Below are 51,871 nucleotides of genomic sequence, written 5' to 3' on the forward strand. Positions count from 1 at the left end.
GCGGTCACCAATCTGGACAGCACCGCCAATGCAGATCATGGCGCCGTCGAAACCGCATCGACCCGCGACGGCATGGGCAATGCCGGCAACATGATCGCCGCATCCACCGGCACGGCGATCATGTTCGTGGAAGTGACCTACAGCTACCGACCGATCACTCCGCTCTTCTACTCGCAAAATCGCACGATCCGGGTAACTCAGGCCTTCAACGTCCGCGAACGCGTCAATTATCCCCTGCGCAACGACGGAAATCTCTCCGGCAACGCACGTTCCGACTGTCGCCTGTTTTCAACGGCCGTGCCGGTGATCTGATACGGATGGTCCGGCGTACCGCTGGCACGCCGGACCATCGGTGGGTTCAGCGGTAACAGACCGTCTTCACGGCCTTCACGACATCATCGACCTTCAACAGCGCCGCCTTCTCCAGATTTGCCGCATAGGGCATCGGCACGTCGACATTGGTCACGCGCAGCACCGGCGCGTCCAGATCGTCGAAGCCCTGCTCCATCGCGACCGCTGCGATTTCGGCGCTGATCGAACAGGTTGGCCAGCCTTCCTCGACGCACACGATCCGGTTCGTCTTGGCAAGGCTGGCAAGTACCGTCTCCGTATCCAGCGGACGCAGCGTGCGCAGGTCGATCACCTCCGCGTCGATGCCCTGCTCCGCCAGCTTGGTCGCCGCGTCCATCGCGACGCCGACGCCGATCGAATAGCTGACGATCGTCACATCCTTGCCGTCGCGCACGATCCGCGCCTTGCCGATCGGCAGGACATAATCGTCCAGCGCCGGCACGTCGAAGCTCTGGCCGTAGAGCAGCTCGTTTTCCAGAAACACGACCGGATCCTGGCTGCGGATCGCGGCCTTCAGCAGCCCCTTCGCATCCGCGGCCGAATAGGGTGCGATCACGATCAGCCCGGGAACGCTGGCATACCAGGGCGCGTAATTCTGCGAATGCTGCGCGCCGACGCGGGCCGCGGCGCCGTTCGGCCCGCGGAACACGATCGGGCATCGCATCTGCCCGCCCGACATATAGTTCGTCTTGGCCGCAGAATTGATGATGTGGTCGATAGCCTGCATCGCGAAGTTGAACGTCATGAACTCGATGATCGGCTTCAGACCACCCATCGCTGCGCCAGTGCCCACGCCGGCAAAGCCATATTCGGTGATCGGCGTATCGATCACACGCTTGTCGCCGAATTCGTCGAGCAGGCCCTGCGTTACCTTGTACGCACCCTGATATTGCGCGACTTCCTCGCCCATCACGAAAATGCGGTCGTCGGCAAGCATTTCTTCGGCCATCGCATCGCGCAATGCTTCGCGCACCGTCGTCTTGACCATCTCGGTCCCCGCGGGAACCTCCGGATCGGCGACCCGGGTCTTCTCCGCGGATGCGACCAAGGCATGAGTGCCGCTGGCGGACGGATCGGGTGCGGCGCCCTCCGGCGTCGGCGCCTTGTTATGGTCGGTGGGCGCCGCGACGGGCGTGGCATTCGCGGTGCCACCTTCGTCGGCGACCGCGGCATTGTCCGTTCCAGGCGCGGAAAGGTTGGATGCGTCCTCGCCTTCCTCTGCGATGAGTGCGATCACGGTGCCGACCTTTACGCCGTCCGTACCCTCGGCGACCAGGATCTTGGCAATCACGCCCTCATCGACGGCCTCGAACTCCATCGTCGCCTTGTCGGTTTCGATTTCGGCCATGATGTCGCCGGATGCGACCGTATCGCCTTCCTTCACCAGCCATTTGGCAAGCGTGCCTTCCTCCATCGTCGGGGAAAGCGCGGGCATCTTCAGTTCGATCGCCATCAGTAGGATTCCACCAGCACGTCGGTATGCAGTTCGGACAGGTCCGGTTCGGGCGACTGTTCGGCGAAATCCGCCGCTTCCGCCACGATCGCCTTGATGTCCTTGTCGATCTTCTTCAGTTCGTCTTCGCCAACGCCCATCGCCTCCAATTCACGCCGGGCATGTTCGATCGGGTCGGACTTGTCACGCACCGACTGCACCTCGTCGCGCGACCGGTATTTCGCAGGGTCGGACATCGAATGGCCACGATAGCGATAAGTCTTCAGTTCGAGCAGGATCGGCCCCTTGCCGGATCGCGTCCATGCGATCGCGGTTTCGGCCGCGCCGCGTACCGCCAGCACATCCATGCCGTCGACCTGGATGCCGGGAATGCGGAAACTCTCACCGCGGCGATAGAGCTGATCCTCGGCCGATGCGCGGTTCACGCTGGTACCCATCGCATATTGGTTATTCTCGATCACGAAGATCACCGGCAGCTTCCACAGCTCGGCCATGTTGAACGATTCGTAGACCTGGCCCTGATTGGCGGCGCCATCACCGAAATAGGCGAGGCACAGGCCGCCATCGCCCTTGTATTTGTGGCTGAAACCAAGCCCGGCGCCCAATGACACCTGCGCACCGACGATTCCGTGCCCGCCGAAGAACTTATGTTCGACGGAGAACATGTGCATCGATCCGCCCTTGCCCTTCGAGATACCGGCGGCACGTCCGGTCAGCTCGGCCATGATGACCTTCGGATCGATGCCATAAGCCAGCATGTGGCCATGGTCCCGGTATCCGGTGATGACCGAGTCCTTGCCCTCTTCCAGCGCGGATTGCAGGCCGACCGCCACGGCTTCCTGGCCGATATAGAGGTGGCAGAATCCGCCGATCAGACCGAGACCATAGAGCTGCCCGGCCTTTTCCTCGAACCGACGGATCAGCACCATCTGCCGGTAGAATTCGAGCAACTGTTCCTTGGTCGCCACAAACCGCTGCGGTTCCGCGGGGCGTTCGCGGTTCGGGGTTGCGGGAGGGGCGTCGGCCTCTTCACCGCGGGGCTGCACTGCCTTTGCCAAGCGTCCGGCTCCTTCGTCAAAAAATCTGGAACGCGGTCTAGGCGCGCCCGTTGCATTCCGCAACGGCAACCCCGCCCTTTCACCGATTTTGCAGGATTACCTCGTCTTCGCGAACCTGATCGGTTCGGGACCGCACCAGTTCGTCCGCAAGGTCAGGATCAACGCCCCTGCGCGGATCCAGCAGCTCGGACCGGTGCTGCAAGCGCGCGCGCTCCGCCTCGATCCGCACCAGCTCGCCTTCACGCTGCATTCGTGCCTGCTTGTAATCGCCCCAGGCCAGCAGCCCATTCTGTCCGATCACCGCCGCCAGCACGAAATAGCCGATGATGAGCAACGCCGCCGCCGGCGCCGCCGCCGACGCGATCAGCGCAAAGGTGGAACGCTTGTTCGCCATCCTGTTCTCCTTCCTGCCCGCCGCCATCGACCATGACGGCGTCAGCGCAGGATCGACCGTCCCGCATAACGGGCGACGATGCCCAGCTCCTCCTCGATCCGGATCAGCTGGTTATACTTGGCCAACCTGTCCGACCGCGCCAGCGACCCGGTCTTGATCTGCCCGCAATTGGTCGCGACCGCGAGATCGGCGATCGTGGCATCCTCCGTCTCGCCGGACCGGTGCGACATGACCGCGGTATAACCGGCACGCTGCGCCATCGACACTGCCTCCAATGTCTCGGTCAACGTCCCGATCTGATTGACCTTCACCAACAGCGAATTGGCGAGCCCGTCCTTGATGCCCTGCCCCAGCCGCGCCGGATTGGTAACGAACAGGTCGTCGCCCACCAGCTGCGTCTTGTGGCCGATCTTGTCGGTCAGCAGTTTCCAGCCTTCGAAATCATCCTCGCCCATCCCGTCCTCGATCGAGAAGATCGGGTAGCGCGCAGCCAGGTCCGCAAGATAGTCCGCCATCTCGGCCGGCGACAGCACGCGGCCCTCGCCCGTCAGCTGATAAGCCCCGTCCCGGAAAAACTCGGTCGCCGCGCAATCCAGCGCGAGCATCACGTCGTCGCCCGGCGTATAGCCCGCCTTCTCGATCGATTGCATGATGAAATCCAGCGCTTCCACCGGACTGCCGATATTGGGTGCGAAGCCGCCTTCGTCGCCGACCGACGTCGACAGGCCCTTGTCGTGCAGGCCCTTCTTCAGCGTGTGAAAGATCTCGGCACCGCACCGCACGGCCTCGACCATATTCTCCGCACCGACCGGTACGATCATGAATTCCTGGAAATCGATCGGGTTATCGGCATGCATGCCGCCATTGATGATGTTCATCATCGGCACCGGCAGAACATGCGCGGACACCCCGCCGACATAGCGGTACAGCGGCAATCCGCGTGCCTCCGCGGCGGCCTTCGCCGCAGCCAGGCTGGCCCCCAGAATCGCATTGGCGCCGATCCGGCTCTTGTTCGGCGTCCCGTCCAGCTCGATCATCGTCGCGTCGATCGCGGCCTGGTCTTCGGCATCGATACCGATGATCGCATCGGCAATCTCGCCGTTTACCGCGTCGATCGCCTTGTCAACGCCCTTACCCAGCCAGCGCGTCTTGTCCGCATCGCGCAGTTCCACTGCTTCATAGGCGCCGGTCGACGCGCCCGACGGCACCGCTGCCCGTCCGAAGCTGCCATCCTCCAGCGTCACGTCGACCTCGACGGTGGGATTGCCCCGGCTGTCGACGATCATGCGGGCGTGGACATCGACGATGGCGGTCATGGTGCGGGCCTTTCGAGGAGGAACGGGAACGGTTCGCCGGCTCCTACCGGCCTGTCGCGCGGGAGGCAAATAAGGCATGACGATATGGAACGGGGCGGGGTGACGGCGGTTGTCGTCTCGATATCGTAACACTGGATCGGAGAACGACATGGCCATGGGCGACACCCGCCTTCCTGAGGGCACCGACAGCATCATCGGCGGGGCCTCGGTCGGCAACGATCTTTCCGACGATACCGGTGGCACCACGCTGGGGTATGACGACGCGGAAACCCCGCCGGCACGCAGCAGCGACGCGGGTTCGGCATCGGCCCACGCGCAGTCGAAGCTCGTGGACAAGGCCGCCGACCTGCGCGGGCAGGCTGCCGACAAGGCGCGTGAATATGCGACCCAAGGCAAGGATCGCGCGGTCGAGCAGCTGGACACGGTTCAGCGCATGATCGGCGACGCGGCCGCCACGGTCGAATCCAAGGTCGGCGAGCAATATGGCGCCTATATTCGGCAGGCTGCGGATTCGGTCGGTTCGCTTTCCGATCTGATTCGCGACAAGGATGTCGACCAACTGCTGGCCGACGCCCGCGATCTGGTCCGTAGGAGCCCCGGTCTGGCGATCGGTGCCGCGGCCGCGGTCGGGTTCGTGATCGCGCGCGTGGCAAAGGCCGGCCTCGACACGGCACCGGCCGGCTCGGTTGCCGGAACCACGCCAACGCCCAGTCCCGCAGCCGGGACCACCACGGCCCTATGATTCCGCCGCGCGACATCGCGGATGACTCGGTCGGCACGCTGCTGCAGCGGCTGGCCGACGATGGACGAGCCTATGTGCGGGCGGAAGTCGACGTGGCGCGGGCTTCGGTTCGCGCCCGTGTCGGATCCGCAAAGGTCGCGATCATCGCGGGCTTTGCGGCCCTCTTCATCGCCCAGGCCGGCTTGACGGTTCTGTTCCTCGCAATCGGCTCGGCGCTCGCCATGCTGATGCCGCTCTGGGCCGGCCAGCTGCTGGCGGCCCTGCTGGCTTTGGCTGCCGCGGGCCTGCTGGTGAAATATGCGATCGCCCATGCCTCGCCACCGACCGGCGATCCGGAACCCGCGGTGCAGGAAGATCGGACATGATCCTCGATCCAGATGTCATTGCGGCCAAGGCCCGGGCGGCTGCGGCACGCAGCCGGCTGGAGGGGACCTTTACCGAGCTTCAATCCCGCCTCAACCCCGCGTCGCTGGCGCACACCGCCTGGTCCGGCGCCGTCGATCGTGGGGCCGATGCGTGGGAAAGCGCGATCGATCGCGGGACCGAGGCCTGGAGCGTCGCAGTCGATCGCGGCACGCAGGCGACCGAGGAGGCGGTGGCCTTCATTCGTCAACGTCCCGGCTTGACGGCGGCGGTCGCGACCGCGGCCTTGGCACTGATCGCGACACCGTCGCTTGTCCGGCGGGCACGCGGAACCCCGTCCTCCCCACCCGATCGGCAGGACCCGCCACGCCTGACCGGCCCAATCCCTCATCTGGAGACACGCTCATGACCTCCCCTGCCAATGACGACCGCGCTGACGGCGCCTTCACCCACGCCACGCAGAAGGTCGGCGAAGCGGCCGCGTCGGCCGGTCACGCCGTGAGCGAAGCCGCACATTCGGCGAAGGAAAAAGCCGCGGATGCCGCAGCCGCCATTCGCGACCGCGCCAGCGACGCCTATGACGTAGCACGCACCCGGGCGTCCTCCGCGCGGGAAACCGCGGCAACCGGTTTCGACAGTGCCCCGCTGGTGGCACTCGCCGGCGGCATCGCGCTGGGCGCGATCATCGGCGCGCTGTTGCCGAAAACAGACAGTGAAGCCCGACTGCTCGGCCCGGTCGCGGCGAAGGCCAGCGATGCCGCAAAAGCCGCGTTCACGGCCGCGCGCAGTGCCGGGCAGGACAAGCTCGATGAACTCGGCATCAATCGCGAAACCGCGCGTGCCAAGGTCGATCAGCTGGTGGACAGCGCCAGTCAGGCTGCCGGTTCGGCCGGTGCCGCCGCAAAGGACGCCGTGCGGAACCGCGCCGACGCCTGATCCCGGCACGGGCGGACGGGTCAGTTCAACATCGGTTCAGACCGTCTCATCTACGGCGCCCCCAGGAGGGGGCGCCGTTATCATATCATCAGGAGTGCCATCCATGCGTCTTCCCATCCGCGCCGCGTTCGCCGCCGGCTTGCTGTCCGCGACCGCAATCGTGCCGAGCGTCCCGGCGACCGCGCAGGTCCGCATCGATAACAGCGATCCGGCTCGGTTCATCGATACCCTGTCCGATGCCGGGCTCGGCGCCCTGCGCACCGGCAACCGCACCGCCGCGCGTGCGCAGTTCCGGAGCCTGCTCGCGCAGCATTTCGCGGTGGATCAGATTGGTGACCGGCTGATCCGCAGCCAGTTGTCGCGCATCACCCCGCAACAGCGGGCCGCGTACAAGGCCGCCTTTCCCAATTTCCTGATCAACACCTATGCCGACCGGCTGCAGCAATATGCCAAGGCGGACGTGAAGGTGATCCGGGTCGTCCCGGCCGGCAACAGCGCGCAGGTGGTGTCGCAGGTCATCCAGCCCGGCCAGTCGCGGCCGCTCAATGCCACCTGGACCGTCGACCGGATCGGCGGCGTGTGGAAAGTCAGCAACCTGACCGTGGCGGGGATCAACCTTACCATCACCCAGGCGAACGACTTCAATTCGGTGATCCAGCGTCAGGGCTTCGATGGCTTGGTCAAGCTGATGCAGTCACGCGCCGGCTAATCGCTTGTGCGGGTGGGCGAACGCGGATAGCGGTCGCCCACCCGAACCCCCTGGCATCGGACCAAGAACCATGAGCAAATTGCATCTCGTCTTCGGTGGTCGTGTCACCGATCCCCGCACGCTGGATTTCGCCGATCTCGACGGCATCGACTTCGTCGGCGTATTTCCGGACTACAAGACGGCGGAAAACGCCTGGCGCGCGGCCGCCCAGCGGACGGTGGATGACGCCGAGATGAAATATGTCGTCGTCCATCTTCATCGGATGCTGGAACCGGCGACGAAGCCCGGCGAACCTCCGCACGAAGTCGCATAAACCCGATCGCTCCGGCCTCGATCGGCCGGAGCGCCGTTCAATCTGCCGCCAGTGGGGTCAGGCCCGGCGCCAGTGCCAGTGCAGCAGGGGCTTGGCCAGCGCCAATCCCATCAGGAAACCGCCGACATGCGCGGCGGTGGCGATCATCGTGCCTTGAACGCTGGCCAGACCCACGAGCAGTTGAAGGCCGATCCACGCCGCGGCCAGCCACAGGATCTGGAGTGCCGCGCCAAGGCGTCCCTCGCGAAACCGGCCACGGCGTTCGCCATAAAGCAGCGCATAGGCCGCGAAGATGGCCGATACCGCGCCGCTGGCACCGACCATCGGTGTCATCGCCGATGGATTGATCGCGAACTGTGCCGCCGCAGCGCCATAGGCCCCGGTCAGATACAGGATCAGCACCCCCGACCAGCCGATCGACGGTTCGACATAGCGCCCGCAAAAGCCCAGCATCAGCATGTTGAAACCGAGATGCACGATCCCGGCATGCACCAGCGTGGCGCTAAGCGGGGTGAGCCAGACCGGCAATGCACCGGCGAGCGGCAACCCGCTGACCCGCGCCGGGATGAACCCCGCGACCACGCCGGCCAGATGATCCCCGCCGCCAAGCGACGTTCCCGCCCATGCCAGACAGGTCAGCACGACCAGAGCGGTGGTCGCACGCGCGGGTGGCAATTGCATCGGTTCAGAGCCGGCTGATCGGGGTCGGGATCAGATGAACTCGATCTTCGACACGACATAATAGCGGTCGCCCGACGGCACCGTCACCTCGACCTCATCGTCGATCGTGCGCCCGATCAGCGCACGGCCGAGCGGCGAGTTATAGGAGATGCGGCCCAATTTCGCGTCCGCCTCGGTCTGCCCGACCAGCTGATATTTCACCGGCTTGTCGTCCTCGTCGATCAGATGGACGGTCGCGCCGAACACCACCTTGTCGCCCGACAGGGTCGTCGGATCGATCACCTGCGCCCGCGACAGCTTGTCCTCGATATCGGCGATCATCGCCTCGATCTGGCCCTGCCGTTCCTTGGCTGCGTGATATTCCGCATTTTCGGACAGATCGCCATGCGCGCGCGCTTCCTCGATCGCGTCGATCACGCCAGGCCGCTCGGCTTTCAGAAGCGCGAGCTGGTCGTTGAGCATCTTGTGCCCTTCCGCCAGCATCGGCATCTTGTCGACCGTCGCCATGTCTCTAACCCCTTCGTAAATAGTCGTCCTCCGGCCGCCGCCCCTGTTCGGGACCGCGTCCGCACCATACCGGATCTGGCGGTGGTCAGACGTTCAGTGACGGATAATATGACTGGAGCGGCCGCACTTCAAGGTTGCGGTCGCGCAAAGCCCCGATCGCACGCACCACCGCGACGCTGGCCGCGGCCGTCGTGAAGTAGGGAACGCGGTGCTTCAACGCCGCCCGCCGGATCGATGCCGAATCCTGCAAAGACTGCCAGCCTTCCGTCGTGTTGAACACCAGCGCGATACCACCATCGATGATCCGATCGACGATATGCGGCCGGCCCTGCGCCACCTTGTTGACGACTTCGACCGGGACATCATGCGCCTTCAGATAGGCGGCCGTACCGTCGGTCGCGACCACCTTGAACCCCAGCGAGACCAGATCGCGCACCGCCGGCAGGACGATCGGCTTGTCGCCTTCCTTGACAGACACGAATACCGTGCCCGTCAGGGGCAGCACCGTCCCCGCGCCCAGTTGGGATTTGGCGAAGGCGGTCGCAAAATCCCGATCGATCCCCATCACTTCGCCCGTGCTCTTCATCTCCGGGCTCAGGACGGGATCGACGCCGGGAAAGCGGTTGAACGGAAACACCGCTTCCTTGACGGCGATATGGTCAATCGCGCGGTCGATCTTCGGCAGATCGGCCAGTATCTCGCCGGCCATGACCCGCGCCGCGATCTTGGCGACCGGCACGCCGATCGCCTTCGCCACGAACGGCACCGTACGGCTGGCGCGTGGATTGACCTCGATCAGATAGACGCCGCCATCCTTCACCGCGAACTGGATGTTCATCAACCCGCGCACGCTCAGCGCATGCGCCAGCAACACCGTCTGCCGCTCGATCTCGGCGATCGTCTCGTCCGACAGGCTATAGGGCGGCAGCGAACAGGCGCTGTCGCCCGAATGGACACCCGCCTCCTCGATATGCTGCATCACGCCCGCAACCACCACATCCGTGCCGTCGCACAGCGCGTCGACATCGACCTCGATCGCATCGCGCAGATATTGATCGATCAGCACCGGCGAGTCGCCCGACACCTTCACCGCGGTCGCGATATAGGTTTCCAGCTGCGCCGGTCCGTCGACGATCTCCATCGCGCGGCCACCCAGAACGTAGCTGGGCCGCATCAGCACCGGATATCCGATCCGGTCCGCCACGCTCAGCGCCTCGTCGCGGCTGCGCGCGATCCCGTTGGCCGGTTGCAGCAGCTTCAACGATGCGATCAGGTCGGCGAACCGCTCGCGATCCTCCGCCAGGTCGATCGCATCCGGGCTGGTACCCAGGATCGGGATGCCGGCGTCTGCCAGTTCCGCAGCCAGCTTCAACGGTGTCTGTCCGCCGAACTGCACGATCACGCCGACCAATGTCCCACGCGATTGTTCGACATGCAGGATCTCCAGCACGTCCTCTGCGGTCAGCGGCTCGAAATACAGCCGGTCCGACGTGTCATAGTCGGTCGACACCGTCTCCGGATTGCAATTGACCATGATCGTCTCATAGCCCGCATCCGCTAGCGCGAAGCAAGCGTGGCAGCAGCAATAGTCGAACTCGATCCCCTGCCCGATCCGGTTCGGCCCACCGCCCAGAATCACGATCTTCCGGCGGTCGCTCGGCGCCGCCTCATTCTCGGCCTCGCCAAAGGTCGGCGCCTCATAGGTCGAATACATGTACGGCGTCTTCGCCTCGAACTCGGCCGCGCAGGTGTCGATCCGCTTGAACACCGGCCGGACGCCCAGTTTGTGACGCAACGCACGCACCTCGCGCTCGGTCACCCCGCCTGTCATCGCCTTCATGACATCGTGGATCAGGCCCGATCCATGCGCCTGTGCCCGGTCCATGCCGCGCAGATTGGCGGACTGCATCGCCAGATGCGCCAGCCGCTTGTCGGAAAAGCCCATCGCCTTCAGCTTGCGCAATCCGGCGGCATCGCGCGGCAATCCGTCCTGTGCAACCGCTTCCTCCGCTCGGATGATCGCCGCCAGCTGCTCCATGAACCAGGGATCATAACGGGCGACGCGGCAGACATCGTCGACCGTGAACCCCTCGCGCAGGGCCTGCGCCGCCACCAGCAGCCGGTCCGGCGTGGGCCGCGACAATGCCGCCTCGATCACGTCGCGACGCGCGCCCTGCAACGTCTCGACGAAGTTCAGCCCCGCCAGGCCGGTTTCCAGACCACGCAACGCCTTTTGCAGGCTCTCCTGGAAATTACGCCCGATCGCCATGACTTCGCCGACGCTCTTCATCGCGGTCGACAGCGTGTCGTCGGCGCCCTTGAACTTTTCGAACGCGAAGCGCGGGATCTTGGTCACCACATAGTCGATCGTCGGCTCGAACGCCGCCGGCGTGGCGCCGGTGATATCATTGTCGATCTCGTCCAGCGTGTAACCGACCGCCAGCTTGGCGGCGACCTTGGCGATCGGGAAACCGGTCGCTTTCGACGCCAGCGCCGATGAACGCGACACGCGCGGGTTCATCTCAATCACCACCAGCCGGCCTGACTTCGGATCGACTGCGAACTGGACGTTCGAACCCCCTGTTTCGATGCCGATTTCCCGGAGTACCGCGATCGATGCGTTGCGCATGATCTGATATTCCTTGTCGGTCAGCGTCAGCGCCGGCGCGACGGTGATCGAGTCCCCGGTATGGACGCCCATCGGGTCGATATTCTCGATCGAACAGATGATGATGCAGTTGTCGTTGCGATCCCGCACGACCTCCATCTCATATTCCTTCCACCCCAGCACCGACTCCTCGATCAGCACCTCGGTGGTCGGGCTCGCATCCAGCCCGCCGGTCACGATCGCGATGAACTCTTCGCGATTATAGGCGATGCCGCCGCCGGTTCCGCCCATCGTGAACGACGGCCGGATGATCGCCGGCAGCCCGACGACGTCGAGCAGCGCGATGGCTTCGTCCAGCGTATGCGCAACGTCCGATCGCGGGCTTTCCAGCCCGATCTTGTCCATCGCCTGCCGGAATTTCAGCCGATCCTCGGCCTTGTCGATCGCCTCGGCATCGGCGCCGATCATCACGCAGCCATATTTCTCCAGCGTGCCGTCGCGCGCCAGCGCCAGCGCGGTATTCAGCGCGGTCTGTCCGCCCATCGTCGGCAGGACCGCGTCGGGCCGCTCCTTGGCGATGATCTTGGCGACGATCTCCGGCGTGATCGGCTCGACATAGGTGGCGTCGGCCATGTCGGGATCGGTCATGATCGTCGCGGGATTCGAATTGACCAGTACGATGCGATATCCCTCTTCCTTCAAGGCTTTGACCGCCTGTGTTCCGGAATAGTCGAACTCGCACGCCTGGCCGATCACGATCGGCCCCGCGCCAATGATCAGGATGCTGGAAATGTCGGTGCGCTTGGGCATGGCTTAATGGTCCGTCCCGGCTTCAAGATGGCAGCCCCAGCCATCGTAGGTCACGCCATGTTTCTCGGCGATCGCGATCATCCCGGCGGTCAGCGCATGGATCAGTTCGCGGGTGATCGCCTGCTCGCGCACGACCTCCAGCACATGTTCGCCATCCTCGCCTTCATACACCTCGTCCGCGTCCCAGCCTTCGGCTTCCAGCGCATCCGCCAGCGCCTCCAGCTTTTCCGGATCGCCGACAAACCCGACATCGACATCGCGGGGGATCTCATGCCGGTCGCCATCGCCCGCCAGATGCTCCAGCAGCGCATCATCTTCCGCGAAATGCTCGGCCAATTGCTCATCGGTCATGATCGTTCTCCAATCGGAGGAATGGGTTAAGCGGCGGACTTCAACTGCGCGACGAACTGCTCGAACAGATAGTGGCTGTCCTGCGGGCCCGGGCTCGCTTCCGGATGATATTGGACGGAAAAGGCCGGCCTGTCGGTCAGGCGCAATCCGGCCAGCGATCCGTCGAACAGAGACACATGCGTCGCCTCCGCATTGGCAGGCAGCGATGCGGCATCGACCGCGAAGCCATGGTTCATGCTCGTGATCTCGACCCGCCCGTCGGCAGTGCGCTTGACCGGGTGGTTCGCCCCGCGATGTCCCTGGTGCATCTTGGACGTGGTCGCGCCGACCGCCAGCCCGAGCAGCTGGTGGCCCAGGCAGATCCCGAAGATCGGCGTCCCGACCCGCAGCAGTTCCTGGATCACGGGCACGGCATAGACACCGGTCGCCGCCGGGTCCCCCGGCCCGTTGGACAGGAACACGCCGTCCGGCCCATGCACCATCACATCCTCGTAACGCGCGGTCGCGGGGACCACCGTGACCCGAGCCCCCGCGGCAACAAGGTTCCGCAGGATGTTACGTTTCAATCCATAATCGATCGCGACGACATGCGGGCCATCAGGGTTTGCAGCATGGGTGGCATAGCCCGCGCCCAGCGTCCACAGCCCGTCCTGCCAGCTGTAGCTCTGCGTCGACGAAACCTGCCGGGCGAGGTCCATGCCCTCCAATCCGGGCCAGGCGCGCGCTTGTTCACGCAACGCGTCGAGATCGAACTGTTCGTCGGCGGCATGCGCGATCACGCCGTTCGGCGCACCCTGGATCCGGATCGCCCGGGTCAGCGCGCGTGTATCGATGCCGGACAGCCCGATCCGGCCATGGTTGCGCAGCCAGCCGTCGAACCGCTGCGTCGACCGGAAATTGCTGGGATCGGTGACATCCTCCCGCACGATGCAGCCCAGCGCGTGCGGATTGATCGCCTCGACATCCTCGGCATTGGCGCCGACATTGCCGATATGCGGAAAGGTGAAGGTCACGATCTGCCCCGCATAGGACGGATCCGTCATCACTTCCTGATATCCGGTCATCGCGGTGTTGAAGCAGACTTCGCCGACGGCGGCGCCTTCCGCGCCGAAGCCGCGTCCCCACAGGACGGTGCCATCAGCCAGCACCAGGACGCCGGTCGCGCCATCGGGGCGCGCAGGATCGGTCTCGGCCACAAGCGGGCTCCTTCTGTCATGTGCGTCGGGTAAAGCGGCGTCGAACTAGGGAGTGCGACGCGGAGGGTCAACGCCTATCAAATCGGCGTCGTTTCGCCTATCCTGATCGCTTTCCCGGAACCGGACGCGAAACCCCATGATTCGAGACGATATCGCCGCGGCGCAGATTGCCGCGATGAAGGCCCGCGACAAGGGCACCGTGGATGCGACTCGGCTGATCCAGGCCGCGATCAAGAATCGCGACATCGAACTGCGCACTGCCAGCACTCAGCCCGACGACGACCTGATGGTCACCGAAGTGCTGTCGAAGATGATCAAGCAACGCCGCGAATCGATCGCGATGTACGAACAGGGCAACCGCCCCGAACTGGCCGCGAACGAAGCCGCCGAGGTTGCCGTGATCGAACGCTTCCTGCCCGCGCAGATGTCGGAGGAGGAAGCCCGCGCCGCGATCGACGCGATCGCCACCGAACTCGGCGCGGCGTCGGTGAAGGACATGGGCCGGGTGATGGCGGCGGTGAAGGACCGCCACGCGGGCAAGATGGACATGGCCAAGGCCAGCGGCCTGGTGAAGGCGCGGCTGGCGGGGTAACTTTCGCATCTCGCTCGCCCGCCCTCCGAACGGCTGGGTGCGCGGGACGAACGGAGAAGGTGGGATCGACCTCGTTGTGACCTCGAACGTCATCATAATTCCGTTCGTGTCTAGCGTAGTCGAGAGACCCACCGCACCCACAGCCCCCACCCCATGACCCTCACCCCGCAATGGCTTGACGAACTCCGCGCGCGCACCATGCTCAGCACGCTGATCGGTCGCACGGTGAAGCTGCAAAAGGCCGGCCGCGAATATCGGGCCTGCTGTCCCTTCCATCAGGAAAAGTCGCCGAGCTTCTACGTCAATGACGAGAAGGGCTTCTACCACTGCTTCGGCTGCTCCGCGCATGGCGATGCGATCAAGTTCCTGACCGAGGCGCAGGGCCTGCCGTTCATGGATGCGGTCAAGGAGCTGGCCGCCGCCGCCGGGCTGGAGGTGCCCGCCGCCGATCCGCGCGCGGCCGAGCGGCAGGCGCGCGCGCTGGGCCTTCACGATGTGATGGCCGCCGCGTCTACCTGGTTCACCGAACAGCTGGGCAGCCCGGAAGGCGCCCCCGCCCGCGCCTATCTCGCGAAACGCGGGGTCACGCCGGCCCAGATCACGGCATTCGGCTTCGGCTTCGCACCCGATGCCCGCAACCGGCTGAAGACCGCGCTCGCGTCGTTCGGCGTGCCGATGCTGGTCGAGGCCGGCCTGTTGATCCAGGTCGAGGACAAGGATCCCTATGACCGGTTTCGCGGACGGCTGATGATCCCGATCCGCGATCAGCGCGGCCGCGCGATCGCGTTCGGCGGCCGCATTCTGGGCGATGGCGAGCCGAAATATCTGAACTCGCCCGAAACGCCGCTGTTCGACAAGGGACGCACGCTGTTCAACCTTGATCGCGCCGCCGCCGCCGCACGCAAGACCGGTCGGGTACTGGTCGTCGAGGGCTATATGGACGTTGTCGCGCTCGACCGCGCCGGGATCGCGGAGAGCGTCGCGCCGCTCGGCACCGCGTTGACCGAAAGCCAGATGGAACGGCTGTGGAAGCTGGCCGATATCCCGATCCTCTGCTTCGACGGCGATCCGGCCGGGCAGAAGGCCGCGGCGCGCGCCGCCGTTCGCGCGCTTCCGCTGATCCGGCCCGGCCGCACGCTGCGCTTCGCGACGCTGCCGCCGGGCCAGGATCCCGACGACCTGATCGCGCAGGCCGGCCGGGCCGCGTTCGAAACGCTGCTGGACCGGGCCGAACCGCTGTCGGCCCGGCTGTGGGCGATCGAGGTTGCGGCCGCATCGCTGGACACGCCGGAGGCCCGCGCGGGCCTGCGCCGTCGGTTGGCCGACCACGGCGCGACCATTGCTGACCGCGATGTTCGCGAGCAATATCAGGCGGATTTCCGCGAACGCTTCGATCAGTTGTTTCAACGCCAGCCACAGCAGAGCGGTCGAAACTCGTCACCGCGACCGGGCGGGCGCGGCATGTGGGTCCCAGGCAAGGGATTTGTTCCCGCCCCCCGTCCGCTGACCGACCGCGCCCGGTCGATCGGCAACGACGGCGTGACGTCGCTGGTGGCACGCGCCGTCCTTGCCGGCATCCTGCGCTATCCGTCGACGCTACGCACACATTATGAGGCGTTGGCGCTGCTGCCGATCCCGGACGCGGGGTTGGCGGCGATTCGCGACACGCTGGTGGACGCTGCGTTCGATGATCGGGTGCTTGAAAGCGGTGGAATTGCCCTCATATTGCAAGAAGGTGGCCACGCGGCCGTTTCGGGAGAGCTGATCCGGACGAACGGTCTTGCGTTTTCCTTCCTGCGCGGCAATGCCGACCCGGAACGTGCGGTGCGCGATCTGGGCGTGGTGATTGACGCGGTTGTGGAACGGGCGGAGCTGGAAGCGGCGCTCGCCCACGCGACCGATCGGTTCAAGGCAAACCCGGAGGACGAGGCGGCGTACGCCGAGCAGTTGCGGCTGGGCGCGGCACGCAATGCCGCTGCGCAGACGTTGGCCGCTCTGGTGGCGAACCAGGACGGCCTCGATTATTGAGATAGGGTATCGGACGGCATGGCGAAGACGAACACGGTGGATGCGCAGGAGAAACCGGATGCCGGTGATGCGCCCCTGATCGACTTGAACGAAGCGACGCTGAAAAAGCTGATCGCACGTGCCAAGAAGCGCGGTTACATCACTTATGATCAGCTGAACGAGGCGCTGCCGCAGGATCAGATGTCGTCGGAGCAGATCGAGGACGTCATGTCCGCGCTCAACGAAATGGGCGTCAACGTCGTCGAGAATGAGGAAGGCGGCGAGGAAGAGCAGGCGCAGGAGGATGCGCAGGACGACGCCGAGGAAATCAGCGAGGATGGCCCCGCCCAGGTCCTGCAGGCGACCGCCAAGAAGGAGACGGTCGATCGCACCGACGATCCCGTCCGCATGTATCTGCGCGAGATGGGGGCGGTCGAACTGCTCAGCCGCGAGGGCGAGATTGCGATCGCCAAGCGGATCGAGGCCGGGCGCGACACGATGATCCTGGGGCTGTGCGAAAGCCCGATCACCTTCAACGCGATCATCGACTGGTCGACCGCGCTCAACGAAGGCACGATCCAGCTGCGCGAGATCCTGGATCTGGACGCCATGCTGTCGAAGGGACCAACGCCGGAGCAGGTCGAGCAGGCCGAGGACGGCGACGAGATTTCGGAAAAGACCGCCGGACCCTCGTTCAAGGACGAGCCCGAACCCGAGGAAGCCGCCGCTGACGAGGATGAAAGCGGCGAACCCCGTATTCCGCGTCCATCCGATGACGAGGAGGAGGAGGACAACACCCTCAGCCTTGCGCAGATGGAAGAGACGCTGAAGCCGATGGCGCTTGAAAAGTTTGCCACGATCACGGCGCTCTACAAGAAGTTCAGCAAGGTCCAGCAGGCGCGCCTGGTCGCGTTCAGCAATGGCGACGACTTTGCGGCGTCCGAAGAACGCAAATACCAGAAGCTGCGCGAGGAGCTGACCGAGCAGGTCGAAAGCGTCCAGTTCCACGGCGCGAAGATCGAATATCTGGTCGACCAGCTCTATAGCTTCAACCGCCGCCTGACCGCGCTTGGTGGGCAGATGTTGCGCTTGGCCGAGCGTCACAAGGTCCCGCGCAAGGCGTTCCTCGACGCTTATGTCGATCATGAGCTGGAAGACGGCTGGCTGGAAAAGCACGCCAAGACCGACAAGAAATGGGCGGCGTTCGCGGCGACCGAGGGCGACGCGGTCGAGCGCGTGCGCGCGGAAATCGGAGAGATCAGCCAGGCGACCGGCATGTCGCTCAACGAGTTCCGTCGCATCGTCAACATGGTGCAAAAGGCGGAGCGCGAGGCGCGGATCGCGAAGAAGGAGATGGTCGAGGCCAATCTGCGGCTCGTCATCTCGATCGCGAAGAAATACACCAATCGCGGGCTGCAGTTCCTGGATCTGATCCAGGAAGGCAATATCGGCCTGATGAAGGCGGTCGACAAGTTCGAATATCGCCGCGGCTACAAGTTCAGCACCTATGCCACCTGGTGGATTCGTCAGGCGATCACCCGCTCGATCGCGGATCAGGCGCGAACGATCCGCATCCCGGTTCACATGATCGAGACGATCAACAAGCTGGTCCGCACCAGCCGCCAGATCCTGCATGAAATCGGCCGCGAACCAACGCCGGAGGAGCTGGCCGAACGGCTGTCGATGCCGCTCGACAAGGTGCGCAAGGTGATGAAGATCGCCAAGGAACCGATCAGCCTGGAAACGCCGATCGGCGACGAGGAGGATTCGCATCTTGGCGACTTCATCGAGGACAAGAATGCGATCATCCCCGTCGATGCCGCCATCCAGGCGAATCTGAAGGAAACCGTGACCCGCGTGCTAGCGTCGCTCACCCCGCGCGAGGAACGGGTGCTGCGCATGCGGTTCGGTATCGGCATGAACACCGATCACACGCTGGAAGAGGTCGGGCAGCAGTTCAGCGTGACCCGCGAACGCATCCGTCAGATCGAAGCGAAGGCGCTGCGCAAGTTGAAGCACCCGAGCCGCAGCCGGAAGATGCGCAGCTTCCTCGATCAGTGATCGCGATCGGACGCGTCCGCCCGTCGGCGGGACGGGGTTGATTCAGAGACGGCCATGCCCTCCGCATCATGCGGGGGGCATTCCTACATGGCTCGCCGTTGTCCCGAAACGGCACGGAAACGCGTTTTCATCGGCAAATGCCGTGTCGATTTTTGATGTACTTTCAAATGGCTAACGCCGCGTACACCGTGTCTTTACGCAGGCTGGTATAGATATTCGTCCATCGCAGTGAGGTCAGGCGTTCCGCCGCCACGAGGAGTATATCGATGGCCTCAATGCTCAACACGACCGGCGTCGCGCCGGGGCTCGGCTCCGATATGGTCGCGCTGGTCCAGAAGGACGGCAGCTTCGGCCATGGCTGGCGCCAGGATCGCGCTTTGCTTGCCGGCTCGGAATCCGCGCGCAACCTGGCCGATATTGTTCATCACATGGCCGTGCTTCATGGTCGTCATCCCGGGTTGGTGGATCTGGCGGGGGGTGGCGACATCCTGGGTGCCGTGCAGACCCGCATCATCCGCGGCTTCGCACAGGAACGCGATTTTCTGGCGCGGCTGGTCGTCGCGGTCGGGCCGCTCCCCGCCACGCCGGGGCATGCATTCAGCCAGGCCGCAATTCTCGGGCAACGACACGCGCTGGAAACGCTGGCCCATTCGGACCGGGCGGGATGCGCCAGCGGGGCGGTGGCCGCGCTGCTGATGGATTGGGCTGCGATCCGTCCGGTGCTGGATGCCGCTGCCGTGCGCTTCGGCCTCGATCCCGTGCCCATGCTGCTTCCGGACCCCGCCAGCCTCGCCGCGACCATCGACGCGGTGGAGACCGACGCCGGTCTCAGCCGCGCGATCGGGTTCGGCGTCCGCCAGTTCCTGCTCCAGCATCGCGGGCTGTGGGATCTGCTGGAGGTCCGCGCCCACGCGCGTCGCCACGGCTGACCGCTTGCGATCACCGGGCGCGCCGCCTATCCGGGGATGTATTGACGTCCACGGAAAGGGCCGCCACCGATGCGCTTCGAAGGCACCGACGATTATGTCGCCACCGATGATCTGAAGGTCGCGGTCAACGCGGCGGTCACGCTCCGCCGTCCGCTGCTGGTCAAAGGCGAACCCGGCACCGGCAAGACCGTGCTGGCGCACGAAATCGCCCGCACGGCCGGCGCCCCGCTGATCCAGTGGCACATCAAGTCGACCACCAAGGCGCAACAGGGTCTCTATGAATATGATGCCGTCGCCCGGTTGCGCGACGGCCAGCTTGGCGATGCGCGCGTCCACGACATCGCCAACTATATCCGCCGCGGCAAATTGTGGGAGGCGTTCGAAAGCCCCACGCTGCCCGTCCTGCTGATCGACGAGATCGACAAAGCGGATATCGAGTTCCCGAACGACCTGCTGCAGGAACTCGATCGCATGGCGTTCGATGTCTATGAGACGAAACAGACCGTCGCCGCGCGCGAACGCCCGATCGTCGTCATCACGTCGAACAATGAAAAGGAACTGCCCGACGCCTTCCTGCGCCGCTGCTTCTTCCATTATATCAAGTTCCCGGATCGCGACACGATGCAGGCCATCATCGATGTCCATTTTCCGGGCATCCAGAAGCTGCTGGTCAACCGCGCGATGGACATCTTCTACGAAGTCCGCGACGTGCCGGGCCTGAAAAAGAAGCCATCGACCAGCGAGTTGCTCGACTGGCTGAAACTGCTGCTGGCGGAGGATATGCCGCTCGAAGTGCTGCAATCGAAGGACAGTCGCAAGGCGATTCCGCCGCTGCACGGCGCGCTCCTGAAGAATGAGCAGGATGTCATGCTTTTCGAACGCCTCGCCTTTCTCGCCCGGCGGCAGGGCGGATGAGCCCGTCACCGCGTACCGGGGGATGCCTGTGCGGCAGGGTGCGCTACCGTGCCGACGCCGCGCCGCTTGCGGTCCGCACCTGCTGGTGCCGGCTCTGCCAGTATCTCGGCGGTGGCGGGGCGACCGTGAACGTCTGCTTCCCCGCCGACGCGGTGACCATCACCGGCACGCTGCGCTGGCATGGGAGCACCGCCGACAGCGGCAACGCCATGCGCCGTGGATTCTGTCCCGATTGCGGGACGCCCGTCGTCAGCAACGCCGAACAACGCCCGCATCTCACCTTCCTGCGCGCCGGAACGCTCGATGATCCGGCCGATGCCGCGCCCGAAGCGACGATCTGGGCATCGGCCGCCCCGGCTTGGGCGGCGATCGACCCGGACATCCCCTGCCATGCCGGCCAGCTGCCACCGGTCGCATGATCCCTGCCCCCGCTCCGTGCTGGAACCCGTCATGCCGCTGACCACGCTTGCCGACCTCGACGCTGCCAGAACCCGCGCCCGCGCCGATGTTCACCGACGCGCGATCAAGGCCGGGGCGAAGGCCGCCGAACCGCTGGGGATCGCCAGTTCGATCTGGGGCGAGACCGTGACCGACCTGATCGCCGACATTCAGGACATCTACCAGCTGACCCCCGATCAAAAGGCCGAGCTGGAGCCGGAACTGCTCCACGGGCTTACCGATCTGCTGGCGCATTATGCACCCACCGCCGCAAAGGCCGGGACGCTGGCGTCCGTCGCGGCCACCTTGCGTGGGTCCAGCCTGGCGCGGCGCGCCGCGGCCAGCGTCGCCACCCGCGCCGCCGGCCGGATCGGCACCCGCGTGGCACGCAGCGGCCGGTTCGGTGCGTCCGCTGCGGGTGCCATCGCTCGCCGCGCCTGGCTGATCCCGCTCGCGCTCGGCGGCGGGACGACCGCGCTCTATGAAATTCTCGGCCGGCGCTGCATCAACCAGTGCTACGACTATCTGCACGCGCGGATCGCACCCGCCGCGCCCGATCAGGCACCATAATCGCCGACCGCTTCGTAGATGGTGGTCAGCGCGGCGCGTTCCCCCGCATTCAGATCGGGGTGCCAGATCTCGAACAACAGGATGACGCGCGTCTCGGCGCTGTCGTTCCAGGCTTCATGCTCGATCGAATCGTCGAAGATCAGCAGTTCACCTTCCCGCCAATGATGCACCGCATTGCCGACGCGCATCCGACACCGGCCCTCCGGCACCAGCAACGGCAGGTGACAGATCAGCCGGGAATTGAGCATGCCGTTGTGCAACGGGATGTGCGTACCCGGCTCCAGTCGCGAAAACAGCGCCATGGGAGACCGGCCGACGATCTGCGGCATCGGCGCCTGCGCCAGCGCGGCCATCGTGGCCGGACAGCGGTCGGCATTCACGGGCAGCGGCCGCCCATCCTGATACAGATGCAATGCGCTCCAATCCGCCTTGCCCAGCAGGCCATGCGCGCGTTGCGGTCGGCGCGGATCGATGGTGAGGTAGGGCGGAAAGGCGACATCCGTCGCCATTACGGCCAGCAACTCCTCGCGGATCATCGGCGTCGCGGCTTCCATCGCCGGCACCCAGCCGAACGCGGAGGTGTCGTAAATGGGCCGTGCCGGCAGACCGGGCACATAGAAGCTGGTCGGCGCCTGCGGGTACAGCGTCGCCCGGCCGGTCGCCAGCGCGATTGCCTCGCCGATCCGCCCGTCCAGCGCGCCCAGCCCGGCGTCGGCCAGCCGGCGATCGAGATGCGTGGCATAATCGACGGTGTTGGCCGCCAGCACCGCGCTGACCCGCGCGAGATCGGATGCCAGTGCGGGCGGGATCGAAGGCATGCCCCCCGCGATCGCGACCGCCTTGGTGTAAAAGGCGGTTGCCGCGCGGGCGTCGGCCTCCGCCCGGCGCAGGTCGCCCTTCATGATCAGTCCGCGCACATGATCCGCATCAAGCGCGAGCAATCGGTCTAGCGCCGCATCCTCCGCGGCGGGATCTCCCGCCAGATGGCAGGCCTGCGCCAGCAACAGCCAGGCCGGCCCGATTTCCGGCGCGTCGCGGGTGACCGCACCGAAGCGGGCACGCGCCGTCTCAGCATCGCGGCGTTGCATCGCCGCCACGCCCTCCCGCAGTAATCCGTCCACGACCGCCGCCGTCAGACCCGCCATAATCGTCCTCCCGCTGTCCGCCTTAGCCGTTGCCGATGCGCCGCGAAAGCGGGGGCAAGCGTAGCCGCCGCCTGGCTGAATGCGCGCGACATTGGGTCCGAAAGCTCGTAAAAATCTAGTAGTTTTGATAAATCTAATAGTTTATAGATAGCGAAATCAATCACTTGTTCTAAGACACACGAATGCGCTCGCGGCGCCGACGTTGCTTGTGACGCTTTTCGAAATCTACTACATCCATGAAATCCACTGATGCCGAACCGGGGATCGATTGCGTCAATGTCCGAACAAATGCCCTTTCCCGACCATATCGCGCACGCCCCGGTCTATGCCTTGCCCTATAACGCGCTCGATCCCGATCATGGTGGCGACAGCGATGTCCAGTTTCTCAGTATCGGCTGGGCGCAATGGGACCGGCACGAACTGTCGGCCAAGATCGTCCGCTATTCGGGCAAGCGCTGGTCCCGCCAGTCGGAGGAAATCCCGCTTTCCCGCCTGGTCGATCTCGCGGCGATGCTGGCGCTGGTCTATGAACGGCCCGAGGGCCCGGTCGCGGTCGACAGCGGCTTTTTCGAAAATCAGCCCGCGCCCATGCTGATCAAGCACAAGCCGCAAAAGGCGCGCGATGCGCTTCGCCATGCCCTGGACGCCGACGAAACGCTGGTCCGCCGATTGGGCGCGCTTGCCGATGTCATGATCCGCCTGCGCGAAGATGGGCGGGTCTGATGTTCCTGAACTTCTTCGACGCGTTGCGCGGCGCCGGCATCCGGGTCGGCCTGCAGGAACATCTGCTGCTTCTGGAAGCGCTGGATCGGGAGGTCATCGCCCGCCGGCCGGAGGACTTCTACTATCTCGCGCGCGCCACCTTCGTGAAGGACGAGGGGCTGCTCGATCGCTTCGATCAGGTGTTCGCGAAAGTCTTCAAGGGTATCGAGAGCAGCTACGGCGCCCCGGAAGCCGAGATCCCGGCGGACTGGCTGCGCAAGGTGGCCGAACGCTATCTCAGCCCGGAGGACATGGCGAAGATCGAGAGCCTGGGTGACTGGGACGCGATCATGGAAACGCTGAAACAGCGTCTGGCCGAACAGCATGAGCGTCACGAAGGCGGGTCGAAATGGATCGGCACCGGCGGCACCTCGCCCTTCGGTCATGGCGGCTATAACCCCGAAGGTGTGCGGATCGGCGGCGAAGGGCGGCACAACCGCGCGGTCAAGGTGTGGGACAAGCGCGAATTCCGCAATCTCGACAGCAGCAAGGAACTCGGCACCCGCAATATCAAGATCGCGCTCCGCCGGCTCCGCCGGTTCGCGCGTGATGGCGCCGCCGATGAACTCGATCTCGACGCCACCATCGCCGGCACCGCCAAACAGGGCTGGCTGGACGTTCGCATGCGTCCCGAACGTCGCAACGCCATCAAATTGCTGCTGTTCCTCGACATCGGCGGTTCGATGGACGCGCATGTCAAGCTGTGTGAGGAACTGTTCTCGGCTGCGACTGCGGAATTCAAGCATCTCGAATTCTTCTATTTCCACAACTGCGTCTATGAAGGCGTCTGGAAGGATAATCGGCGCCGGTTCACGGAACGCACCCCGACCTGGGACGTGCTCCATAAATATGGGCATGACTACAAGCTGGTCTTCGTCGGCGACGCGGCGATGAGCCCCTATGAGATCCAGGTACCCGGCGGCTCGGTCGAACATATGAACGAGGAAGCCGGGGCCATATGGATCGAGCGGATGACCCATGTCTATCCCAGCGCCGTCTGGCTCAATCCTGCCCCGAGCCAGCATTGGGATTATTCGCAATCGACCGCGATCCTGCGCGATCTGATGGCGGACCGCATGTACCCGTTGACGCTCGACGGACTGGACGACGCGATGCGGACCCTGACGCGCAAGGCCTGACATGTCCTGGAACCGGTTGCTAACGCCTTGCCGTTAGACGCCGATCGCATGATCGACGTGACGCCATGCGCTTCGCGGCCCGCCCGGCTGGCGGAGCTTGACGCCCTGCGGGGATTGGCGGCGCTGGCGGTGCTGCTGTTCCATTTCACGACCCGCTATCAGCAGATCCACGGCCACGCCCGACCACTCGTCTGGGGCGTTCCCTGGGGCCATTACGGCGTGCAGCTCTTCTTCGTGATCAGCGGCTTCGTGATCTTCGTCACGCTGGATCGCACGCGCTCGCTGTCCGATTTCGTGATCGCGCGGGTGTCGCGGCTCTATCCGGCCTATTGGACCGCGATCCTTCTCACCACCGCAGTCCTGTGGCTCAGCGGCCGATCCGATCTGCTGCGATCACCCTGGATCGTTCTCGCCAACCTGACGATGCTGCAGAGCTTCCTGCGTCTGCCGGCGGTCGACGACGTCTATTGGACACTGGCAATCGAACTGACGTTCTACGCCGTCCTGGCGGCGCTGTGGCGGGTGGGCGGGTTCCGGCGGCTGAACGGGCTGCTCACGGCCTGGCTGTTACTGCCCTGGGTCTGGACATACGCCCCGCTGCTGGTGGGGTGGGAGCCGTCCTGGCTGCTGGGCCTGCTCCTCGTTCAGGCCCATATCCCCTATTTCGCGATCGGCATCGCCACCTACCGCCTGCGCACCGGCACCGGTGCACGCGGGGCCACCGGAGTGATCCTGTTCGCGCTGGCCACGGTCGCAGCATGCCAGGGCGGCGCAGCACTCGCCGCGGCGCTGATCGTCACCGCCGCCATCCTGCTGATCGCGTTGCGGGGATCGTCACCGCTCCGCTGGCCGCCGCTCGTCTGGCTCGGCGGTATTTCCTACAGCCTCTATCTGCTGCACCAGATGATCGGCTATGTTCTGATCGAAGGGCTGGAGGCACGCGGGCTGTCGCCGACTGTCGCTGTCCTGATCGCCACCACGGCCATGATGCTGCTTGCCGCGCTGGTGACCGATCGCATCGAACGTCCGGCGCTGCGCGGTATCCGCCGCTTCTATGGGCGCTGGCGGGACCGCTCCGCCGGATCGCTCACGGGCGGTGGATCACCCCGCCCGCCATCGCCGCCGGCACCCCCGTCGTACCCGGAAAGCTGATCGGCAGTCCGGCGAGCGTCCGCACCGCCATATAGGCGAAGCCCTCCGCCTCGGTCGCATCCCCGTCCCAGCCCATCGCCTCGATCGGCTCCGCCCGCATGCCCACGCGCGCCGCGATCATCTGCATCAGCGTCGCATTGTGACGCCCCCCGCCTGCCACGAACAACCGCACCGGCCGTTGCGGCACGAGCCGCAGCGCCAGCGAGACGGTTTCCGCCGTGAACGCCGTCAACGTCGCGGCCCCGTCCACCACGGACAGGCCACGCGCCGGCTGCATCGAGAAATCGTCACGGTCCAGCGACTTGGGCGGTGGCAGGTCGAACCACGGCGTATCGAGCATGTTGGTCAGCACGGTCTGGTCGACACGGCCCTGCGCGGCGAGCGCCCCGCCGGCATCATGAGACTGCCCCGCTTCGGCCCGTACCCAATCGTCGATCAACGCATTGGCCGGGCCGGTGTCGAACGCGATCAACCCGCCATCGGCCCCGATCCAGGTCAGATTGCCGACGCCGCCCAGGTTCAGCACCGCCACCGGCCGCGGCAGACGGGCGCATAGCGCCGCGTGATAGACCGGCAACAATGGCGCCCCCTGCCCGCCCGCCGCGACATCGGCCGACCGGAAATCATCGACCACCACGATCCCCAGCGTCGCCGCCAGCGCCGCGCCGTCGCCGATCTGCCAGGTCCAGCCGCGATCGGGGCGATGCGCCACCGTCTGTCCGTGAAAGCCCACGACCGCCACATCCGCGGCGGCAACCCCCGCCTCCAGCAGCAGCGCGCTCACGGTTGTGGCATGGCGCTCCGTCACGACATTCGCCGCCGCCGTCATCGTGGCGCTCGGCTCCGGCCGCCTGGCCTGCAACGCCCGTGCCGACGCCGCACGCAACTGCGCGCGCACGGCTTCGGGATACGGATCGCTGCGGAACGCGATCGGGCGGACATGTCCGACGCCGTCGGTTTCGACCAGCGCCGCATCGATCCCGTCGAGCGAGGTACCGGACATCAGGCCGATCGCCAGCACGCTACCCATGGCCCCATTCTCCATGCTAGACGCCCGCGCGTCATGATCGAATATCGCTCCGAACTGCTGCGCCTACTCGATAGCCGCGGCTATATCCACCAGACGACCGACGCCGTCGCGCTCGATGCGCTGGCCACGACCCGGATCGTGCCGGGCTATATCGGGTTCGATCCGACGGCCCCCTCGCTGCATGTCGGCAGCCTGGTCCAGATCATGCTGCTCCGCCGCCTGCAACAGGCGGGGCACAAGCCCATCGTGCTGATGGGGGGCGGCACCGGCAAGATCGGCGATCCCAGTTTCAAGGACGAAGCGCGCAAGCTGCTGACCACCGACACGCTCGCCATCAACGTGGCGTCGATCAAGCGGATCTTCGAACGCTTCCTAGTCTTTGGCGACGGCCCCACCGATGCCGTCATGCTCGACAATGCCGAATGGCTCGACGCGCTCGCCTATATCCCGTTCCTGCGCGACATCGGACAGCATTTTTCGATCAACCGGATGCTCAGCTTCGATTCGGTCAAGCTCCGGCTGGACCGCGAACAGTCGCTCAGCTTCCTTGAATTCAACTATATGATTCTCCAGGCCTACGATTTCCTGGAACTGTCCCGCCGCGCCGAATGCCGGTTGCAGATGGGCGGATCGGATCAGTGGGGCAACATCGTCAACGGCATCGAACTGGCCCGCCGTGTGGATGGCACCGAAGTGTTCGGCATCACCACCCCCCTGCTCACCACCGCGGACGGCGGCAAGATGGGCAAGACGGTGTCGGGCGCGGTCTGGCTGCATGAGGATCAGCTGCCGCACTACGACTATTGGCAATATTGGCGGAACACCGACGACCGCGATGTCGGCCGCTTCCTCCGCCTGTTCACCGATCTCCCGCTTGACGAAATCGCCAGACTGGAGGCGCTGCAAGGCGCGGAAATCAACGCGGCGAAGAAAGTGCTCGCGGATGCCGCAACCGCCCTCTGCCGCGGCGCCACTGCCGCAGCCGAAGCGGCCGAAACCGCACGCCGGACGTTCGAGGAAGGCAGCAGCGGCGGGGCACTGCCGACCGTTTCCGGTCCGATCGGTGTGGTCGATGCGCTGGTGCAGTTAGGCTTTGCAGCCTCCAATGGCGAGGCCCGCAGAAAGATCGGCGAAGGCGCCGTCCGGCTCGACGGCGTTGCGATCACCGACGCGGCCCAGACGCTCGCCGCCGGCCGCCTTTCTCTCGGCAAGAAGAAGCACGGCCTGATCGGCAACTGATGGACCCCTCCGCGAAGGCGGGGGTGCGGTTCCGCCTGCCCCTACTCCGCCGCTTCCCGCACGAAATCCGCCTCCGCCAGAAACCGCTCCGCATCCAGCGCCGCCATGCAACCGGTGCCGGCCGCCGTAATCGCCTGGCGATAATGCTTGTCCATCACGTCGCCGCACGCGAACACGCCCGCGACATTGGTGCGCGTCGTCCCTGGCTGCACCTCCAGATAGCCGTCGGCATCGGTGTCGAGATGCCCCTTGAACAGCTCGGTCGACGGATGATGCCCGATCGCGACGAAGCCGCCATCGACCGGCAATCGCTCGATCGCGCCGGTCCGCGTGTCGCGCAGGTCGAGCGCGACCAGGCCTTCATTGCCCGCGCCCGCCACGAACTCCGCCACTTCCCGGTTCCACAGGACGTTCACGTTCGGATGCGCGAACAGCCGTTCCTGCAGGATTCGTTCTGCGCGCAGGGTGTCGCGGCGGTGGATCAGCGTCACATGATGGCTGTGGTTGGTCATGTACAGCGCCTCCTCCACCGCGGTATTGCCGCCACCGATCACCGCCACCTTCTTGCCGCGATAGAAAAATCCGTCGCAGGTCGCGCAGGCGGACACGCCCCGGCCGCGCAGGGCGGTTTCGCTTTCCAGGCCCAGCCAGCGCGCCTGCGCACCGGTGGCGACGACCAGCGTGTCGCCGGAATAAATGGTGCCGTCATCGCCCACCAGCCGGAACGGCCGCTGCGAGAGGTCCACCGATACGATCTGGTCCCACATCATCGTCGCGCCGACATGCTCGGCCTGCGCCTGCATCTGGTCCATCAACCAGGGGCCCTGGATCACGTCCTTGAAACCAGGGTAGTTTTCCACATCGGTCGTCGTCATCAATTGCCCGCCCGGCTGGATGCCCTGCACCACGATCGGGGCCAGACCAGCCCGCGCGCCGTAGATGGCCGCGGACAGCCCGGCCGGACCGGAACCGAGGATGAGCATGCGGGTGGAATGGACGGCGGCCATGGAAACTCCGGAAGGGATATCTGTTGCGGCGGAGATAGGCGCGACGGTCGTCAAACCCAAGCGGAACATGGATCAGGGACGGATGCCCCCTCCCCTTCCGTCATCCCGGCGCAGGAGGCGACCCCAACGAAAAAGGCGCGGAGGTTGCCCCCCGCGCCTTCCATTGTCCGGAGACGAAAGCCTTACGCTTCGTTCGTCGCCTTGGCCGGGCGCGGATCGCGCCGCTCGACGATCCGGGCGGACTTGCCGGTCCGACCGCGCAGATAATAGAGCTTGGCCCGCCGCACGACGCCGCGGCGGACGACATCGATCGAATCGATGTTCGGCGAATAGAGCGGGAACACGCGCTCGACACCCTCGCCGAAGCTGATCTTGCGGACGGTGAAGGACGATCCCATCCCGCGCTGGGCGCGGGCGATGCAGACGCCTTCATAGAACTGGACGCGGGTGCGTTCGCCTTCGACCACCTTCACGCCGACCTTGACGGTATCGCCAGGGCGGAATTCCGGGATCGCGCGGGCCGCGGTGTATTTTTCGATCTGCTCGGCTTCGAGCGTCTGGATGAGGTTCATCTCATCGGTCCTTCTGTCGTTGCCGCGCGCCAGAGGGCGACTGGACCCGAGCGCCCTCATGGCGCTCCCAAAGATCCGGCCGCCGTGACCGTGTGTCGATCTCCGCCTGGGCTTTGCGCCAGGCCTCGATCTTCGCATGATCCCCCGATCGCAGCACCTGCGGGATCATGCGCCCTTCCCATTCCACCGGGCGGGTATAATGCGGATATTCGAGCAGCCCCGTTTCGAAGCTCTCGTCATCCCCGCTGGAAGCTGCGCCCATTACGCCGGGAATCAGCCGGACGCAAGCATCCAGCAGCGTCAGCGCCGCCATTTCGCCGCCCGACAGGATGTAGTCGCCGATCGACACCGGCTCGATCCCGCGCGCGTCGAACAAGCGCTCGTCAATACCCTCGAATCGCCCGCACAGGATGATCACGCCAGGCCCAGTGGACAGCCGTCGGACCCGGTGCTGCGTCAGCGGCGAACCGCGCGGTGTCATCGCCAGCAACGGCCGCTCCGGGGCCTGTGCCGCCGCGGCATCCACCGCCCGCGCCAACACGTCGGCGCGCATCACCATCCCGGCTCCGCCGCCTGCCGGTGTATCGTCCACGGAACGGTGCCGATCGGTGGCGTAGTCGCGAATCTGCACCGGATCGCAGGACCAGAGTCCGTCCGAAAGCGCGCGCCCCGCCATGCTCGCGCCCAACGGGCCGGGAAACATCTCGGGGTACAAGGTCAGGATCGTCGCGGCCCAGGTCATCGGCGCTCCTTCCCCCCGCACGCGCGGCTTGGCAAGGCCCGCGGAACGAAGCTCCGCCTCGTGGTTTTCCGAACCGACAGTCCGGAGCCTGTGATCGATGAGCGAACACACCCATGACGCGCTGGTGATCGGCGGCGGTCCCGCCGGACTGACCGCCGCGATCTATCTCACGCGCTTCCACCTCGATACGCGGATCGTCGATTCCGGACGCAGCCGTGCCGCGCTGATCCCGCGCACCCACAACCATGCCGGCTATCCCGATGGCATTCGCGGCACCGAACTGCTCGCCGCGATGCGGCATCAGGCCGAAAGATATGGCGCCTCCGTCACCCACGCGGTGGTCGACCGACTTGACCGGAATGGCGACGGCCGCTTCCACGTCGTGCTGGACACGGGCGAGACACTGTATGCCCGCGCCGTCCTGCTGGCCACCGGCGTCGTCAACACCCGCCCGCCGATGAGCGACGCCGTCCATCACGAGGCGCTGGAACGCGGGCTGCTCCGCTACTGCCCGGTCTGCGACGGGTACGAGGTCACCGATCGCAAGGTCGGCGTGATCGGCACCGGAACGCACGGCATGAAGGAAGCGGTCTTCCTGCGCAGCTACACCGCCGACGTCACCCTGGTATCACCGGGCGCCGACGAAGAATTGACGGCGGACGAGATTGGCCACCTCGACACGCTTGGTATCCGCCGTGTCGGCGGGCCGTGTGGCGACATCCGCATCGCCGGCGACCAGATCCTGATCCCGACACCCGGCGGTGATCTTGGCTTCGACAGCATCTATCCCGCGCTGGGTTCCGATATCCGCTCGCGACTGGCGGTGGGTCTGGGGGCGGAGCATGGCGACGATGGCTGCATGCGCGTCGATGACCACCAGCGCACCAGCATTCCCGGGCTTTATGCCGCTGGCGACGTCGTGATCGGTCTCGACCAGATCAGCCACGCCATGGGCGCGGCCGGTGTCGCGGCCACCACGCTTCGCAACGACCTTGCAGCTACACATGCACTGATCCGCTGAGCCAGGCGGTCACACCAGATACGCGTCGTCCACCACGACCCGGTCGGCTTCCAGCAGCGCCGCCGGCTCTTTGAACGGCGTCATCGCGCGTCTCCCATCGGGGCGTTCGATCTCGATCACGTCACCCGCGCCGAAATTCTCGATCGCCACCACCCGGCCGATCTCCACGCCCGCCGCATCGATGCACGGCAGGCCGATCACGTCGGCATGATAATATTCTCCGGGTTCCAGCGGCGGCAGCGACGCACGTGGTACCCACAACTCGGTGCCACGCCGCGCTTCGGCCGCGTTGCGGTCCGCAATCTCCGCGAACCGCGCGATTGCGCCATTGGACCCGGCCCGCACGGATTTCAGCGTCAGCGCGCCGTCATTGAACGTGGCGTAGCGTTTCAGCCCGTCGGCGTCTTCGGCGAACAGCTTCAACCGGACCTCGCCCGCGATGCCATGTGCACCGATGATGACGGCCAGGGTGATCGGACGATCGGTCATGCGGAACACCCATCAACGCCCCATCCGTGCCCGGCACGGATGGGGCTGTCGGACATCAGGCCTCGGCCGTCTCGGCGCCCTCGGCGGGGGCGGCATCGGGCGCGCCCTCGACAGGATCGGTCGCCGACTTGGCTTCGTTCGCGGCGGCTTCGGCGGCGGCGGCCTTGGTGGCGCGCTCCTCGGCGCGCTCGACGGCCTTCTCGCCCGGCTTGCCCTTGTCCGGGTTGGAACGGGCGGCCCGCTCCTTCACGCCGGCGGCATCGAAGAAGCGCGCGACGCGGTCGGTCGGCTGCGCGCCCATCGCCAGCCAATGCTTGGCACGCTCGGTGTCCAGGATCACGCGCTTCTCGTCATCCTTGGCGAGCAGCGGGTTGTAGGTGCCGATCTTCTCGATGAAGCGGCCATCGCGCGGCGCGCGCGAATTGGCGACGACGATACGGTAATAAGGACGCTTCTTGGCGCCACCGCGCGACAGGCGGATCGAAACGGACATACTGACTTCCTTCTTTGAAATACGGGAACGAAAAACGAAAGGTCACACAGGGTCACACGGGAAAACGGGACGGGCGGGGCTATTTCTTCTTGAACCCCTTGAACCCTGGCGGCAGGTTGCCCGGACCACCCAGGCCCGGCAGGCCGCCCGGCGGCAACGCCATGCCCGGCGCCATCCCGCCCAGCGCGGCGTCCATGCCGCCCTTGCCGAACAGCGCGCCCAGCCCTTTCAGGCCGCCCATCTTCCGGATCTTCTTCATCGCGGTCGACATATCCTGGTGCATCTTCAACAGCTTGTTGACATCCTGCACCGTCGTCCCGGATCCCTTGGCCACCCGGATCTTGCGCTTCGCGTTGAGCAGTTCGGGCTTGATCCGTTCCTTGGGCGTCATCGACGAGATGATCGCGTCCATGCGTACCAGCACCTTGTCGTCGGCCTGGCCGTTCGCCATCGCATTCTTGACCTGCTTCACACCCGGCAACATCGCGGCCAGCCCGGACAGGCCACCCATCCGCTGCATCTGCGCCAGCTGCGCGCGCAGGTCGTTCATGTCGAACTGACCCTTGGCCATCTTGGCGGCCAGCGCTTCGGCTTCGCCTTCCTTGATCGTCTCGGCCGCGCGTTCCACCAGCGACACGACGTCGCCCATGCCCAGGATGCGCCCCGCGACGCGGCCGGGGTGGAACAGTTCCAGCCCGTCCAGCTTTTCGCCAGTGCCCACGAACTTGATCGGCTTGCCCGTCACCGCGCGCATCGACAGCGCCGCGCCGCCACGTGCATCGCCGTCCATCCGGGTCAGCACAACGCCGGTCAGCGGCACCTGATCCGAGAAATTGCGCGCGACATTGACCGCGTCCTGTCCGGTCAGCGCATCGACCACCAGCAGGATTTCGTGCGGCGTCGCGATGTCGGCCACCGCCTTCATCTCGTCCATCAACGCCTGGTCGACATGCAGGCGCCCGGCGGTGTCCAGCATCACCACGTCGAAGCCCTGCAGCTTGGCGGATTGCAGCGCACGCCGCGCAATCTCCACCGGCTGCTGCCCCACGACGATCGGCAGGGTCGCCACCGACGTCTGCGTGCCCAGCGTCGCCAGCTGCTCCTGCGCGGCCGGGCGATTGACGTCCAGCGACGCCATCAGCACCTTCTTGCGGCCACGCTCGGTCAATCGCTTGGCGATCTTCGCGGTCGTCGTGGTCTTGCCCGACCCCTGCAGGCCGACCATCATCACCACCGCCGGCGGCGCGACGTCCAGCTCCAGGTCGACCTGGTCCGATCCCAGCATCTCGACCAGCGCGTCGTTGACGATCTTGACGACCTGCTGACCCGGAGTCACCGACTTCAGCACATTCTGGCCGACCGCCTGCTCGGTCGCTTTTTCGACGAATTCGCGCACCACCGGCAGGGCGACGTCGGCTTCCAGCAACGCGATCCGCACCTCGCGCATCGCCGCGCGCACGTCCGCTTCGGCCAGCGCACCACGACCGCGCAGCTTGTCGAACACACCGCTCAGGCGATCGCTCAGGGTCTCGAACATGCGTTTCTCCTATGCTCCGCCTGTCGCCAACGCACAAAACGCCGGCGGGCGAAAACTCGCTGGCCGGCGGGCGTCCTCGGACGCTTGTACATCGGTTCCGGGTGGAACGGTCGCGCATCCCTTACGCGCCGGATCGTAAAAACACAATCGTTCAAGATGGGGCATGATACCTTGCGGCTTTAAGGGGATGGAAAGTTTCTGCATGGCAATCCCCTGGGCGATGTGGCCCTTCCTCGCCCGTACCCGCGCCCGCCCGTCCGGCATCGGCGCCACCGCACCTCTTCCGGGCACTGGCCCTGGCGATCAGGCGCTTCTGGTTGCCGCCTTGTGGCTGGTGGCATTTCTCGGCGCACTCGGCACCCAATATCTGCCGCTGAGCATCGCGCCCGCGGCTGCGCGGCAGATGCTGATTTCCGCATTGCTGCTGAACATCGCGCTGACCCTGATCGGGATCCTGCGTCATCGCCGGCTGGTCGAGGAGATCCGCGGGCGTCGCACGCTGGAGGCGCGGGTGAAGACGCTGGCCTCGCACGATCCGCTGACCGGCCTCGCCAATCGCCGCTCGCTCATGGATCTTGCCGGCGCTGCGTTCCTTGCGGCCGGCCGGCGGAAGCTGGCGGTCGCCGTGCTGACGATCAACCTCGACAATTTCCGTACCATCAACGAAGGCTCCGGTCACGACGCGGGCGATGCGGTGCTGATGGCGTCGGCCGATGCCCTGCGGGAAACGGCGCCGGTTTCGGCGACCGTCGCCCGGCTGGGCGCGGACGAGTTTGCCTGCGTGATGGTGTACGACCGCAACCGGCCCCATTCGGTCGACAGCGTCGCGGCCGCGATCCTGGCCAAGCTGTCGCAGCCGATCGCGTTCGGACGCCACATGCTGCATGTCACCACGTCGATCGGGATCGCGCGCACCGAAGCGGGTGATGTCGCGGTCGAACCGGCGATCCGTCGTGCGGATATCGCATTGTCGGCCGCCAAGAAAGCGGGCGGCGACCGCGCCTGCTGGTTCGATGCGGGCATGGGCCACGAACTGGAAACGCGGAACGCGATCGAATCCGGTCTGCGCGCCGCAATCCCCGCCGGCCAGATCATCCCCTATTATGAACAGCAGATCGATCTCGCCAGCGGACGGCTGGAAGGGTTCGAGGTGTTGGCGCGCTGGAACCACCCGACCGACGGCATCATCATGCCCGATGTTTTCATTCCGATCGCCGAAGACGCGGGGCTGATCTCCGATCTCTCGCTATCGATCATGCGGCAGGCCTTCGAACATGCGGCGGGCTGGGACCCCAGCCTGACCCTGTCGGTCAACATCAGTCCGGTCCAGCTGAAGGATCCGTGGTTCGCGGAAAAGATCCTGAAACTGCTGACGGAGGCCGGCTTTCCCGGCAATCGCCTGGAAATCGAGATCACCGAAACAGCGCTGTTCGACAATCTTCCGTTGGCGCGGACGATCGTCACTTCGCTCAAGAATCAGGGCGTGCGGGTAGCCCTGGACGATTTCGGGACCGGCTATTCCAGCCTCGCGCATCTGCGCGCGCTCCCGTTCGACCGGATCAAGATCGACAAGAGCTTCGTCATGGCGATGGGCGACGATGCCGAAAGCATCGCGATCGTCGACGCGATCACCCATCTCGGCCGCAGCCTGCTGGTGACGGTGACCGCCGAAGGGGTCGAAACCGCCGCCCTGGCCGAACGGCTGCGGGCCCTTGGCTGCCACAAGGCGCAGGGCTGGTATTATGGCCGCCCGCTCACCATCGTCCAGACCCGCAGGCTGCTTGCCGACCGCGCCCTGCTCGGCACCGCCCGCGCCGCCTGAGCCCCGCTGTGACCGCGCGGCCAGTGGACTTCCCCCGTCCCCGCACCTAGATCGCGCTGGATGACGCTCCGCTTCACCAAGATGCACGGCCTCGGCAATGATTTCGTCGTGATCGATGCGCGTGCCACCCCCGTCGCGATCGATCCCGACCGCGCCCGTGCCATCGCCGATCGCCGCACCGGCGTCGGTTGCGATCAGGTGATCCTGCTGTCGGAACACCCGGATCCCGACAGCATCGCGATGCGCATCTTCAACGCCGACGGGTCGGAGGTTTCCGCCTGCGGCAACGCGACGCGCTGCGTCCCCGTCCTGCTCGGCCATGATGTGCGGGTGGTCACCGCCGCCGGTCGGCTGGATGCGCGCCTGTCGGATGACGGCGGCGCCGCCGTCGACATGGGCGTGCCCGATTTCGCCTGGGACGCCGTGCCGATCGCCTATGCGATGGACACCGGGGCGCTGCCGGTCGGGTGGGACATGCTCGAACGGCCGGTCGCGCTGTCGATCGGCAACCCCCACCTCGCTTTCTTCGTCGCGGATGTCGACGTGGTTCCGCTCGACCGGCTCGGCCCGACGATCGAAACCGACCCACTGTTTCCCGAACGGATCAACGTCAACGTCGCGACGGTCATCGCGCGCGATCATCTGCGCATGCGGACCTGGGAACGTGGCTCCGGCCTGACCCGCGCGTGCGGCACCGGTGCCTGCGCCACCTTCGCGGCCGGGCGTCGGCGCGGGCTTTTGGATGCCACCGTTCGGATCGACCTGCCGGGTGGCACGCTGACCCTGGCCGATCGCGCCGGTCGCCTGGTGATGACCGGCCCCGCCGTCCGCGTGTTCGACGGCTTGCTGACTGAGGATTTTCACGGATGAGCGAACCCAGCTGGCACGAGAAACTGGTCGGCGGGTTTCGCCGCACGTCCGATCGGCTTGGCGACAATCTGTCCGGCCTGTTCACCAAGGCGACGCTGGACCGTCAGACGCTGGACGATATCGAGGAGGCACTGATCGCTTCCGATCTCGGCCCGGCCACCGCCGCGCGGATCCGCGAAACGCTGGGTGATGCTCGCTATGAGCGCGGGCTGGACGAGGCCGGCGTCCGCCAGGTCGTTGCCGACGAAATCGCGACCATCCTCGCGCGCGTGGCCAAGCCGCTGGAGATCGAGGCTTTTCCACGGCCACAGGTCATATTGGTGATCGGCGTCAACGGCTCCGGAAAGACCACCACCATCGCCAAGCTCGCGCACCTGCTCCAGGAACAGGATTATGAGGTGATGCTGGTGGCGGGCGACACGTTCCGCGCCGCCGCGATCGGGCAGTTGAAGGTCTGGGCCGAACGGCTGAACGTGCCGATCATCGCCGGCAAGGAAGGTGGCGACGCCGCCAGCCTGGTGTTCGAAGGCGTGAAGCAAGGCACGGCGCGCGGCACAGACGTGCTGATCGTCGACACCGCCGGCCGCTTGCAGAACAAGGCCGGGCTGATGGACGAACTGTCCAAGATCCGCCGGGTGCTGGGGCGCCTCAACCCCGCTGCCCCGCACGACGTACTGCTGGTACTCGATGCCACCACCGGCCAGAATGCGCTCAGCCAGATCGAGGTGTTCAGCGCCAGCGCTGGCGTCACCGGCCTGGTCATGACGAAGCTCGACGGCAGTGCCAAGGGTGGCGTGCTGGTCGCGGCGGCAGAGAAATACGGCATGCCGATCCACGCGATCGGCGTCGGCGAAACGATCGGTGATCTCCGTCCGTTCGATCCGAACGAGGTCGCGCGCGCGATCGCGGGCGTCGAACCGCTCGCCTCGTCCAGGAACCCGGCATGACCGCGCCCGCCTCCCCCGCGACCGAACGCAATCCGCTGGTTGGTCTTGCGCTCGATCTTGGCCCCTTGATTGTGTTTTTCCTGACGAATCTGCTCGCGCCGGTGCCGCCGATCCAACGGATCTTCGTCGCGACCTTCGCCTTCATGATTGCCACCGCCGCCGCGATGCTGTTCGCCAAGATCCGCCACGGCAAGATCTCGCCGATGCTCGCCATTTCCGGCGTGATGGTGCTGGTGTTCGGAGGGCTGACGCTGTGGCTGCACAGCGAAACCTTCATCAAGCTGAAGCCCACCATCTACTATGTCATGGTCGCCTGCATCCTCTTCTTCGGCCTCTGGACCAACCGGCCGACGCTGAAGGTGGTGCTTGGTGCGGCCTATCCGGGGCTCAGCGACCATGGCTGGGCGCTGCTGTCGCGGAACTGGGCCTGGTTCTTCCTGGCGCTCGCCATCGCGAACGAGATCGTATGGCGCAACAGCAGCACCGATTTCTGGCTGGGGTACAAGCTGTGGGGCGCGATGCCCGCCACACTGATCTTCGCGCTCGCCAACATCCCGCTGCTGATGAAGCACGGCCTGGACATGCAAACGGCGGAATCGAACCCGCCGATCCCGCCGCAGGGATAGGCGTAGAGGTTTTCATCCGGCGTACGGGTAACCGCTACCGCCCGCCCCGGCCCGCACCACCCCACCTCCGTTCGGTTCGAGCCTGTCGAGAACCCTTCGCCAGGTTCTCGACAGGCTCGAACCGAACGGAAATAGTGGCTGGACAGGTCCCCAGACAGGCATGCCCGCCAGGCATGAAAAAAGGGGCGGACCTTGCGGCCTGCCCCTTTCCCTTCCGAAAAGGACGCGATCAGCCCTTGGCGGCGGCGTAGCGTGCCTCGGCCTTGTCCCAATCGACCACATCCCACCATGCCTTCAGATAATCCGGCCGGCGGTTGTTGTACTTGAGGTAATAGGCATGCTCCCAAAGGTCGTTGCCGATGATCGGCGTGCCTTTCACCTCCGCGACGTCCATCAGCGGATTGTCCTGGTTCGGCGTCGACGTGATCTGCAATGCGCCGTTGCCGTCAACGATCAGCCAGGCCCATCCCGATCCGAACTGCCCGACGCCCGCGGCGTTGAACTTGGTCTTGAAATCCTCGATCGACCCGAATGTCTCTTCGATCGCGGCCTTCAGCGCGCCCGATGGCTGGCTGCCACCCTGCTTCATCGTTTCCCAGAAGAAGATGTGGTTCCAATAGCCGCCGCCATTGTTGCGGACCACCTTCGGATAGGCGGAAATGCCGGCGACGATCTCCTCGATCGACTTGCCGCCCAGCGCGTCGTCGGCGGCGACCGCCTCGTTCAGCTTGTCGGTATAGGCCTGATGATGCTTGTCATGATGCAGCTTCATCGTTTCCGCGTCGATCGTCGGTTCCAGCGCGGCATAGTCATAGGGCAGCGGGGGAAGTTCGAACGCCATAATCTGTCTCCTCGGATGGTGTCGGTCTCGGGCTTCCTAACGCAAGGAAAGCCGGAAGGGTGCGGGAAAATATCGGGCCCGTAACTATCCCAGCAGCGCATGGCGTTTCAGGCAGTGGCGCAGCTGATCATAACTCAGCCCCAACGCCTTGGCCGTGGCGCGCTGGTTGAAACGATGCTTCACCATCGCCGCCTCGATCACGGCCCGCTCATAGCCATCGACCGCGGCGCGCAGGTCGGTGACGGCGTCCGGATCGGGCCGGGCGGGCGCCGTCGCGGCGGACGCAGCCGTCGGTTCGGCGCCATGCTTGTTCGGGATCGAACAGACCGGCTTGCCGACCGGTGCCCAGGGGGAGGCGAACGGATCGAACTGCACCACCTCCACCGGCCGTTCGGGGTCGTCCCAGCGGTACACCGCCCGCTCCACCACATTGCGCAGTTCGCGGACATTGCCGGGCCAGGGATGCGTCACCAGCGCCGCGGTGCCCGCCTCCGAAAACCCGGGCCACCGGATCCAGCCCAGTTCCGCCGCCATCCGCCGCGCGAAATGATCGGCCAGGACCGGCACGTCCCCCTGCCGCGCGCGCAGCGGCGGCAGCGTGATGACCTCGAACGACAGCCGGTCGAGCAGATCGGCCCGGAACCGCCCGGCCTCGCACAGCGCCGGCAGATGCTCGTTGGTCGCCGCCACGATCCGCACGTCGACACGGATCGCCCGGTTCGATCCGATCCGGTTGACCTCGCCATATTCCACGGCGCGCAACAGCCGTTCCTGGGCGCCCATGCTGAGCGTCGCCAGTTCGTCCAGGAACAGCGTCCCGCCATGCGCTTCCTCGAACCGCCCGGCGCGCGCCTTGGTCGCGCCGGTAAACGCTCCGGCGTCGTGCCCGAACAGCTCGGCTTCGATCAGCGTCTCGGGCAAGGCCGCGCAATTCAGCGTCACCAGCGGCCCGGACCAGCGCTGCGACAGGCGGTGGAGGCGTTCGGCGATCAGCTCCTTGCCGGTACCGCGCTCGCCGATCACCAGCACGGGCCGGTCCAGCGCCGCCGCCCGGCTGGCGCGCTCCACCATGTCGAGGAAGACCGACGACTCGCCGATGAAGCTGCTGGTGCGTTCCATGGCGAAACATTGGCAAGATTTCCCAACCGTTCGCAAGCCCGTCCTGCCGGACGGCATCCCAGCCGCAGGAAAATCGGCCTGGCCCGCCATGTTCGGCAACTGGCACGCTCCATGCAAATACCCTGTCATCACCGGGCATGAGCACCGGGACATCAGACCACCGGTTCAGGGAGACCGACCATGTTCCACTCCGACCTCAAGCATGTCATTCTTTCCTCCATTGGGGCGCTGCTGCTCTCCGCCACCTGTGTCGTCGCGGCGGTCGGGCCGGCCCGCGCCGCCGACACGGCCGGGGCGGCAACGGCGCTCCGCTACTAACCCCTCCTTGTAAGGACCTTATCCGATGGGAATTTTCTCCCGCACCCGCGATATCATCGCCGCCAACATGACCGACATGCTCGATCGTGCCGAAGATCCGGCGAAGATGATCCGCATGATCATCCTCGAAATGGAAGAGACGCTGGTCGAGGTCCGCGCCTCCGCCGCGCGCACCATCGCCGATCAGAAGGAGATGCGGCGCCAGGTCGGCAAGCTCGCCCAGGTGCAGGAAAACTGGACCGAAAAGGCGGAGCTGGCGCTATCCAAAGGCCGCGAGGACCTCGCCAAGGCGGCGCTGGTCGAAAAGCGCAAGGCGACCGACCTGTCGGAACAGCTGCAGGCCGAAATCGACGTACTGGAAGACGCGTTGCGGGCGTCGGAAGGCGACATCGCCAAGCTGCAGACCAAGCTGCGCGAAGCGCGCAGCCGCCAGAACGCGATCTCCGCCCGGCTGGAAAGCGCCAACAACCGCGTCCGCATGCGCGAAATGTATGCCGGCCAGAAGACCGAGGATGCGTTTTCTCGGTTCGAGGTGCTGGAACGCCGCGTCGACTGGGCGGAAGGCCGCGCCGACGCGCTCAGCCTGGGCGCGCCGCCCAAGAGCCTCGAAGAGGAAATCGCCGAACTGCGCTCCTCCGATGCGGTCGATGCCGAACTGGAAGCGCTGAAGGCGCGCCAGCAAGCCCGGGAGAGCTGAGATGATGGAGGATGTTCTCCTGCCGATCCTGATCGTCGGCATGCTCTTCATCGGCCTGCCCTGGCTGGTCTTCCACTATATCACGCGCTGGAAACAGTCGGGCACGCTGACCGTCCAGGACGAAAACCTGATGGATGACCTGTACGAGACCGCGCGCCGGCTCGACGACCGGCTGGCGACGATCGAACGGATCATCGCCGCCGACCACCCGGATTATCGGCTCGCCAGCCAGTCCGCGCCCGACCGCGATCTCTCGGAACGCGCCTATCGCACCGAAGACCGCGACCCCCTCTCCCGCCACCGCCATTGAACGGCCCCGCATTCATCAAGGAAGGAACGACGATCATGTCCGCCCGCCGCACCAGCTTCTACCTCGACAAACGCAACAAGAAGGCGATGGGCGTCTGCGCCGGCCTTGCCGACTATACCGGGATCGACGTCACGTTGATCCGGGTGGGCGCGGTGCTGCTGACCTTCTTCGCGCTCGGCCCGCTGCTTCCCGCCGCCTATGTCGTGCTGGGCTGGGTCGCCGACGACAAGCCGCGCGAATTCTACGCCGCGGACCCGCAGGAAGCGAAATTCTGGCAACAGGTACGGGCCAAGCCCAGCGCCTCGGTCCGCGACGTGCGCAGCCGCTTCCGTGATATCGACCGCCGCCTGGCCGACATCGAAACTCATGTCACCAGCCAGAATACCCGCCTGGCCAACGAAATCGACGCGCTGCGCTGATCAGCCGGTCCGCGCCCCAGCAATCCTCATCCGGAGTAGAGTTGATGAATCCGTTCGAAATGGTCGTGCTCATCGTCGCGATCACGGCAATCGCCGGCGTCTTCAGGGCGAAATATCGCAAGCATGCGGACGATGCCGATCTGACCCCGCAGAACCAGGTCGACACGCAGCTGATGGCGGACGAGGTTCGCCGCCTGCGCGACCGCGTCGCCGTGCTGGAACGGATCGCGACCGACAATGACGGTCCGTCGAAACTGGACCGCGAGATCGAGGCGCTGCGCCTCAAGGACCGCTGACCCCGCCTGGCCGCTGAAAGGAGCCGGACCATGACCCCAGAAGCCTCCATCTTTGCCATTGCCGCCGTCGCGGCGCTGGCCGGCCTGATCGTCGCCACCCACGCCGCCCTGACCGGCTGGCGCGGCTGGCTCGACCTCCGCCGGATCGAAATCGAGACCCGTCGCGACGTTGCCGCCCCCAGCCCCGGCGCCCGCATCGAACTGGCCGATCTCAAGGAACGCATCCGCAAGCTGGAGGCAATCGCCGCCGGTGTGGAACTGTAGCGCGCGACCTGTTACCCGCACCACCATGACCGCACCCGCCAACCTGTCCGAAGCGCTGGAGGAATATGAATTCCTCGAAGGCGATGATCGCTATCGCATGCTGATCGATCTCGGTCGCGCGCTGGAACCGATGCCGGACGCGTTGAAAACGGATGCGACGCTGGTCCGCGGCTGTTCGGCCTCGGTCTGGGTCTATCCCACCGACCGTGACGGCGTTCTGCACTTTCTGGCGGACTCGAACGCCGCCATTACCAAGGGGATCATCGCGCTGGTGCTGCTGACCGTGCAGGACCGCCCCGCCGCCGCGATCCTGCGGACCGATATCCCGGCCGAACTGGCGCCGTTCGATCTCAGCCGCCAACTCAGCTCGAACCGGACGCAGGGCATTCCCAACATGATCGCGCTGATCCAGGAAACCGCCCAGCGCTACCGGGCGCCCTGATCCTCACCCGTCATCTCCAGTCGGAGGCCAGGGACGCCACGACCGCCTCGGTTGCCGTGCCGGCCGGGATCAGCAACCACTCCCGCGGGCGCGCGGCGTCCACGACGACGACCGCGCGCTTGGGGCAGATCTTCAGGCATCCGACCTCCACGACACCGGCGGCGGCCTTGCGGCCCTTCCCGCCGCCCAGCGCCGCGCGCAGCACCTTGGCCAGCGATTGACGACCGCCCGGTCCGAACCCGCCATCCAGCTTCTTCGAACATTTGCGGCAGACCAGCACCACCTGGCCCCACTCGGCGCGGACCCGGTTCTTCACCGGCGCTTCTGCGCCTGCTCCCGCCGCTCGTCGGCCGCGCGCAGGACCTCATAGGCGGTCTGGACCGCCTGGAACCGCTCGGCGGCGGCGGGGTCGTTCGGGTTGACGTCGGGATGGTTCGCCTTCGCCAGTCGCCGCCACGCAACCTTCACCGCATCCGCCTGGACATCGGGGTCCAGCCCCAGCACCTCCAGCGCGCGCAGTTCGTCGCGCGATCGGCTGCCGTCGCCGGATCCGCCCCAGCCATAATGCGACGCCTCGGCATAGCCGGACGCCGTGCCCCGCTCCGCCGCCTCGCGCGCGGCCGCTTCCTCCGCCGACAATCCCTCGAAATAATTCCAGCCCCGATTATATTCGCCGGCATGCTCTTCGCAGAAATACCAGCGTTCCGGGCTGTTCGGTGATTTCGGTGCGGGCCGGTCGCCGGGCTTGCCGCATCCGTCCCGGTCGCACATCCGCACCTGCGTCGCCGCGCGCTCGCCGCCATAGCTGCGCCAGCGCGGAAAACCCCAGTCGTTCGATCGTGACGTGCCTGCCATATCCGCAACCTAGGCGCGCATCCGCTCCACCACCATGGCCGAGCCCGATTTAATTGTCAGAGGGCCTGTAAGCCGGGTTCTGTCCACCCGCCGAAATGACGGGATGGGCGACCATTCCTCTAGGACCGCGGTTGCCCGCGGCCTCCAGCGACCAACCCGGACGACGGGGCGAAGCAGCCCATATGCCGTCCCTATTCGGTCTTGCTCCCGGTGGGGTTTGCCGTGCCGTTCCGGTTACCCGGTCCGCGGTGCGCTCTTACCGCACCGTTTCGCCCTGACCCGGCCGAAGCGCGGGCGGTTTGTTTTCTGTGGCACTGTCCCTAAGATCGCTCTCGCCGGGCGTTACCCGGCACCGTTGCTCCTTGGAGCCCGGACTTTCCTCCCGCACGATCGCTCGCGCCGGCGGCCGCCCGGCCCTCTGACGGCGCCGCTATTGCGGCAGCGCGGCGCCGCTGTCCAGCAGCAGTGCGAGCAGGATCGCGCGACATTCGCCGTCCGCGATCCCGTCGATCGTCTCGGGCCGGAACCGCCGCTGGAACGCACGCACCGCCGCCGGGCCGTCCGCCACATCATATCCGAAACGTTCCAGCGCCACCAGAAACCCGCCCGGGGTCCAGTGCGGGTCCCGAAACGCCAGCTTCGGGCGCGGGATCGCAAGCCGATGCCGCGCCAGCCGGCCCCAGTCGAACAGTTCGCCCGGGTCCTGCTTGCGGGCGGGCGCGATATCGGAATGGCCGACGACATTCACCGGCGGGATCCCGTGTCGTGCCACGATCGCCGCAACCAGCGGCAACAGCGCCGCCATCTGCACCTCCGGAAACGGGCGATATCCCCATTCATGGCCGGGATTGACGATCTCGATCCCGACGCTGGCCGAATTGACGTCATCGATCCCGCGCCAGTGCGATCGGCCCGCATGCCAGGCACGATCGGCCTCATCGACCAGGGCGTACAGACTGCCATCCTCATCGACGACATAGTGAGCGGACACCTTCGCCTCGGGATCGCACAGCCGTTCGATCGCCGATGCGCCATCGGCCATGCCGGTATAGTGCAGCACCAGCATCGACACCGGCAGCGTGCGCGCGTCGAAATTGGGCGATGGTCGCGCGATCGGTTCTGGCATGGCCTCGCCGGGGTGAAGGATGGACCGGCTCCTTGCACCGCCATCCTGGCTGTCCGACAAGCGGTTCGGGTGGCCACCGGTCGATAAAGCCCGCGGTCGACCGGATCGGACGCGAACCGATCGGTCTGGCCGATCGCGGTTTCGCCCGCCCCCAGCAACAGCACGCCGTCGGCAGCAACCGCGTCTGCCAGGCGGTCGAACGCCCGCCGCCGTACGTCCGGGTTGAAGTAGAACAGCACGTTGCGGCACAGCACAATATCGAACCGGCGCGCCGTCGGCGGTGGATTGAGCAGATTGAGCCGCTCGAACCGCACGCGCCGCCGCAATTCATCCTTCACCGTCCAGATGTCGTCGGTGCCGTCGAACCAGCGCAGCAATTGCCGGATCGGCAGACCGCGCTGGATCTCGAACTGCGAATAGACGCCGCGCCGCGCCTGCGCGACGGCGGTGGGCGACACGTCGGTGCCGTGAATATCGATCTTCCAGCCATCCAGCGCCGGCGATTCGCACAGCGCCATGGCGATCGAATAGGTTTCCTGCCCCGTAGAACAGCCGGCGGACCAGATCCGCAACGTCCGGTTCGGCCGCCCCGCGATCAGCAGCGGCAGCGCCTTGTCGAACAGCAGGCGAAAGACGTTGGCATCCCGGAAAAAGCTGGTTTCGTGGTTCAGCAACGCCTCGACCACCGCGTCGGCAAGGCCGGGATCGCGACCGGTGGTCAGCGCCGCCGCCACCGCGTCCGCATTGCCCAGGCCATGGGTCCGGCCGATGATGTCCAGCGCCACGTCCAGTCGCCAGTTGCGGCCATCCGACAATGTCTGTCCGGTCTGCTGCTCCAGAACGCTGGCGAAGATCCGCGCGCTGGCCGGGTTCATCTCCATACTGCCGCTCCCATGGCCTGCATCGCCGCAACGGATGCATCATATCGTGCCGCGATCCGGCGGCCGAGCGCCGCCGGCGGCAGGACCGTCGTCGCAATTCCGGCGCGTGCGACCGCCCCCGGCATCCCCCATACGGTCGCGGTCGTGGCATCCTGCGCCAGAACCTCGCCGCCGGCGGCGGCCAGCCGGCCCGCGCCCAACATGCCGTCACGCCCCATCCCGCTCAGGATCACGCCGATGCCCGCACCGCCATAATGATCCGCCACCGCGTCCAGCATCGGATCGACCGAGGGCTGACATCCCGACACGGCCGGACGCTGGTCATAGGTGATCCGCGCGCCGTTCTGGTCGCGGATCAGCGACAGATGGGCGGTTCCCGGCGCGACCAGAATGCACTCCGTCCCGATCCGCTGCCCCGCTTTCGCGACCATCGCGGGCCTGCCCGCCATGGCCGCCAGCTGATTCGCGAAATAGGTCATGAATTCGTTCGGCAGATGCTGCGTCACCAGGATCGGGACCGCACAGCGTTGGCCCAGCCCTTCGAAGAAGCTGGCCAGGGCGACCAACCCACCGGTCGACGCACCGATCGCGATGCATCCGATCGGATCGGTCCGAACGCTGCTTGCCTGTTCCTGCGCCCGCGCCGCCGGCGCCACCAGCGGCGCGCCGTGCCGCGATCGACCCAGCCGTCGCAGCCGATCGGCCAACTGGTCGCCAAATCCATTGGACAGGTCGCCCGCCGCGGGTTTCAGAAGCGTGTCGGACGCGCCCAGTGCCAGCGCCTGGACGGATGCGACGGCCCCGTCCGCGCAGGCGGACGACACGATCACGACGTGCGCACCCTTGCCCGCCGCCAGGATCGCGGGCAGCGCCGTCAATCCGTCCACGCCCGGCATCTCGACGTCCAGCAGGATCACGTCGACCGCCAGATCGGCCAGCATCGTGAGCGCCTGGTCCGCGCCGCGCGCGATTCCCGACACGGCGAAACCCGCACGATCCGTCAGCATGCGCTGGAACACCGTTCGCGCGACGATCGAGTCGTCGACGATCAGGACGCGCAGCGGGTCGGCATCGCCAACCGGGCGACCGCTCGGGGAAAAAGGCATCGGACAGCTCCGGCGCGACGGGATCAGGCCACGCCGACCAGACTGAGCTTGCTGTGCAACGTGTCGCGGTCAAACGGCTTCATCACATATTCGTCCGCGCCCGCCTCGATCGCGGCGCGGATGTGGGCAATCCCGTTTTCGGTGGTGCAGAACACCACTTTCGGACGCGGCGTGATCCCGCTGACGCCCAGTGCCTTCAGGAAATCCATGCCGCTCATCACCGGCATGTTCCAGTCGAGCAGGACGACGTCGGGCACCGATGCGGTGCACAGTTCCAGGGCCTCGCGGCCGTCGCCGGCCTCTTCCACACGGAAGTCCAGGGTCTCCAGAATGTGGCGCGCGACCTTCCGGATCACCTTGGAGTCGTCGACGACGAGACACGTCTTCATGAAACTGCCTTTGGAAAAAGGATGACGATGGGGTGTAGCGAGGATCGTGTAACGATCCTCTTAACGGGCCGGGGCCGGCACGGCGGCACCCGCCACCAGCCGGGCCGGATCGACCAGCAGATATTGGCGGTCCTGGATCACCACCGTGCCATCCGCCAACGCGCCCCAGGCGGCCGACGCCATGCCGTTCGTGGGCGACGGTGGGCCGTCGGCCGGCAGCACATCCAGCACGTCGTCGACGACGATGCCATAGGGGTGGCCCTCGATCGGAACGACGACGGCCGAGAACGGGGGGGCCAGTGCGGCGCCCTGTCCCAGCATGGACCGGGGATTGATGATCGTCACGACCCGGCTGCGCAGTGCCGCCAACCCGGCGACATGCGGCGGCGCCAGCGGGATCGCGCTCATCGCCTCGATCTCCACCACCGATTCCACCATCCCGGCCGGCAGGGCGACGATCTCGTCCGCCATCTGCACGATCAGCATCAGACGGTCCATCAACGCCCTCCTCGTGCGGCGTGCAGTGCCTGGACCAGCGCGGTGCGATCATATCGCCAGATGCCGTCCGTGCCGTTCGATTCGCTGCGCAGCCGCAATCGCACCGCTTCGCCCCCGATCGCGTCGGAAAGCGTACCGTCGCCGATCACGATCCGCGCGCCATCGGCCGCGGCCTCCCCGGCGAAGGCGACCCGATATCCCGCCGCCTCCACGATCGGGCGCAGGATCTGACGCATCCAGCCATCATCTTCGGACGCCAGCAAGGCGACGGGCAACTGGCCCTTCGGCATGTGCGATCGCACCACCGCCGCGAACATCCAGAACGGATCGACCAGTTCCATCAGCCGCTCGCCGACCACGATCACGCCGGCAACCAGCCCCGGATCGGGCGCCGGGGCCATCATGTCGGCCAGCTCCACGATGTCCACCACCTGATCGATGACATAGCCCAGCTGGTCCGCGCCGTCCCCGATCCGCAGGACCCGCTGCTTCGGCCGCTCCGCCAGCCGGCCGTTCACCGACAGCAGCGGCACGACCAACCCATCCCTGTTCAACCGCAATTCGCCACCCGCGCGCGCGCAATGCTCCGTCGACACTTCATCGATCCGCTCGACCACGTTCAGGCGGATCGCCCGATCGGCTCCGTCCAGGTCGCGAAACAGCAGCGTCGGGATCGTCGGCGCCGCCACTGCCTCCGCCCCGGCGCTCGTTCGGTCCGCGACCGCGGTCGTGTCGATCGCGGCGCGCGTGGCGATGCCGGTGGCGTCCAGCAACAGCATCGGGCGATTGTCATCCGGCATGGTGACGCCGCCATAGATGCCGATCGCCATCACCGCCGGTGCGGCGGGCTTCACCACCAATTCCTCATGATCATGTGCGGCATCGACGCCCAGCGCGTAACGTCCGCCATTGCCCGGCCGCAACACGACCAGGATCGCCGGATCGACGTCGGTTTTCGGCGCACCCAGCACATCCGACAGCGCTACGAGCGGCAGGCGTTCGCCCCGGATCGACACCGTCGTCAGCCCGCATCCCCGTTCCACCCGGACCGATGTGGCGGCGGATCGCACGATCTCCTCGATCACGGACCGGGGAATGGCAAAGGGATGTCCGCCGACCGATACCGTCAGCGCCGGAATGATCGTCAACGTCATCGGCACGCGCATCACGACGCGCAGCCCCTGCCCCGGCCGGCTTTCGATCGATACCTGACCACCGATCCGCTCGACATTGGCGCGGACCACATCCATGCCGACACCGCGCCCGGATATCGCGCTGACCGCCGCGGCGGTGCTGAATCCGGGGCGGAAGATCAGCTCCACCGCGGTCTGCGCGTCCATCCGCTCGGCTTCGACCGCGGTCAGGATCCCGACCGCCACCGCTTTCGCCACGATCCGGGCGGGATCGATGCCGCGTCCGTCGTCGGATACGGTGATCAGGATCTGGTTGCCCGATTGCCGCGCGGCGACCTGCAGCGTGCCCGCAACGGGTTTGCCCGCCAGCACGCGATCGGCCGGCGGCTCGATCCCGTGATCCACGGCATTGCGCACGATATGCGTCAGCGGATCGCGCACCATCTCGATCATCTCGCGGTCCAGCTCGACGTCGCCGCCCTCCACCTGCAACACGACGCGCTTGCCGAGTTCGGTCGAAAGATCGCGGATCAGGCGCGGCATCGCGGAAAACAGATGATCGACGCGCGCCATCCGCGTCCGCGTGATCGTCTCGCGCATCTCGACGATCGCGGTCGACAGGCGTTCAAACCCGTTCAGGACCGCATCGCCCTCGGCCGATCCGCGCAGGCTGCGCGATACCTCGTTGCGCGCCATCACCAGGTCGGACATGCCCGCCATCATCCGGTCGAGCAGTTCGACGGGCACGCGGATGCTGCGCGCCACCGTACGCGGCGCCGCACTGGGCTGCGTCTCCGCGATCTGTTCGGCTTCATCGGCGCCGGTCGCATCGGATCGTTCCGACAGGGCCGCGATCAGCGCGGGATCGTCATGGTCGGAAATGCTGGCCCCGGTCTCGATCGCATCGACCAGCATGCCGATGCGGTCCATGATCGCCAACACCGCCGTCACCAGCCTGGCATCCGGCGTCCGCATACCCGAACGCACCGCCGCCAGCGCATCCTCGGCGGCATGGCTCAGGCGCTCCAGCCGCGGCAGATCCAGGAACCCGCAGCTTCCTTTCACCGTGTGAACGAAGCGAAATATGCTGTCCAACCGGGCATGATCGGTCGGATCGGCCTCCCACAGCACGATCTCCTCGGCGATCGCCTCCGCCGTTTCGCGCGTCTCCGCCACGAAATCGTTCAGCAGTTCGTCCATGCCATGTCCGTCATGATGCCCATTGGCCGGGCTTTGCACGACGATGGTTAAGGGCGTGTTATCCTGCACGATCCCGCAAGCCGCCACCCCCGATCCCGCACGCCTCAGGACAGCATGTCGGCCACCGCCGACGCATCATGGTGATGAACACCATGCCCGCATCCGCACGTCTTTCGCGATCACGCGCAGCTTCGCCTTGCCAACAGCCCAGGATCACGGCAAAGGCACATCGTTCGGGGAGTGGCGCAGCCTGGTAGCGCATCTGGTTTGGGACCAGAGGGTCGCAGGTTCGAATCCTGTCTCCCCGACCACTTTATCGCGAAAGCGACGGATTTCCGCCACTTTGCGTGTGTTCTATTCTGGTCTGTGCACAGAGCTGTAGCACACGCGGAAAAGGCTAAGACCCCTGTGTGCAACATCCCCCATGCCCATCGCCGTGCCGGCCGATACACCTTCCGGCGCCGCGTCCATTTCCGAAATCTTATCTCCACTCCGCTATCGGTAGCATTGGACACCGCCGAACGAAAGGTCGCGCGCACCCGCGCGGCGATCCTGTCGGCGCGCTTCGTGCGGGTAAAGTCGAGCGTGGGTACGATGCTGGAAGACGGACCACGCCTGACCGGACCCGAGATCGAGGCGCTCTTTCGCGCCGCGCTTGAAGGCGAACTCGCGGCCTACGTCCATAGTGCGTATGAAAATGCGTCCTGGTCATCGTCCGTGCCCGAGGTCGCAGCGCAGGAAGCCGAAGCATACGGGATAATCCGCCGCCCCGACCGTCATATCGGGCTGACTGATCAGGACCGGGCCGAATTGACGCGACGCGGGCTTGGTGCCGACATCCCGGCAATCGAGGACTACGCACGGCAGATCCGCGATGTGCTGACCGATGATGTGGTCGCGAAGCGCCTCGAGGCAATCGGCGCACCTGTTCACGCCCAAACCATTGCCGTCGCCCGGACACACCTGATCCGGGCTGCGGCAGGCGCCTGCACGCGGGTCCAGCGCATCTTCGACGATGACATCATGGACGCAGCCGATCCCATCGCTGCGCTGATGGCCGACCTTGGTCCACCCCCGTTGCCCAAGCTGACTGCCATCGAACCAGTGGTCGTTCCCATCACGCCGCCGATCGACAGTCAGTTTCAGGTCTATGACCCACGTCCGTTCAGCGCAGCGATCGACGACATACTTACCGACCTGAAAAATGACGGTATCTGGAACGGCGACCTGAGGCAGCAGCGCCGCATCATGGAAACATTCGCCTGGGTCACGGGCGACAAGCCACTCGGCGCTTACACCCACCTTGATGCTGCAGATTTCAAAAAGGGTATCCAGAAACTGCCCGCCCGCTTTTACTGCGGCTCGCTGACAGCGGGCGCGATGTCGCGCCCGTTCGCAGAGGTGATCGCCGAACTGCCGCCGGTTGCCCCCGCCGATCGGCGCAACCCCAAGACGACCAACCGTGACCTGTCGACTATGGCGACGGTGGCCAAGCATCTAGCTACAACGGCGTGGAAGCCGCGGATCCCAGGTGCGACAGTGATGGATTTCGGTGCCGGGCGCGTCGCGATCAAGGTCGATCCCAATATGGACACCCGCCCGCCTTGGACGACTGCGCATCTGGAGCACCTCTTCCGCTCTCCGATCTACACGGGCCGCGGCGGCGCGCTAAAACGCCTGCGCGACGATGGACTTGGTCGCTAGGTTTGGCACGACGCCGCCTACTTCCTGCCGCTGCTCTGGTTTACCATCATAGCTGCCGGGAGGAGACCGCCTGGCTTGAGGTCGCCGACGTCATCACGAACCACGCCGTCCCGCGTTTTCACATTCGCGACAACCTGACCCGCGGGCGCGATGGCGAAATGGCTGGTGAGAAGCGCGGTGCCCGCAATCGTAAGCTCCCCATCCATGCTGAACTGATTCGACTGGGATTCCTCGACTAGGGTTCAGACTCATTCAGAGCCAGAATGCCACAGCCGTTGCGAGGGCGACGGCTGATAGGAAGTTGGCGGCGAGCTTGTCGTAACGGGTGGCGACGCGGCGGAAGTCCTTCAGGCGGCAGAAGGCGTTCTCGATCAGGTGAC

The 51,871-nt window shown here is 65.8% G+C and carries 56 protein-coding genes, 1 tRNA gene, 1 other RNA gene and 3 pseudogenes; 32 read left to right on the plus strand and 29 right to left on the minus strand.

Annotated features, from left to right (window positions below):
• Positions 1 to 312: pseudogene (locus tag VF649_RS05920) on the plus strand (hypothetical protein); the annotation flags it as partial.
• 46 nt (positions 313 to 358) lie between these two features.
• On the opposite strand, the gene VF649_RS05925 reads toward VF649_RS05920, so the two are convergent.
• The 4 genes from VF649_RS05925 to eno all read right to left on the minus strand — a co-directional run bounded on the left by VF649_RS05925 (position 359) and on the right by eno (position 4,572).
• Positions 359 to 1,804: a pyruvate dehydrogenase complex E1 component subunit beta gene (locus tag VF649_RS05925; RefSeq protein WP_331011035.1), complete on the minus strand. Its 1,446-nt coding sequence runs from the start codon at positions 1,802 to 1,804 to the stop codon at positions 359 to 361.
• Positions 1,804 to 2,862 carry a pyruvate dehydrogenase (acetyl-transferring) E1 component subunit alpha gene (gene pdhA, locus VF649_RS05930; RefSeq protein ID WP_331011036.1) on the minus strand — a complete coding sequence of 353 codons (1,059 nt, stop codon included), beginning with the start codon at positions 2,860 to 2,862 and terminating at the stop codon, positions 1,804 to 1,806. Before pdhA ends, VF649_RS05925 begins: the two co-directional genes overlap by 1 nt.
• Positions 2,863 to 2,941: 79 nt before the next feature.
• The gene (locus tag VF649_RS05935) at positions 2,942 to 3,256 is read right to left on the minus strand and encodes a septation ring formation regulator EzrA (protein ID WP_331011037.1); all 315 of its coding nucleotides are present in this window, start codon (positions 3,254 to 3,256) and stop codon (positions 2,942 to 2,944) included.
• 41 nt (positions 3,257 to 3,297) lie between these two features.
• Complete coding sequence (eno, locus tag VF649_RS05940; RefSeq protein WP_331011038.1) at positions 3,298 to 4,572, minus strand: phosphopyruvate hydratase; 1,275 nt, start codon at positions 4,570 to 4,572, stop codon at positions 3,298 to 3,300.
• 148 nt (positions 4,573 to 4,720) lie between these two features.
• On the opposite strand from eno, the gene VF649_RS05945 reads away from it, so the two are divergent.
• From VF649_RS05945 to VF649_RS05970, 6 genes are all read left to right on the plus strand, one after another.
• Positions 4,721 to 5,314: a hypothetical protein gene (locus VF649_RS05945; RefSeq protein ID WP_331011039.1), complete on the plus strand. Its 594-nt coding sequence runs from the start codon at positions 4,721 to 4,723 to the stop codon at positions 5,312 to 5,314.
• The gene (locus tag VF649_RS05950; RefSeq protein ID WP_331011040.1) at positions 5,311 to 5,679 is read left to right on the plus strand and encodes a phage holin family protein; all 369 of its coding nucleotides are present in this window, start codon (positions 5,311 to 5,313) and stop codon (positions 5,677 to 5,679) included. Before VF649_RS05945 ends, VF649_RS05950 begins: the two co-directional genes overlap by 4 nt.
• A complete protein-coding gene (locus VF649_RS05955) occupies positions 5,676 to 6,086 on the plus strand; it encodes a hypothetical protein (protein ID WP_331011041.1) in 411 nt (136 codons plus the stop codon). The genes VF649_RS05950 and VF649_RS05955 overlap by 4 nt, the downstream gene beginning before the upstream one ends.
• Positions 6,083 to 6,613: a hypothetical protein gene (locus tag VF649_RS05960; protein ID WP_331011042.1), complete on the plus strand. Its 531-nt coding sequence runs from the start codon at positions 6,083 to 6,085 to the stop codon at positions 6,611 to 6,613. Before VF649_RS05955 ends, VF649_RS05960 begins: the two co-directional genes overlap by 4 nt.
• Positions 6,614 to 6,716: 103 nt before the next feature.
• On the plus strand, positions 6,717 to 7,322 hold the full coding sequence (locus tag VF649_RS05965; protein ID WP_331011043.1) for an ABC transporter substrate-binding protein: 606 nt from the start codon (positions 6,717 to 6,719) through the stop codon (positions 7,320 to 7,322).
• Positions 7,323 to 7,392: 70 nt separating this feature from the next.
• Entirely contained in the window at positions 7,393 to 7,635 is a 243-nt protein-coding gene (locus tag VF649_RS05970; protein ID WP_331011044.1) for a DUF4170 domain-containing protein, read from the plus strand.
• A gap of 57 nt (positions 7,636 to 7,692) precedes the next feature.
• Here the strand turns inward: VF649_RS05970 and VF649_RS05975 are convergent, their stop codons facing one another.
• From VF649_RS05975 to carA, 5 genes are all read right to left on the minus strand, one after another.
• Positions 7,693 to 8,316: a rhomboid family intramembrane serine protease gene (locus VF649_RS05975; RefSeq protein WP_331011045.1), complete on the minus strand. Its 624-nt coding sequence runs from the start codon at positions 8,314 to 8,316 to the stop codon at positions 7,693 to 7,695.
• A 30-nt stretch (positions 8,317 to 8,346) separates the two neighbouring features.
• A complete protein-coding gene (gene greA, locus VF649_RS05980; protein ID WP_331011046.1) occupies positions 8,347 to 8,823 on the minus strand; it encodes a transcription elongation factor GreA in 477 nt (158 codons plus the stop codon).
• Between the two features lie 85 nt (positions 8,824 to 8,908).
• Entirely contained in the window at positions 8,909 to 12,241 is a 3,333-nt protein-coding gene (gene carB / locus VF649_RS05985; RefSeq protein WP_331011047.1) for a carbamoyl-phosphate synthase large subunit, read from the minus strand.
• A 3-nt stretch (positions 12,242 to 12,244) separates the two neighbouring features.
• Positions 12,245 to 12,592, minus strand: coding sequence for a ribonuclease E inhibitor RraB (locus VF649_RS05990; protein WP_331011048.1), 348 nt, complete (start codon positions 12,590 to 12,592; stop codon positions 12,245 to 12,247).
• A 26-nt stretch (positions 12,593 to 12,618) separates the two neighbouring features.
• Positions 12,619 to 13,788, minus strand: coding sequence for a glutamine-hydrolyzing carbamoyl-phosphate synthase small subunit (gene carA / locus VF649_RS05995; RefSeq protein ID WP_331011049.1), 1,170 nt, complete (start codon positions 13,786 to 13,788; stop codon positions 12,619 to 12,621).
• Positions 13,789 to 13,924: 136 nt separating this feature from the next.
• On the opposite strand from carA, the gene VF649_RS06000 reads away from it, so the two are divergent.
• From VF649_RS06000 to VF649_RS06030, 7 genes are all read left to right on the plus strand, one after another.
• Positions 13,925 to 14,380 carry a GatB/YqeY domain-containing protein gene (locus tag VF649_RS06000; protein ID WP_331011050.1) on the plus strand — a complete coding sequence of 152 codons (456 nt, stop codon included), beginning with the start codon at positions 13,925 to 13,927 and terminating at the stop codon, positions 14,378 to 14,380.
• A gap of 153 nt (positions 14,381 to 14,533) precedes the next feature.
• Positions 14,534 to 16,408 carry a DNA primase gene (gene dnaG / locus VF649_RS06005; RefSeq protein WP_331011051.1) on the plus strand — a complete coding sequence of 625 codons (1,875 nt, stop codon included), beginning with the start codon at positions 14,534 to 14,536 and terminating at the stop codon, positions 16,406 to 16,408.
• A gap of 18 nt (positions 16,409 to 16,426) precedes the next feature.
• Positions 16,427 to 18,448, plus strand: coding sequence for an RNA polymerase sigma factor RpoD (gene rpoD, locus VF649_RS06010; RefSeq protein ID WP_331011052.1), 2,022 nt, complete (start codon positions 16,427 to 16,429; stop codon positions 18,446 to 18,448).
• A gap of 266 nt (positions 18,449 to 18,714) precedes the next feature.
• A complete protein-coding gene (locus tag VF649_RS06015) occupies positions 18,715 to 19,377 on the plus strand; it encodes a DUF6975 family protein (RefSeq protein ID WP_331011053.1) in 663 nt (220 codons plus the stop codon).
• Positions 19,378 to 19,446: 69 nt separating this feature from the next.
• Entirely contained in the window at positions 19,447 to 20,292 is an 846-nt protein-coding gene (locus VF649_RS06020) for a MoxR family ATPase (RefSeq protein WP_331011054.1), read from the plus strand.
• Entirely contained in the window at positions 20,289 to 20,711 is a 423-nt protein-coding gene (locus VF649_RS06025; protein ID WP_331011055.1) for a GFA family protein, read from the plus strand. Before VF649_RS06020 ends, VF649_RS06025 begins: the two co-directional genes overlap by 4 nt.
• Positions 20,712 to 20,742: 31 nt before the next feature.
• Positions 20,743 to 21,300 (plus strand): hypothetical protein, encoded by a 558-nt coding sequence (locus tag VF649_RS06030; RefSeq protein WP_331011056.1) that lies wholly within the window; start codon positions 20,743 to 20,745, stop codon positions 21,298 to 21,300.
• On the opposite strand, the gene VF649_RS06035 is transcribed toward VF649_RS06030, so the two are convergent.
• Complete coding sequence (locus VF649_RS06035) at positions 21,288 to 22,445, minus strand: aspartyl/asparaginyl beta-hydroxylase domain-containing protein (protein ID WP_331011057.1); 1,158 nt, start codon at positions 22,443 to 22,445, stop codon at positions 21,288 to 21,290. The genes VF649_RS06030 and VF649_RS06035 overlap by 13 nt on opposite strands.
• Positions 22,446 to 22,721: 276 nt before the next feature.
• On the opposite strand from VF649_RS06035, the gene VF649_RS06040 reads away from it, so the two are divergent.
• The 3 genes from VF649_RS06040 to VF649_RS06050 are packed head-to-tail and all read left to right on the plus strand — an operon-like array spanning position 22,722 to position 25,498.
• Positions 22,722 to 23,168, plus strand: coding sequence for a DUF6530 family protein (locus VF649_RS06040; protein ID WP_331011058.1), 447 nt, complete (start codon positions 22,722 to 22,724; stop codon positions 23,166 to 23,168).
• On the plus strand, positions 23,168 to 24,346 hold the full coding sequence (locus VF649_RS06045) for a vWA domain-containing protein (RefSeq protein ID WP_331011059.1): 1,179 nt from the start codon (positions 23,168 to 23,170) through the stop codon (positions 24,344 to 24,346). Before VF649_RS06040 ends, VF649_RS06045 begins: the two co-directional genes overlap by 1 nt.
• Positions 24,347 to 24,373: 27 nt before the next feature.
• Positions 24,374 to 25,498: an acyltransferase gene (locus VF649_RS06050; RefSeq protein ID WP_331011060.1), complete on the plus strand. Its 1,125-nt coding sequence runs from the start codon at positions 24,374 to 24,376 to the stop codon at positions 25,496 to 25,498.
• Here the strand turns inward: VF649_RS06050 and VF649_RS06055 are convergent.
• Positions 25,434 to 26,528 carry an anhydro-N-acetylmuramic acid kinase gene (locus VF649_RS06055; protein WP_331011061.1) on the minus strand — a complete coding sequence of 365 codons (1,095 nt, stop codon included), beginning with the start codon at positions 26,526 to 26,528 and terminating at the stop codon, positions 25,434 to 25,436. The two genes, VF649_RS06050 and VF649_RS06055, sit on opposite strands and share 65 nt — an antisense overlap.
• Before the next feature lie 33 nt (positions 26,529 to 26,561).
• On the opposite strand from VF649_RS06055, the gene tyrS reads away from it, so the two are divergent.
• The gene (gene tyrS / locus VF649_RS06060) at positions 26,562 to 27,767 is read left to right on the plus strand and encodes a tyrosine--tRNA ligase (RefSeq protein ID WP_331011062.1); all 1,206 of its coding nucleotides are present in this window, start codon (positions 26,562 to 26,564) and stop codon (positions 27,765 to 27,767) included.
• A gap of 41 nt (positions 27,768 to 27,808) precedes the next feature.
• On the opposite strand, the gene trxB is transcribed toward tyrS, so the two are convergent.
• The 3 genes from trxB to trmD form a co-directional block, all read right to left on the minus strand.
• A complete protein-coding gene (gene trxB, locus VF649_RS06065; protein ID WP_331011063.1) occupies positions 27,809 to 28,774 on the minus strand; it encodes a thioredoxin-disulfide reductase in 966 nt (321 codons plus the stop codon).
• Positions 28,775 to 28,956: 182 nt separating this feature from the next.
• The gene (rplS, locus tag VF649_RS06070) at positions 28,957 to 29,346 is read right to left on the minus strand and encodes a 50S ribosomal protein L19 (protein ID WP_331011064.1); all 390 of its coding nucleotides are present in this window, start codon (positions 29,344 to 29,346) and stop codon (positions 28,957 to 28,959) included.
• 1 nt (position 29,347) lies between these two features.
• Complete coding sequence (trmD, locus tag VF649_RS06075; RefSeq protein WP_331011065.1) at positions 29,348 to 30,088, minus strand: tRNA (guanosine(37)-N1)-methyltransferase TrmD; 741 nt, start codon at positions 30,086 to 30,088, stop codon at positions 29,348 to 29,350.
• Positions 30,089 to 30,185: 97 nt separating this feature from the next.
• On the opposite strand from trmD, the gene VF649_RS06080 reads away from it, so the two are divergent.
• A complete protein-coding gene (locus VF649_RS06080) occupies positions 30,186 to 31,109 on the plus strand; it encodes an NAD(P)/FAD-dependent oxidoreductase (protein ID WP_331011066.1) in 924 nt (307 codons plus the stop codon).
• 9 nt (positions 31,110 to 31,118) lie between these two features.
• On the opposite strand, the gene rimM is transcribed toward VF649_RS06080, so the two are convergent.
• The 3 genes from rimM to ffh all read right to left on the minus strand — a co-directional run bounded on the left by rimM (position 31,119) and on the right by ffh (position 33,628).
• Positions 31,119 to 31,598: a ribosome maturation factor RimM gene (gene rimM / locus VF649_RS06085; protein WP_331011067.1), complete on the minus strand. Its 480-nt coding sequence runs from the start codon at positions 31,596 to 31,598 to the stop codon at positions 31,119 to 31,121.
• A 55-nt stretch (positions 31,599 to 31,653) separates the two neighbouring features.
• A complete protein-coding gene (gene rpsP, locus VF649_RS06090; RefSeq protein WP_331011068.1) occupies positions 31,654 to 32,091 on the minus strand; it encodes a 30S ribosomal protein S16 in 438 nt (145 codons plus the stop codon).
• A gap of 79 nt (positions 32,092 to 32,170) precedes the next feature.
• A complete protein-coding gene (gene ffh, locus VF649_RS06095; RefSeq protein ID WP_331011069.1) occupies positions 32,171 to 33,628 on the minus strand; it encodes a signal recognition particle protein in 1,458 nt (485 codons plus the stop codon).
• Positions 33,629 to 33,830: 202 nt separating this feature from the next.
• On the opposite strand from ffh, the gene VF649_RS06100 reads away from it, so the two are divergent.
• The 4 genes from VF649_RS06100 to VF649_RS06115 are packed head-to-tail and all read left to right on the plus strand — an operon-like array spanning position 33,831 to position 37,893.
• On the plus strand, positions 33,831 to 35,450 hold the full coding sequence (locus tag VF649_RS06100) for a putative bifunctional diguanylate cyclase/phosphodiesterase (protein ID WP_331011070.1): 1,620 nt from the start codon (positions 33,831 to 33,833) through the stop codon (positions 35,448 to 35,450).
• A gap of 60 nt (positions 35,451 to 35,510) precedes the next feature.
• Positions 35,511 to 36,320 (plus strand): diaminopimelate epimerase, encoded by an 810-nt coding sequence (gene dapF, locus VF649_RS06105; RefSeq protein WP_331011071.1) that lies wholly within the window; start codon positions 35,511 to 35,513, stop codon positions 36,318 to 36,320.
• Positions 36,317 to 37,267, plus strand: coding sequence for a signal recognition particle-docking protein FtsY (ftsY, locus tag VF649_RS06110; RefSeq protein WP_331011072.1), 951 nt, complete (start codon positions 36,317 to 36,319; stop codon positions 37,265 to 37,267). The genes dapF and ftsY overlap by 4 nt, the downstream gene beginning before the upstream one ends.
• Positions 37,264 to 37,893, plus strand: a complete 630-nt coding sequence (locus VF649_RS06115) for a septation protein A (protein ID WP_331011073.1) — start codon at positions 37,264 to 37,266, stop codon at positions 37,891 to 37,893. The genes ftsY and VF649_RS06115 overlap by 4 nt, the downstream gene beginning before the upstream one ends.
• A gap of 229 nt (positions 37,894 to 38,122) precedes the next feature.
• Here VF649_RS06115 and VF649_RS06120 read toward each other — a convergent pair whose 3' ends face one another.
• Positions 38,123 to 38,734, minus strand: coding sequence for a superoxide dismutase (locus VF649_RS06120; protein ID WP_331011074.1), 612 nt, complete (start codon positions 38,732 to 38,734; stop codon positions 38,123 to 38,125).
• A gap of 84 nt (positions 38,735 to 38,818) precedes the next feature.
• The gene (gene pspF / locus VF649_RS06125; RefSeq protein ID WP_331011075.1) at positions 38,819 to 39,853 is read right to left on the minus strand and encodes a phage shock protein operon transcriptional activator; all 1,035 of its coding nucleotides are present in this window, start codon (positions 39,851 to 39,853) and stop codon (positions 38,819 to 38,821) included.
• Positions 39,854 to 40,033: 180 nt separating this feature from the next.
• Between pspF and VF649_RS06130 the strand changes: the two genes are divergently transcribed.
• Genes VF649_RS06130 through VF649_RS06160 form a run of 7 tightly spaced genes read left to right on the plus strand, consistent with a single transcriptional unit; the run spans position 40,034 to position 42,599 of the window.
• Positions 40,034 to 40,171 carry a hypothetical protein gene (locus VF649_RS06130; RefSeq protein ID WP_331011076.1) on the plus strand — a complete coding sequence of 46 codons (138 nt, stop codon included), beginning with the start codon at positions 40,034 to 40,036 and terminating at the stop codon, positions 40,169 to 40,171.
• Between the two features lie 25 nt (positions 40,172 to 40,196).
• Complete coding sequence (gene pspA / locus VF649_RS06135) at positions 40,197 to 40,868, plus strand: phage shock protein PspA (RefSeq protein ID WP_331011077.1); 672 nt, start codon at positions 40,197 to 40,199, stop codon at positions 40,866 to 40,868.
• A gap of 4 nt (positions 40,869 to 40,872) precedes the next feature.
• Positions 40,873 to 41,178: an envelope stress response membrane protein PspB gene (pspB, locus tag VF649_RS06140; RefSeq protein ID WP_331011078.1), complete on the plus strand. Its 306-nt coding sequence runs from the start codon at positions 40,873 to 40,875 to the stop codon at positions 41,176 to 41,178.
• Between the two features lie 35 nt (positions 41,179 to 41,213).
• Positions 41,214 to 41,597, plus strand: a complete 384-nt coding sequence (gene pspC, locus VF649_RS06145; RefSeq protein ID WP_331011079.1) for an envelope stress response membrane protein PspC — start codon at positions 41,214 to 41,216, stop codon at positions 41,595 to 41,597.
• Between the two features lie 44 nt (positions 41,598 to 41,641).
• Positions 41,642 to 41,893, plus strand: coding sequence for a hypothetical protein (locus VF649_RS06150; protein ID WP_331011080.1), 252 nt, complete (start codon positions 41,642 to 41,644; stop codon positions 41,891 to 41,893).
• Positions 41,894 to 41,923: 30 nt separating this feature from the next.
• A complete protein-coding gene (locus VF649_RS06155; protein WP_331011081.1) occupies positions 41,924 to 42,157 on the plus strand; it encodes a hypothetical protein in 234 nt (77 codons plus the stop codon).
• A gap of 25 nt (positions 42,158 to 42,182) precedes the next feature.
• The gene (locus VF649_RS06160) at positions 42,183 to 42,599 is read left to right on the plus strand and encodes a SufE family protein (protein WP_331011082.1); all 417 of its coding nucleotides are present in this window, start codon (positions 42,183 to 42,185) and stop codon (positions 42,597 to 42,599) included.
• Between the two features lie 10 nt (positions 42,600 to 42,609).
• On the opposite strand, the gene VF649_RS06165 is transcribed toward VF649_RS06160, so the two are convergent.
• From VF649_RS06165 to VF649_RS06205, 9 genes and pseudogenes are all read right to left on the minus strand, one after another.
• On the minus strand, positions 42,610 to 42,915 hold the full coding sequence (locus VF649_RS06165; RefSeq protein WP_331011083.1) for a hypothetical protein: 306 nt from the start codon (positions 42,913 to 42,915) through the stop codon (positions 42,610 to 42,612).
• Complete coding sequence (locus VF649_RS06170; protein WP_331011084.1) at positions 42,912 to 43,454, minus strand: J domain-containing protein; 543 nt, start codon at positions 43,452 to 43,454, stop codon at positions 42,912 to 42,914. The genes VF649_RS06165 and VF649_RS06170 overlap by 4 nt, the downstream gene beginning before the upstream one ends.
• Positions 43,455 to 43,506: 52 nt before the next feature.
• An RNA gene (gene rnpB / locus VF649_RS06175) (RNase P RNA component class A) lies at positions 43,507 to 43,876 on the minus strand.
• A gap of 8 nt (positions 43,877 to 43,884) precedes the next feature.
• The gene (locus tag VF649_RS06180; protein ID WP_331011085.1) at positions 43,885 to 44,580 is read right to left on the minus strand and encodes an N-acetylmuramoyl-L-alanine amidase; all 696 of its coding nucleotides are present in this window, start codon (positions 44,578 to 44,580) and stop codon (positions 43,885 to 43,887) included.
• Between the two features lie 119 nt (positions 44,581 to 44,699).
• Positions 44,700 to 45,461: pseudogene (locus tag VF649_RS06185) on the minus strand (CheR family methyltransferase); the annotation flags it as partial.
• Positions 45,452 to 46,567 carry a chemotaxis protein CheB gene (locus VF649_RS06190; RefSeq protein ID WP_331011086.1) on the minus strand — a complete coding sequence of 372 codons (1,116 nt, stop codon included), beginning with the start codon at positions 46,565 to 46,567 and terminating at the stop codon, positions 45,452 to 45,454. The pseudogene VF649_RS06185 and the gene VF649_RS06190, both read right to left, overlap by 10 nt.
• A 23-nt stretch (positions 46,568 to 46,590) precedes the next feature.
• Complete coding sequence (locus VF649_RS06195; protein WP_331011087.1) at positions 46,591 to 46,956, minus strand: response regulator; 366 nt, start codon at positions 46,954 to 46,956, stop codon at positions 46,591 to 46,593.
• Between the two features lie 60 nt (positions 46,957 to 47,016).
• Complete coding sequence (locus tag VF649_RS06200) at positions 47,017 to 47,454, minus strand: chemotaxis protein CheW (protein ID WP_331011088.1); 438 nt, start codon at positions 47,452 to 47,454, stop codon at positions 47,017 to 47,019.
• Positions 47,454 to 49,787: a chemotaxis protein CheA gene (locus tag VF649_RS06205; RefSeq protein WP_331011089.1), complete on the minus strand. Its 2,334-nt coding sequence runs from the start codon at positions 49,785 to 49,787 to the stop codon at positions 47,454 to 47,456. The genes VF649_RS06200 and VF649_RS06205 overlap by 1 nt, the downstream gene beginning before the upstream one ends.
• 234 nt (positions 49,788 to 50,021) lie before the next feature.
• Between VF649_RS06205 and VF649_RS06210 the strand changes: the two genes are divergently transcribed.
• Positions 50,022 to 50,098 (plus strand) — tRNA-Pro (locus tag VF649_RS06210).
• Positions 50,099 to 50,294: 196 nt separating this feature from the next.
• The gene (locus VF649_RS06215; RefSeq protein ID WP_331011090.1) at positions 50,295 to 51,491 is read left to right on the plus strand and encodes a hypothetical protein; all 1,197 of its coding nucleotides are present in this window, start codon (positions 50,295 to 50,297) and stop codon (positions 51,489 to 51,491) included.
• Positions 51,492 to 51,743: 252 nt separating this feature from the next.
• On the opposite strand, the pseudogene VF649_RS06220 reads toward VF649_RS06215, so the two are convergent.
• A pseudogene (locus tag VF649_RS06220) lies at positions 51,744 to 51,871 on the minus strand (IS5/IS1182 family transposase); the annotation flags it as partial.

It is taken from the genome of Sphingomonas sp., from assembly GCF_036387535.1.
Classification (GTDB): Bacteria; Pseudomonadota; Alphaproteobacteria; order Sphingomonadales; family Sphingomonadaceae; genus Sphingomonas_R.

Coding starts and splice junctions, on each gene's coding strand:
- VF649_RS05925 (WP_331011035.1), bottom strand. CDS start 1,804: ATGGCGATCGAACTGAAGATGCCCGCGCTTTCCCCGACGATGGAGGAA.
- VF649_RS05935 (WP_331011037.1), bottom strand. CDS start 3,256: ATGGCGAACAAGCGTTCCACCTTTGCGCTGATCGCGTCGGCGGCGGCG.
- eno (WP_331011038.1), bottom strand. CDS start 4,572: ATGACCGCCATCGTCGATGTCCACGCCCGCATGATCGTCGACAGCCGG.
- VF649_RS05945 (WP_331011039.1), top strand. CDS start 4,721: ATGGCCATGGGCGACACCCGCCTTCCTGAGGGCACCGACAGCATCATC.
- VF649_RS05950 (WP_331011040.1), top strand. CDS start 5,311: ATGATTCCGCCGCGCGACATCGCGGATGACTCGGTCGGCACGCTGCTG.
- VF649_RS05955 (WP_331011041.1), top strand. CDS start 5,676: ATGATCCTCGATCCAGATGTCATTGCGGCCAAGGCCCGGGCGGCTGCG.
- VF649_RS05960 (WP_331011042.1), top strand. CDS start 6,083: ATGACCTCCCCTGCCAATGACGACCGCGCTGACGGCGCCTTCACCCAC.
- VF649_RS05965 (WP_331011043.1), top strand. CDS start 6,717: ATGCGTCTTCCCATCCGCGCCGCGTTCGCCGCCGGCTTGCTGTCCGCG.
- VF649_RS05970 (WP_331011044.1), top strand. CDS start 7,393: ATGAGCAAATTGCATCTCGTCTTCGGTGGTCGTGTCACCGATCCCCGC.
- VF649_RS05975 (WP_331011045.1), bottom strand. CDS start 8,316: ATGCAATTGCCACCCGCGCGTGCGACCACCGCTCTGGTCGTGCTGACC.
- greA (WP_331011046.1), bottom strand. CDS start 8,823: ATGGCGACGGTCGACAAGATGCCGATGCTGGCGGAAGGGCACAAGATG.
- carB (WP_331011047.1), bottom strand. CDS start 12,241: ATGCCCAAGCGCACCGACATTTCCAGCATCCTGATCATTGGCGCGGGG.
- VF649_RS05990 (WP_331011048.1), bottom strand. CDS start 12,592: ATGACCGATGAGCAATTGGCCGAGCATTTCGCGGAAGATGATGCGCTG.
- VF649_RS06000 (WP_331011050.1), top strand. CDS start 13,925: ATGATTCGAGACGATATCGCCGCGGCGCAGATTGCCGCGATGAAGGCC.
- dnaG (WP_331011051.1), top strand. CDS start 14,534: ATGACCCTCACCCCGCAATGGCTTGACGAACTCCGCGCGCGCACCATG.
- rpoD (WP_331011052.1), top strand. CDS start 16,427: ATGGCGAAGACGAACACGGTGGATGCGCAGGAGAAACCGGATGCCGGT.
- VF649_RS06015 (WP_331011053.1), top strand. CDS start 18,715: ATGGCCTCAATGCTCAACACGACCGGCGTCGCGCCGGGGCTCGGCTCC.
- VF649_RS06020 (WP_331011054.1), top strand. CDS start 19,447: ATGCGCTTCGAAGGCACCGACGATTATGTCGCCACCGATGATCTGAAG.
- VF649_RS06025 (WP_331011055.1), top strand. CDS start 20,289: ATGAGCCCGTCACCGCGTACCGGGGGATGCCTGTGCGGCAGGGTGCGC.
- VF649_RS06030 (WP_331011056.1), top strand. CDS start 20,743: ATGCCGCTGACCACGCTTGCCGACCTCGACGCTGCCAGAACCCGCGCC.
- VF649_RS06035 (WP_331011057.1), bottom strand. CDS start 22,445: ATGGCGGGTCTGACGGCGGCGGTCGTGGACGGATTACTGCGGGAGGGC.
- VF649_RS06040 (WP_331011058.1), top strand. CDS start 22,722: ATGTCCGAACAAATGCCCTTTCCCGACCATATCGCGCACGCCCCGGTC.
- VF649_RS06045 (WP_331011059.1), top strand. CDS start 23,168: ATGTTCCTGAACTTCTTCGACGCGTTGCGCGGCGCCGGCATCCGGGTC.
- VF649_RS06055 (WP_331011061.1), bottom strand. CDS start 26,528: ATGGGTAGCGTGCTGGCGATCGGCCTGATGTCCGGTACCTCGCTCGAC.
- tyrS (WP_331011062.1), top strand. CDS start 26,562: ATGATCGAATATCGCTCCGAACTGCTGCGCCTACTCGATAGCCGCGGC.
- trxB (WP_331011063.1), bottom strand. CDS start 28,774: ATGGCCGCCGTCCATTCCACCCGCATGCTCATCCTCGGTTCCGGTCCG.
- rplS (WP_331011064.1), bottom strand. CDS start 29,346: ATGAACCTCATCCAGACGCTCGAAGCCGAGCAGATCGAAAAATACACC.
- trmD (WP_331011065.1), bottom strand. CDS start 30,088: ATGACCTGGGCCGCGACGATCCTGACCTTGTACCCCGAGATGTTTCCC.
- VF649_RS06080 (WP_331011066.1), top strand. CDS start 30,186: ATGAGCGAACACACCCATGACGCGCTGGTGATCGGCGGCGGTCCCGCC.
- rimM (WP_331011067.1), bottom strand. CDS start 31,598: ATGACCGATCGTCCGATCACCCTGGCCGTCATCATCGGTGCACATGGC.
- rpsP (WP_331011068.1), bottom strand. CDS start 32,091: ATGTCCGTTTCGATCCGCCTGTCGCGCGGTGGCGCCAAGAAGCGTCCT.
- ffh (WP_331011069.1), bottom strand. CDS start 33,628: ATGTTCGAGACCCTGAGCGATCGCCTGAGCGGTGTGTTCGACAAGCTG.
- VF649_RS06100 (WP_331011070.1), top strand. CDS start 33,831: ATGGCAATCCCCTGGGCGATGTGGCCCTTCCTCGCCCGTACCCGCGCC.
- dapF (WP_331011071.1), top strand. CDS start 35,511: ATGACGCTCCGCTTCACCAAGATGCACGGCCTCGGCAATGATTTCGTC.
- ftsY (WP_331011072.1), top strand. CDS start 36,317: ATGAGCGAACCCAGCTGGCACGAGAAACTGGTCGGCGGGTTTCGCCGC.
- VF649_RS06115 (WP_331011073.1), top strand. CDS start 37,264: ATGACCGCGCCCGCCTCCCCCGCGACCGAACGCAATCCGCTGGTTGGT.
- VF649_RS06120 (WP_331011074.1), bottom strand. CDS start 38,734: ATGGCGTTCGAACTTCCCCCGCTGCCCTATGACTATGCCGCGCTGGAA.
- pspF (WP_331011075.1), bottom strand. CDS start 39,853: ATGGAACGCACCAGCAGCTTCATCGGCGAGTCGTCGGTCTTCCTCGAC.
- VF649_RS06130 (WP_331011076.1), top strand. CDS start 40,034: ATGTTCCACTCCGACCTCAAGCATGTCATTCTTTCCTCCATTGGGGCG.
- pspA (WP_331011077.1), top strand. CDS start 40,197: ATGGGAATTTTCTCCCGCACCCGCGATATCATCGCCGCCAACATGACC.
- pspB (WP_331011078.1), top strand. CDS start 40,873: ATGGAGGATGTTCTCCTGCCGATCCTGATCGTCGGCATGCTCTTCATC.
- pspC (WP_331011079.1), top strand. CDS start 41,214: ATGTCCGCCCGCCGCACCAGCTTCTACCTCGACAAACGCAACAAGAAG.
- VF649_RS06150 (WP_331011080.1), top strand. CDS start 41,642: ATGAATCCGTTCGAAATGGTCGTGCTCATCGTCGCGATCACGGCAATC.
- VF649_RS06155 (WP_331011081.1), top strand. CDS start 41,924: ATGACCCCAGAAGCCTCCATCTTTGCCATTGCCGCCGTCGCGGCGCTG.
- VF649_RS06160 (WP_331011082.1), top strand. CDS start 42,183: ATGACCGCACCCGCCAACCTGTCCGAAGCGCTGGAGGAATATGAATTC.
- VF649_RS06170 (WP_331011084.1), bottom strand. CDS start 43,454: ATGGCAGGCACGTCACGATCGAACGACTGGGGTTTTCCGCGCTGGCGC.
- VF649_RS06180 (WP_331011085.1), bottom strand. CDS start 44,580: ATGCCAGAACCGATCGCGCGACCATCGCCCAATTTCGACGCGCGCACG.
- VF649_RS06190 (WP_331011086.1), bottom strand. CDS start 46,567: ATGCCTTTTTCCCCGAGCGGTCGCCCGGTTGGCGATGCCGACCCGCTG.
- VF649_RS06195 (WP_331011087.1), bottom strand. CDS start 46,956: ATGAAGACGTGTCTCGTCGTCGACGACTCCAAGGTGATCCGGAAGGTC.
- VF649_RS06200 (WP_331011088.1), bottom strand. CDS start 47,454: ATGGACCGTCTGATGCTGATCGTGCAGATGGCGGACGAGATCGTCGCC.
- VF649_RS06205 (WP_331011089.1), bottom strand. CDS start 49,787: ATGGACGAACTGCTGAACGATTTCGTGGCGGAGACGCGCGAAACGGCG.